We start from the raw sequence: 57,333 nt of genomic DNA on the forward strand, positions 1-57,333 counted from the left end.
GGCGCGTTCATCGGACAGGCAGGATCCGAACACGTCGATGACATCTGACATGGCCAGGGCTGTAAAAGGTAGTCCTGGTTTTTTGAGTGGTTCTGATCCTTGCAAGGATCCGGGCCATTCGGTGCTTTCCAATCACTCGTGATCTGGAGGCAGGCTTAGTTTGGCACCCCACGAGCGTATGCGAAGTGGATCAGGTTTGCCAAACCAGGCAAATAGGGATGGGCATTGGCAATGAGAATGATCAAGCGTCATAAGGGCATTCGGTGGATGCCTTGGCATGCACAGGCGATGAAGGACGTGATACGCTGCGATAAGCGTCGGGGAGCTGCGAATAAGCTTTGATCCGACGATTTCCGAATGGGGAAACCCACCTTAGATGCCTAGAAAATCAGAATTGTCAGCAATGGCAATTGTGGTTTCTAGGTATCGTTACAAGGTATCTTATCCTGAATACATAGGGGTAAGAAGCGAACGCGGGGAACTGAAACATCTAAGTACCCGTAGGAAAGGACATCAACCGAGACTCCGTCAGTAGCGGCGAGCGAACGCGGACCAGGCCAGTGGCATGGTTAAGTAAAGTGGAACGATCTGGAAAGTTCGGCCGTAGCGGGTGATAGCCCCGTACACGTAATCCTTAATCTTGTCCTAGAGTAAGGCGGGACACGTGAAATCCTGTCTGAACGTGGGGGGACCACCCTCCAAGCCTAAGTACTCGTGCATGACCGATAGCGAACAAGTACCGTGAGGGAAAGGTGAAAAGCACCCCGACAAGGGGAGTGAAATAGTTCCTGAAACCGGATGCCTACAAGCAGTCGGAGGGCGAAAGCCTGACGGCGTACCTTTTGTATAATGGGTCAACGACTTAGTGCATCAAGCAAGCTTAAGCCGATAGGTGTAGGCGCAGCGAAAGCGAGTCTTAATAGGGCGATTAGTTTGTTGCATTAGACCCGAAACCGAGTGATCTAGCCATGAGCAGGTTGAAGGTTGGGTAACACCAACTGGAGGACCGAACCCGCATCTGTTGCAATAGATTGGGATGACTTGTGGTTAGGGGTGAAAGGCCAATCAAACTCGGAGATAGCTGGTTCTCCGCGAAATCTATTTAGGTAGAGCGTCGACCGAATACCCTCGGGGGTAGAGCACTGGATGGGCTATGGGGACTCACCGTCTTACTGATCCTAACCAAACTCCGAATACCGAGGAGTACTAGTCGGCAGACACACGGCGGGTGCTAACGTCCGTCGTGAAGAGGGAAACAACCCTGACCTCCATCTAAGGTCCCTAAGTCATGGCTAAGTGGGAAAGGATGTGAGACTCCCAAAACAACCAGGATGTTGGCTTAGAAGCAGCCATCATTTAAAGAAAGCGTAACAGCTCACTGGTCTAATTAAGGGGTCTTGCGCCGAAAATGTACCGGGGCTAAAGCCATGCACCGAAGCTGAGGATGTGCAGTTTACTGCACGTGGTAGCGGAGCGTTCTGTAAGTCTGTGAAGGGAGACCCGTGAGGGCTCCTGGAGATATCAGAAGTGCGAATGTTGACATGAGTAACGATAAAGGGAGTGAGAGACTCCCTCGCCGAAAGACCAAGGGTTCCTGCTTAAAGTTAATCTGAGCAGGGTGAGCCGGCCCCTAAGGCGAGGCCGAAAGGCGTAGTCGATGGGAACCACGTTAATATTCGTGGGCCTGGTGGTAGTGACGGATCTCGTGTGTTGTCTTTCCTTACTGGATTGGGAAGGCAGCGAAGAGGTTCCAGGAAATAGCTCCACCGTATAGACCGTACCCGAAACCGACACAGGTGGTCAGGTAGAGAATACCAAGGCGCTTGAGAGAACTGCGTTGAAGGAACTCGGCAAATTGCACGCGTAACTTCGGAAGAAGCGTGACCCTTGTTTACGCAAGTAGATGAGGGTGGCACAGACCAGGGGGTAGCGACTGTTTATCAAAAACACAGGGCTCTGCGAAGTCGCAAGACGACGTATAGGGCCTGACGCCTGCCCGGTGCTGGAAGGTTAAGAGGAGAGGTGCAAGCTTTGAATCGAAGCCCCAGTAAACGGCGGCCGTAACTATAACGGTCCTAAGGTAGCGAAATTCCTTGTCGGGTAAGTTCCGACCTGCACGAATGGCGTAACGACTTCCCCGCTGTCTCCAACGCAGACTCAGTGAAATTGAATTCCCCGTGAAGATGCGGGGTTCCTGCGGTCAGACGGAAAGACCCCGTGCACCTTTACTATAGCTTTACACTGGCATTCGCCAAGGCATGTGTAGGATAGGTGGTAGGCTTTGAAGCGTGGGCGCCAGCTCGCGTGGAGCCATCCTTGAAATACCACCCTTATCTTCGTGGATGTCTAACCGCGGCCCGTTATCCGGGTCCGGGACAGTGTATGGTGGGTAGTTTGACTGGGGCGGTCGCCTCCGAAAGAGTAACGGAGGCGCGCGATGGTAGGCTCAGACCGGTCGGAAATCGGTCGTCGAGTGCAATGGCATAAGCCTGCCTGACTGCGAGACTGACAAGTCGAGCAGAGACGAAAGTCGGTCATAGTGATCCGGTGGTCCCGCGTGGAAGGGCCATCGCTCAACGGATAAAAGGTACGCCGGGGATAACAGGCTGATGACCCCCAAGAGTCCATATCGACGGGGTTGTTTGGCACCTCGATGTCGGCTCATCGCATCCTGGGGCTGGAGCAGGTCCCAAGGGTTTGGCTGTTCGCCAATTAAAGCGGTACGTGAGCTGGGTTCAGAACGTCGTGAGACAGTTCGGTCCCTATCTGCCGTGGGTGTAGGAATATTGATAGGATCTGTCCCTAGTACGAGAGGACCGGGATGGACGTATCTCTGGTGGACCTGTTGTCGTGCCAACGGCATAGCAGGGTAGCTATATACGGAATGGATAACCGCTGAAGGCATCTAAGCGGGAAACCAACCTAAAAACGAGTATTCCCTGAGAGTCGTGGAAGACTACCACGTTGATAGGCTGGGTGTGGAAGCGCAGTAATGTGTGAAGCTTACCAGTACTAATAGCTCGATCGGCTTGATTGTTCTCATTGCTCGTGCCCATCAAAACACGATGCGCATCAATGACGTGTTCAAAACCATTAGGATTAGCCATCCGCCAGCTTCTCAATCAACTTGCACATGCAGCCCATGTGCATATGTTGCGCTTTGCCGACCTGGTGGTCATGGCGGGGCGGGTGCACCCGTTCCCATTCCGAACACGGCCGTGAAACGCCCCAGCGCCGATGGTACTTCGTCTTAAGACGCGGGCGAGGAGGTCGCTGCCAGGTCTGCAACGCGCAACACATATCTTCTCATTCTTACGAAAATTGGAACTTCCGCGGGTCGCAGTCGCGGCCCGTTTTTGCTTTTATGCCTTGAGACAATCCTCAAGGCCTGTCGCGGGGTGGAGCAGCCCCCGCCGAACCGCAGAGGCCAAAAACCTCGAGGACCGGCAAACAAAAGACCGGGCTTTGTCCGGAAGCTCAGACTTTATCGCGGGGTGGAGCAGCCCGGTAGCTCGTCAGGCTCATAACCTGAAGGTCGCAGGTTCAAATCCTGCCCCCGCAACCAAATTCCCAAATGACATGCAGACGTCGCAGGCGCAGACGCTTCGCGTCTACTGGCGAGGTTGCGCCTCGCACTATGCGCCATAACCTGAAATCCTCTCGGCGTTTGCTGCGCAATCGCCTGCCGGATCAGCGGGTCGCAGGTTCAAATCCTGCCCCCGCAACCAAATCAAAACATACAGCAATGCATCAACAGCGCCCCCACGGGCGCTGCTTGCGTTTGGAGAGACCCGGGGGCGGCCGTGCAAGCAACGGAAGCGATGGATGGCCCGTACGCGAATGCGAAATGGCCTTGATTTTCCATACCGCATCGATCCTGGTCCAGGCCTCAGTTGGTCGTCACAACCTTGATTTCTCCCTTGCGTTCAAGAACATCGACGACGACCTTTGATCGGGTTCCGCGCAGGGCGATATCAGCGGATGCCGAACCCAGCCTCAGGTTCCTCAGGACAACTTCATCGGTGATGGATGGAAGCACCGGCTGATTGAGTGACAACTGTCCCGAACGCGGATTGAAACCGAGGCCTATTACGGTCGCAAGGAGGAACAGGGGCGCTGCGGCGGCCCAGGCCTGCGGAATGCACGAGACGGGATAGAATGTCGGGCCCTTGCCGCGCTGGCGGACAAAACCGCAATAGAGTTCGGGCAAACGCCTGAGGTCGATATAGGTCGATGTGGCGAACAGTGCCTCGAAGATGCGCGCGGCCTCGGCCCGGTATCCGTACCGTACGAAACCGGCGGCAATCAGCGCATTGTCATGGGGCCAGACCGATCCATTGTGATAGCTCATCGGATTGTAGCGCGCCTCGGACGCGGCGATGGTGCGCACGCCCCAGCCACAAAATGATGACTGCGCCATCAGGGTATCGACGACCGCGCCTGCGCGTTCCGGAAAGGCAATTCCGGTAAACAGTGCATGCCCGGCATTTGACGATCGAACGCGGCAAGGCTTCTTCTCGCCGTCGAGTGCCAGGATGTAGGTCTGCAACTCTTCGTCGAAGAATGCCTTGTCGAACTGGATGCGCAATGTCTCGGCCATGTGGTCGAAGTTCGAGGCCTCGTCATCCTTGTCCAGCTGGCGGGCAATGGCCGCTGCCGCCCGCCAAGCGCCATAGACATAGGCCTGGACTTCGACCAGGGCGATTGGCCCTTTCGCAAGCCTGCCGTCCTTGTGGAACACGGAGTCGTGGCTGTCCTTCCAGCCCTGATTGGCCAGTCCCTTGTCGGTTCGGGCGCCATACTCGACGAAACCGTCACCGTCGCGGTCACCGAAACGGGTAATCCAGTCCAGTGCCGCGGAGATATGGGGCCAGAGGCCGCGCAGTGTTTCGAGGTCGCCAGTCCGTTGCAGATAGGCGCCCGCCAGCATGACGAAAAGCGGCGTCGAATCGATACTGCCGTAATATCGCCGGAAGGGAACCTCGCCGAGTTCGGCCATCTCGCCGTAGCGCATTTCGTGCAGGATCTTGCCGGGTTCGGCGTCGGCTTCGGGGTCGAAGTCCACTGCCTGGTTGGCCGCCAGATGCTTCAGGACGCCGCACGCGATGGCCGGGTCGAGCCATAGAGTTTCAAGCGCCGTTATCAACGCGTCACGGCCGAAGACCGTACTGAACCAGGGGATGCCGGCGTAGGGGTATGGCCCTTCCGGTGTATCGGTCATAAGCATATAGAGATCTGCGACGCTGCGGCGGGCGGCCTCATTGAAAATGTCATTGGAGGTCTCGATCGAGGCCGCACGGGCGGACGCGTGCCGAAGCGCACGGTGGGCGCGTCGCAGGGCGGAGAAATAGGCTTTTCTTGGCGGCGTTCTTTCTTCGCTTCGCTCGTCGCAGATAATCTCGATGAAGAAGGACCGGGCTTCGCGTGGCGCAAGGGTGACGTGGTAGCGGGCACGATCTCCCGCAATGGTTTCGGGCTCGGGATCGAAACGCAGAATCGTTGCGCGTGTGCGCCCGTCGAGACCGAGATAGGACAGGGATACGCGATCGGCTTCGACCTCGGGTTCGGCCAGCTGCCCGCGCCTGGTGCGTTGCTGGCCGCGGATTTCGAACAGGTCGGCAAAGTCGGCCGCAAATGCGATATCGAGATGAACCGTGCGTTCCCTGTCATCGAAATTGCGGAGCAGGAGCCTCTCGTAGCAGACACCGTTCAGCAGAAACCTTGTCTTCCTTATGTGCAGCAAATCGTGGCAGAGCGTGTCACCGCCGGGTTCGATGATGATGTCGGGGTTGGTGAGGTCGCAGTTCAGCGTGGCGTTGTCGTCACCCAGGGTCGAGGACAGCAGCAACGGATGAAGACCGTTGATCGTCAGGCTGAGGTGGGACAGGTGCCGCGTATCCCGGTGGAATATGCCTTCCGGGTTGCCAGGCCAGGACACGGCATCGCCATGTTCGTCGAACACGGCGAATGTGTCGCCGTGTTTAAGTGTTCGCGAGCCGCGTTCATAGCGGATCGCGGCTTCGGGTACGCCGCCTGGCGGCGTGGTGGTGGAGCCGGCAGGGGCCGGCTCCTTTCTGTCGGTCAATGCGAGCGCGGGATCCACGGCAGGTTTTCCTTGATCAGACGGGGGTCAGGCCGTGTCGCCGATGGCAAAGGGCGCCGCGTTTCCATTGGCAGCATGAAGCGGCAATTGTCCGATGTTGCCGTACTCGCTGACGAGTGAACGGTAGATTTCGACATAGTCATTGGCCATCCTCGCTGCGGTGAAACGCTTGTTGAACGTGCCGCGGACGGTTCTGCGGTCAAGCTGGTCCAGTTTGCCGACGGCATCCACAGCCTCGTCAATATCGTGGACAATGAAGCCGGACACATTGTCGTCGATGACTTCAGGGACGGACCCGCATTCGAAGGCGATGACCGGCGTGCCGCACGCCATGGCCTCGATCATGACCAGGCCGAAAGGTTCGGGCCAGTCTATGGGGAACAGCAGCGCTTTCGCATTGCCGAGGAAATCGGCTTTCTGCGTCTCGTTGATTTCGCCGACATATTCGACATTGTCGTGTTTCTCGACCAGGGGGGCAATCTGGTTTTGCCAGTAGGCCTCGTCGGCCTTGTCGACCTTGGCGGCGATCTTCAGCTTCATGCCTGCGCGCGCGGCAATCTCGATCGCACGGTCGGGGCGTTTTTCCGGTGAAATGCGTCCCAGGAAAGCGAGATATCCGCCCCCGGGTGTCCCGGTGAACGGCAGGACGTCTGAAGTCAGCCCGTGGTAGACGGTGCCAGCCCAGTTGACCGGCGGCATCGGACGGCGCTGGTCGTTGGAAATCGAGACCAGCGGGATATTTGGAAAGGCCGCGTAGAGAGGTTTGAGATCAGGCAAGTCCAGCCGTCCATGCAGCGTGGTGACGGTCTTGCCAGCGAACGTGCTGATCAGCGGGAAGTGCAGGAGATCGATGTGAAAATGCAGGATGTCGAAGTCGTCGGCGCGCTTGCGCACTTCCTCCAGCATCATGACGTGATAGGGGGTTGGATCCTGAATGGCGGGATTGAGCCGTAGCGCCATATCCGAACACCGCACGAGTTTGGCGGATGTCACGGAATCACCGCTGGCGAACAGGGTGACATCATGGCCCTGGCGGACGAGTTCTTCCGTCAAATAGGAGACAATGCGTTCCGTGCCGCCATAGAGCTTTGGCGGGACCCGTTCGGCAAGTGGTGCGATTTGTGCGATTTTCATCAAAACCTCCTTTGAGAAGCGAAGTTCGGACAATGAACAAGCGAAGATCGCTTTCGCCATCTCCGGTCCGGGGCACCTTTGAGGCCACCCGCGTCATCCTCTTCTGGAGATTTTGCGTGTTGCCCAGCCGGGCCATCGCACCCGCACTGTCGCTCCGCCATCGAGAACACGCCAACAAGGTTCAGGCGGATACGGTCTCGCAAACGCTCCTTCCGATCAATGACAACAATGTTCTGAACACTCCGCAAATTGCGGAGCCAATTTGGATTTAGGAAGCGGGAGGTTCGCTTCAATAGGATTTTTTGGATTTTTCAACACCCCGGTGAGGGGGCGTGCCGGCGCGGCATCGAACGCGGGAAAAGCTGCCTGCACCTGTCGAGCTGAGCTGTTTCGTTCGGCGGTAACACCCGGGCGCAAATTTTTCGAGGCTGCTGTCGGATGCCTCTTGAAGCAGCAAGGTGCCGAATTAAATCAGTATTGCCTGATCGCCCAAATGGGGGTCGGCAAGTCCAGGAGGCGCCTGTGCTCTTGGCGCCCCCTTGTATCCATGTTGCTTATAAGGAGGATATGGCTATGAGGACAAACCTCGATTTTTCTCCCCTTTTCCGGTCGAGCATCGGCTTTGACCGAATGCTGGACGCGCTCGAAGCTGCAAGCCGGGTCGAGTCGATCGACAACTGGCCACCCTACGACATTATCAAGACCGGTGAAGACGATTACCGCATTGCTATGGCAGTGGCGGGCTTCTCGCAGGATGAACTGACGATCACGCAGGAGCAGAACATGCTCGTTGTTGCGGGGCAGAAGGAAGATACCCGGGAAGAGCAATATCTGCATCGCGGCATCGCCGACCGGACGTTCCAGCGCCGGTTCGAACTCGCAGACCACGTCAAGGTCGTGGGGGCGGGACTTGTCAACGGCCTGCTGACCATCGATCTCAAGCGGGAAATCCCTGAAGAGATGAAACCTCGCAAGATCGAGATTTCGACCGAGATGGCTCTGCCGAAGGTCGATACGAAACAGATCGAGGCCGAGAAGCAGGCGGCCTGACACCCGAAACAACGCGGTATCAACCAAGGCGCAGGGCATGGCCCCGCGCCACGGACAGACTTTGCCAAATCAACCAGTAGAGAGGAGAAAAAACATGAGTGTTCGTGATCTGATCCCCTGGGGCCGCAACAATGGCAACCAGGTTCCGAGTCTCCTGCGCGATGACGACCGCGATCCCTTCCTGTCATTGCATCGCGAAGTGAACCGGCTGTTTGACGACGCCTTCCGCCGCTTTGGCTCCGGCCTGCCGGCCTTCGGCAACGGCTTCGGCTTCAGCGGCGGCTGGCCGAGCGTCGAGATCTCCGACACCGACAAGCAGATCACGGTGACGGCGGAAGTGCCCGGCCTTGAGGAAAAGGACATTGAGGTGCTCCTCAATGATGGCGTGCTGACGCTGAAGGGCGAAAAGCACTCCGAAAACGAGGACAAGGACCGCCGGTTCTCCGAGCGTTATTACGGCCGTTTCGAGCGCCGCATTCCGCTCGGCGCCGAGATCAAGGAGGACCAGGTCGACGCCCGCTTCAAGAACGGCGTGCTGACGGTCGTCTTGCCGAAGACCGAAGAGGCCCAGTCGCAGGTCAAGCGCATCGCTATCAAGAGTTGACCGGTTCAACCCACATTGGCGGCCGGCCCTGTGGCGGCCGCCAATATCCTTCGCCAACCGGGAGGGATCAATGATGGAGACTGCAAGAGAGACAAAACCAGAAATCGAAACGATGGCAGCCGGGTTACGTGCGTTAAACGACAACCGGCGAAGTTTTCTTGCCTCGGGAGGCTCTGTGTTTCCCAAGGACGCGCGTGCGCTCATCTTCAAGCCGTCACGCTCGGTAACCACGTCGGGGACAGCGCGTACGAAGGGCTGGCGGCTCGTCTTCGAGCGTCGCAGTGCGCCGTTCGTGGAGCCCTTGATGGGCTATACCGGCGGCGGGGATACGCTCACGCAAGTGGAGCTCACCTTCCCCACCCTTCAATCCGCCATCCGCTATGCAGAGCGGCAGGGGCTGGCTTATGTCGTGAGACGACCGGTCGACAAGGCGGTTGCCTCGGCCAAGCAGAGAACCGTCCGGCGACCGGACCGGCCATCACATGCCTTCGCTGATGCGGTACTGGAGCGGCTCGGTCTTGCTGCGCTGCAGGAGAGCTACGGGAGGGCCATGGATGGGGCGGCAATCCGCGATGATGCCTCCGGCCCGGCCACCTGGCCGAACCCGATGGACGTCACGCGCGACCCGGCGCTGTCACTTGAGGCAAAGCGCTCGATCCTGATGAATTGGGCCTGGACGGAATACCTCGCAGACCAGGCCACCAACGAGGGCATGCCGGAGAATGGGCGTCCGTCGCGCCTATGCGACGTCGAGCAGGCGTTGCTCGCGCTCGAGCGGGAGGTCAAACGCGCGCAGGCCCATCCTGTGGCCGGGCGCAAAGCCGCATGAGGTGACCCATGGATCCGCTTGTTGTTTTTGACTGCGAGAAGGTTCTTCCCAACAGGTTTGCACTGGTGCTGGCTGCAGCCGCGCGCACCCGTGCACTGAACCGTGGGGCAGAGCCGAGACTTGATGTGCAGGGTCTGAACGCGAGCGATCTCGCATTGCAGGAGATCGCCCGGGGTGCGTTCAACAAGGATGAACTGGCGCCGTTCCTGTTTGCATCGACGGCGCTCACGCGTCTTCCTGCACCCAGCTCCACAACACCCGAGCTTCGCGGCGACGGCTGTTCGGATGCCGCCGCCGCCCCCGCCGCCTCCTCCCGGGAGGCGGCCCATTGATGATGCAACCAACCGATGAGGAGAAAGAACGATGCTGAAGTCCCTGTCTTTGAACAACCGGACGGCTTTCGATATCGTCAATGTCGTTGCCGGTCTTGGTCTTCTGGTTTCACCCTGGCTGCTCGGCTTCACCGCCGAGACCTACGCCGCCTGGAATGGCTGGATCGTGGGCGCGGCCATCGCCCTGATTGCCGTCGCTGCGCTTTATGCCTTCTATGAGGTGGAGGAGTGGATCAACCTCGCGCTTGGTGTATGGGCGCTGGCCGCTCCCTGGGTGCTCGGCTTCTCAGCCGTGACTGCTGCCATGTGGGCGCATGTGATTGCCGGTATTGTTGTCGCGGCATTGGCCGCCGGCAGCATCTGGTTCAGCCACAACCGTCCGTGGTCGACTGCATGAGCCAATTGAACGGGTCCGGGGCCTTCGGGCCCGTTCCTTTTTATGTCTTTGGTACCTCCGACCTTAAACAGTTTGAACAATTGTCGCCCGGATCCCGCCCTTCCCGGGTATCGGAAATGCATCCTTTCTGTATATAATTTTGCCATCCGGGGATGAGGGGTGACATGGAAACCAAATTGCTTGCTTTCGTTGGCTGTCTCAATCGTGAGGCACCCTATTTCCAAGGCGCCCGGGGAAAAGGCCTTGTGGTCTATTGCTTTGATGAACAAACACTCGAAGCAGAGCTGATTTGCGAAACCGAGGGCGTCGACAATCCGACTTTCCTGTCTGTCAGCAAGGATGGACGCCGGGTCTATGCGAATTCCGAGGTTTTCGTCTGGGGTGAGGGGCTTGTCACCGCATTTGCCTTCGACCGTGAGCGCGCGGAATTGCAACACATCAACATGCGCCCTTCAATGGGCAGCATCACGGCGCACAACATGGTGACGCGCGACGGCAGCAAGCTTCTGGTTGCCAATTATGCAATGGGGGATGGCGGGCCGGATCAATCGCTGGTGGTCTACGGCATCCGCGAGGACGGCGGCCTCACCGAGCCTCTTGCAAGCGTGATGCATCATGGAAGCGGTCCGAACAAGGAGCGCCAGGAGCGCAGCCATGCACACAGTTTCACGGAGATGGTTCAGGGCAATATCGCGATAGCCTGTGATCTCGGACTCGATCAGCTGATCAGCTACGGGATCGGCGATGATGGCGGACTGGAACGTCTGTCCGAAGTGGCGATGCCGCAGGGATCGGGCCCCCGGCACCTTGCTCTCGACCCGAAGGGGCGGTTCGGATTCGTCACCAACGAGCTCGATTCCACGATCTCTTCATTGCGGCTGGATGCCACGAACGGACAGATGGAATTGCTCGACACCCAGCTGGCGGTTCCTGCCGATGCGCGGGCGTACAATCATTGCGCCGATATACAGATCTCGCCGGACGGCCGTTTCGTCTATGCTTCGAACAGGGGGCATGACAGCATTGTCATTCATGCCGTCGATCAGGACAGCGGCATGCTGTCGCTTGTCGGCCATGTGCCGTGCGGCGGGGCGACGCCGCGCAAGATCACGCTGACACCATCGGGCAACACGCTGTTGTCCGCGAACCAGAACGGCGACTGCATCGCGATCTTCCGGCGCGATGCAGAGAGTGGAATGCTGAGAGATACCGGGCGCACAATAGAGGTTGGTACGCCGATGTGCATCAAGTTTGCCGTGTGCCCTGCCTGATAAACGCCTATAGCGGCTTGTAGGCTACGGCTTCAATCTCGACCTTGATGTCGAGCATGAGCCGGCTTTCGACGGTTGAACGCGCAGGCGGATCCTTCGGGAAATAGCTGCCGTAGGTGGCATTGAATCCGCTGAAATCACGGGCGTCGGCGATCCATGCGGTCGTCTTGACGACATCGTCCATCGTGCAACCTGCAAGTTTGAGTACCGCTTTCACGTTTTCGAGAACCTGTTCGGTCTGCTCCGCTATGCCGCCGGAAACGAAGGTGCCGTCATCCCTCACGGGAACCTGTCCCGAAACATAGACGAAGTCGCCCGCACGAACGGCAGGCGACAGCGGCACTTTCGCGCTTCCAAAACACTGCTTTACCATGATGTCCTCCGCTTGTTTTCGATCCACCGCTCCCGGGATCGGTTTGAATTCTGGTGTTACGATTTTAGGCCGGAAAGATCGGGTTGCGGCAGATGGCCACCGATTTCCTCCGACAGAGACGCTGCGCATTCATAGAGCTGTTGTGCGGCGTCCTTGAGCTGGACGTTGTTTTCGACCCAAACCAGGTAGGGCATGGTCAGGGCGGCCATCGCCACTCCGTTCGCATCCAGCACCGGATAGCTGATGTCGGTAATGCCGCCCAGGGTTTCGCCGCTGACAAATTCATATCCGCGCTTCCGAATCTCTTCGACGGCGGCAATGTACCTGTTTGCTTGCTTGTCGTTCTCGCTGCTCGCCTCGGCCAGTTCGCGGACGAGCTTTTGGCGATACGATTCGGGCTGAAAGGCCAGCAGCACCCTTCCGGATGCGGTTTTGAAGACAGGGCGCTGGGTCCCGACGCGCACCCTGAAACCGATAGGTGCGGGATTGTCGGCGACCATGACAACGCGGGTTTCCTGGCCTTCGATGATCGAGATGACGACAACCTGCTCCACCCGCGTCGCCAGACGGTCGAGCAGGGGAAGTGCTGATTGCAGCAGGCGTTTGACAGGCAAATGGTTCGAGGCAAGGTCGAAAAGCTTCATCGACAGCTGGAACGAGTCGTCTTCGTCCCGCCGGACATAGCCCCGCCGCTCCAGTGACAGGACAACCCGGTAAACCTCCTGAACCGACCTCGTCAGCCGCTGTGCGATCTGGCTGAGGGTCAGGCCCTCGGCCTGGCTGGCCAGCAACTCGAGAATGTCCAAACCCTTCTCGAGAGCCGGCGCGCGGTAGGCGGAAGCGACCGGTTCCTTGTCGGGGGTTCTGCCCCTTCGTTTCGTCTCAACTTTGGCCATTTGAGCCCCCTGTTGTCCGCTGACCTATTAGCACCAAGCATTGACAGATGCTAGTATCACGGGTAAACAAATGTTTTTATATAGAAAAATAGATGGTGGATGTTTGCCCTGCATCTGCCCCACGAGGGACACCCTTTCAGGCACCCAAAGCATGAACTGGAATGAACGTGACACAGCAGGCGTGGCAAACAGACATCGACTTTGACAAGGCCGGAAAACAGACCGGTTTCATCCGCCTGCCCTATTCGGGGCATGATGATGCATGGGGTGTTCTGCCGGTGCCGATCGCGGTCATCAGCAACGGCGAGGGGCCGACCGTCATTCTCCAGGGCGGCAATCACGGCGACGAATATGAAGGACCGATTGTTCTGGGCGAAGTCATTCGCGAACTCGATCCGGCCAGCCTCAATGGAAGGCTCATCATTGTTCCGGCGATCAACCTTCCCGCGGTCAATGCGGGCCAGCGTGTCTCCCCCATCGACGGGTTGAACTTCAACCGGACCTTTCCCGGCGACCCGTTCGGATCTCCGACAATGCAGTTGTCGTCGCTGGTAAACGACTTCCTGTTCCCGATCGCCGATGCCTTCGTCGATCTGCATTCGGGCGGATCGTCCCTCTCCATCATTCCAAGTGCGATCATCGATCCCTCCGATGACCCGGCGCTGACTGACAAGATCCGAAGCGCGGTTGCCGCTTTTGAAGCGCCGATGACCGTTGTCATCTCCAATCGCGGCGACCCGCGAACCTCGACAGCCAGTGCCGTGCGTGCCGGACTTGTCACCGTGGGCACGGAACTTGGCGGTGCCGGTACGGTGTCGCCTGATGCGATCAAGGTCTGCCGGAACGGCATTCAAAACCTGCTGCGCCATTTCGGCATGATTGAAAGCAAATCTACACCGGCCGAAAGCCGAACCCCAAACATCGTCCATGAACTGACGCCCAAGGCGCATCACCTGTCGGAAGATGATGGCGTTTTTGAACCGCTTCACACATTGGGGACGGAAGTGCGCGCCGGACAACTGGCGGGCAGGGTCCACTTCCTGTCCGATCCGAGACGCAAGCCGGCAGAGCTGATCTACGCGACTGACGGCGTGCTTTACGGTCTGCGCCATCCCGGCCGCGTCCGCCCGGGCAATTGCTGCGCCGTCGTTGCATCGCGGTGCCCGGTACAATGAAGCTTGGTCTCGACGACATCACCGCAGCGCGGGTGCGAATTGCCCCCTCCATCCGCAAAACTCCGCTGATGGAGGCGGCAGCACTGAGCGCGCCTCTCACCGATGCGACGCTTCGGCTCAAGCTCGAGTGCTTGCAGGTCAGCGGTTCATTCAAGGCGCGGGGGGCAACCAACAAGCTGCTGTGCACTCCCCGTGACGCACTTGCGCAGGGGGTCGTTACGGCCTCGGGCGGCAATCATGCCCTGGCGACGGTGCGTGCAGCCAATTCCGCTGGTGTGAAATCCACGATCTTCGTGCCTGACACGATTGCTCCATACAAGCTGGAGCGGTTGCGCTCGATGGGCGCCACCGTCAACGTCACCGGTTCGGTGTGGAACCAGACTAACGAGCATGCACTGGAATTCGCCAGGCTTTCCGGCGCGGCCTATTTTCACCCCTTTGCCGATCCGGCCGTGATGGCCGGGCAGGGAACACTGGCGCTCGAGATACTGGACGAAATGCCGGATCTCGATGCAATTCTCATCGCCATTGGTGGCGGTGGGCTGATAACCGGCATGGCTGTGGCGTTGAAGACGCTCAAGCCCTCGATCCGCATCATCGGCATCGAGCCCCGCGGCTGCCCGACTTTCCACGCTTCCATTGCCGCCGGAAAGGTGGTCACCGTGCCCGAAGTGACCACGCGCGTGGCCACCATGGCCTGTGCCCGCACGGACCCTGGTGTCTTCGAGATATCGCGCAACCTGATCGATGACATTGTGCTTCTGGACGATTCCGAGATGGAGGACGCCGCGCGCTGGCTCTGGTCCGAGCTTGGCCTTGCCGCCGATCTCAGCGGTGCCGCAGCCGTTGCGGCCTTGCGCGGCGGCCATGTTTCGTTTGCCGCGGGACAGCAGGTTTGCGCACTTGTCTGTGGTACGGGAACGGAAGGTATTCCTGATTGAGGATCAGCCATGAGCAACACGATCTACCAAGGACCGATCATCGATGCCCACCACCACTTGTGGGACCTGAGCCTGAACCGCCATCACTGGCTGGCGGCCACCGGCCGCGGTGACGGGTTGGCGCCGTTGCGGCGCAACTTCCTGGTCGAGGACTACCTGCAACAATCCGCATGCGCCAATATTGTCGCCACGGTTCATGCCGAGGCCAATTGGGATCCCGCCGATCCCCTGGGTGAAGTGGAATGGCTCGACACCCTGGCACGGCCGGATGGTCTTGCTGCGCGTTATGTCGCTTACGCGGCGCTGGCGAGAGCCGACGTCGAAGCAACACTCGAGCGGCTTGCTGCCCATTCACGCGTTGCCGGCATCAGGGAAATCCTGACGTGGCACCCGGATCCGGCAAAGGCGCGCACGGCGGATGCCGGGATCATGAAAAGCCCGGCGTGGCTGAAGGGTCTTGCTGCGCTCCATCGCCACGGCCTGAGTTTTGATTTGCTGATCTCGCCATGGCAGCTGGCCGATACGTTGCAGCTCGCGACCGATCATCCCGAAATCCGATTTGCCGTCAATCACTGCGGCAGTCCGATGGACCGCGATGCGGAAGGGCTTGCCCGCTGGCGCGAAGGCCTTCATGCGCTGGCGGCGGCTGACAACGTCGTCCTGAAAATTTCCGATCCTGTTGCCTATGATCCGCAATGGACGGTCGAAAGCCTGGCGGCGGTTGTCAATCATTGCATAGATTGCTTCACGCCCAGCCGCTGCATGTTCGCCAGCGACTATCCGGTATCAGCCTTGCATATCTCGTTCGAGGAATGGCTGTCGGTGTTCAGCGGGATCGTCGGCAGTCTTTCGGACGCAGAGAAGCGCTCGATCTTTCATGATTGCGCGCGCGATTTCTACCAGGTCGCCGTCTAGCCTCTCTCCTGCCGATCAGATCCTGGTGCGGACATGCGGGTCCCGTGCATAGAGCGAAACCAGCAGGATGATGACCAGGCCAAGAGCCGCTTGCACTACCGATGGCTTCAGGCCAAAGCCGATCAGCAAGGTGTTGAGTTCGGTCAGGACGAGGGCGCCGGCGACGGTGCCCAGAAACGAGCCGCGGCCGCCGACAAGCGCCGTTCCACCGATCACGACGGCAGCGATGGTCTGGAAGAGATACGGCTGCCCCACCTCCGCATATGCGCTGCCGGTGAAACCCAGCAGCAGGATCCCGGTCACCGCCGCAAAGAAGGCGCTGATGGCGAAAGTGAGGGTCCACATGCCGAGCGGGCTGATGAGTGCGAGAACCGCGGCGCGCTGGTTGCTGCCAACGGCATAAACGCGGCGCCCATAGGGGGTGCGTGCAAGCAGCAGCGTAATGGCGATGGCAACAACCACCAGGCTGGGAACGATGCCGGGAACAGGGAGCCCCATTGCGCTGCCACCGATGGACACGAAATCCGAAATGGCAGGTGGAGCGGACCCGGAGGGAAAGCCTGCCGTCCACAGCAGCACTGCACCTTGGATGATGGTGCCTATGCCCAGGGTTACGATGAGGGGATGGATGCCAAGGCCGCCGGAGATGGTGCCGTTCAGCGCTCCGATCAGGGTGGCGAGTGACAGCACGATCAGGCAAACGAGCCAAAAGCTCATGCCGTCGCCGTAAAGCTGTGCGGCGATGACATTGGCAAAGCCGATCACGAACGGGATGGACATGTCGATGCCGCCGAGGATGATCACCAGGGTTTGGCCCACGGAAGCCAGCGCGAGCAATGATGCCAGTACGAGCATGGCACGCAATGAAAAGGCCGAACCGTATCCCTCGATCATCACGGTGCCGAAAAGATGCAGTGCCAGGGCGATAAGCAGGGCGCCAAGCGCGCGCTGCTGGTCTGTCGTTAGCCGGTTCATTTTGAAGCTCCCGCCCGCCCGCTGCCGATCAGCCGTTCCTGAACGGCTGTCAGCATGATCGCGATCACCAGAATAGCGCCGTAGCTGATCTGGAGGATGAAAGTCGAAACGTTGAGATAGGTCAGTGCGCTCTGCAGCAGGAAGATATCGATGGCGCCGATGGCCGCGCCGATCACGCCGCCGCGTCCGCCAGCGAGGCTGACACCCCCGAGCGCAACCGCCGAGATTGCAATCAGGGTATAGGTGGGCCCCACGGCAGGGTCGGCCGATCCGATCAGTGCGGTGAGCATCAGGCCCGCGGCGCCCGCGAAGACACCGGTGATGGCAAATGACAGGAAACGCACCTTCGTGACCGGAATTCCCGCGGTGTAGGCCGCGCGGTCGTCACTCCCGACCGCCATGAGCTGACCGTGATAGGGCAGGCGGCAGATCAGCCACCATGCCAGAAGGACGCCGCCCAGCGGCAGTATTGCCCATGTGCCGGCCAGTTGCGTCAACCAAGGCGGCACGGTACCGGATGGCGAGGGCAGGATTGTCAGCGTCACGCCGAGCAAGACAAGATAGGTTCCCAGCGTCGCCACGATCGGCTGGATGCGGAGCACCGCGGCAAGGAAGCCGTTCACGACCCCGCCGGCAAGGCCGGTCAGAAGTGCCGCAGGCACGATGATGAAGGGGGAGGTGATGCCAAGCATCTGTATGAACACCAGCACGACCACGGCGTTGACGAACCCCATCAACGGCCCAACCGAAATGTCGATGCCACCACGCCCGCCGAGAATGGCCGGGGTCGACGCAATCGCGGCGCCAATCAACGGAGCTGCGAGGCCGATCAGTGTTCCCCATGCGGCGGGCGAAAAGCGCGCCGGGTTGAGGTAGATATTGATCACCAGAAGAATGACGAACAACAGGGGGGCGAAGCCGGCATATAGCAGAAAACCAGTGCCCAGACGCTTGCCGGATTTGGCGTTGCTTGTTGTGGTGCCACTCATTGTTCACGCCCAAACATTGTTGCAATGATGCGGTCGGCAGTCATCTGGGTTTCGGCAAGACGGTTGGCGATCGCGTAGTCGCGGAACACCAGGACCCTGTCGCACAGGTGCAGCGTTTCTTCGATCTCGGTCGAAAGGACGACAAGGGCCATGCCCTCCGCAGCCAGTTCCCTGAAGACGTCGTAGAGGACCCTTCTGGTGGCGATGTCGACACCGCGGGTGGGGTCATTGAGCAACAGCACACGCGGTTCGAGCGCGAGTGCCCGGGCCAGGAGAACCTTTTGCTGGTTGCCTCCCGACAGCGAGGTGATCAGGTTGGACGGGTGAGGGGCCACGATGGACAACCGCTCGCGGTAATGCTCGTAGCGTTCGCGCCGCCGCCGCTTGCTGATGAGCCCCATCCGGCTGTCGTTCCAGACCGAAGAAATCGCGAAATTGTCGAGGATGGACATGGTTGGAAAGATGCCGCTGGCGCGCCGGTCGCGTGGCAGGTAGACGATGCCGTTCGATACGGCATGGCGCAGGTTGCGCAATCTTTGATTTGGCGTTTCACCGTCGCCGTGAAAAACCGCGCCGCCGGATGGCGCGCGGAATCCGGCCAGGGCTTCGAGAAATGCTTCCTGCCCGTTGCCGTCCAGCCCCGCCAGTCCGATGACCTCTCCTTCGTGGATCTGCTCGTCAAAGGAGGGCCGCTCCGGACGGAGGGACATGTCTTTCACGGTCAGTCTTGCCGTTGAAGCGCTCAATGTCCGGCCCCCACCATTTCCGGTGCCATCAGCGCCAGCAGTTCGTCGGGGTCGAGTGCGGACCGCGGCAGGGTGGTGACAACCTTGCCGCTCCGCAGCACGGTCACACGATCCGACAGCGACATGACCTCGTCCATGCGGTGCGTGATGAAGATCACCAGGCAGCCGTCGGCGGCGAGTTTCCGGATCAGCCTGAAAACGGATTCACGGTCGGCGAAGTCCAGCGCCGCTGTCGCTTCGTCGAGAATGAGGATGCGCGGCTTGCGGACAAGCGCGCGGGCGATCACAACGAGTTGCTGGGCGGCCAGTGGCAAATGACCGGCAGGTTCGTCCAGATCGATCTGTGTGACGGCGAATTCCGAGAGTATCCGGCCGGCGACAGTTTCGCGTTGATTGCGTGGTATCCGGCGCTTTATCAAGCCATCGAGTCCAAGCAGGATGTTGTCGACGACACTGCGGTCGGGAGCCACCAGCACCTCCTGGAAAACGGTCGCGAAGCCGCGCGCCTGAAAGGCCGATGGCGTGGCTTCGGTCATGGCGGTTCCTGCCAGCAAGATCTCGCCGTCGTCGGGCGCGATAACGCCCGAGAGCAATTTTACCAGAGTGCTTTTGCCGGATCCGTTCTCGCCGAGGATCGTGTGAATTTCGCCTGCCTGAAGGGAAATTGTCGCGCGGTCCATCGCGACTGTTTCGCCGTAGCGCTTGGAAACGTTGTTGACCTGAAGTATCGACATCGCCGTTCCTTGTCGATTTCTGCCACCGCCGTGGCCGGTATATGGAGCCGCCCCGGCACACCGTCGTGATGCACCGGGGCGGATTGTAGCGGCTTTTACTGCCCTTCACACGGGTCGGGTGTCTTGGAATAGTCAAACAAGGCAACCGGCGCCGGATTGTTGAAGTAGGCATCCATCATTTCCGCCGGCAGCGGATCGGCCGGCGCCACGGGGAAGATCGACGAGGATGACGGTGTCATGCACGAGCTGTACCATTCACCGAGCTTGTCGGATTCCACGGCAGGGACAGGAACGATCACCATGTTGAGCTTGGGTTCCTGACCTTCGAGAACCCGCACGCCGACACGGAACATCGTCTGTGCGGTCCATGTTGGCATGAGTGCCCCGCCGGCGAACTTGAACTCGTCCTGGTTCTCGTTCCAGTATCCCAGTGCATCGCCGGAGATGCTGCCTGTGATGAGTGGTACCGGACGGCCAGCCTGCTTGAAGGCTTCGGCGATGATCCGGGCTTCGCTGCCCGAAGTCCACACGGCATCAATGGGCTGGGGGTTGGTTGCAAGTGTCTGCAGGACCACCGTCTTGGTGACGTTGCCCGACCAGTTGCCATTGACGTCGCGAACCACCTTGACGCCATCTGCCGCGTCAAAAGCCTTGTCGGCACCTTCCTTCTGCTGTGCCACGAGCGGGCTGCCGGCAATGCCTTCAACGCGCAATACGTTGCCCTTGCCGCCGAGGTCGTCGACGATTGCCTTGGCCAGATCGTAACCGAACTTCACGTAGTTGGAATCGACGTTGATCGCATAGGGACTTGTCACGGCCCCGGCGCCGGTCACGAACGGGATGCCGGCGTCAAAGCTGGCCTTGATCGCTTCGTTGAGTGCGGTCGATGAACCGGCGAATGAGGTGATGATGCTGCAGTCCTTGTCGATGAAACTGCGGATCTGGGAAATCTGCGCGCTCACGTCGCCATTTGAATCCGACATTTCGAAATCGGACACCCAGCCCTTGGCGACATACTCGTCGACGAGGCGCTTGAGTTCGTTGGTCACCGAAACGCGCCACGGATTGCCCTGGTAGGATTCCGAGTGGCACCATTTCCACGGTTTTTCCGGCATCTTGAAGCCGTCATAGGCCGAGGGCTGAACCGTGCTCTCGATGCCGCCGAACAGCGCCTGCACATCGTCCGGCAGCGTGCCGAACGCCTCCGGCATGTCTGCTGCCATCGCCGAGCCGCCTGCCGTAAGCGCGCCGGCGACAGCCAGCACACTGGTGAATTGAATTGCCTTGCGTTGGTAATTGAGCATCTCGCGTGTTCCTCCGTAAGCTGATGCGACCCTCTCCGCGGGGTTTGTACCCCGTCTCATTTTTTATTTGATAACCATTGTTCATATACAATAAAGGATCATTGTCAAGTTTCAGCGAGGTCTTTAACTCGCGCTTCGCCTCCGGCCGCAACGGCCTCTGTCCTTGCCCGGCAGAGCGAATGACCGATGGAGCCTTGATTTCATATTCCCTGCATTTGCGCGGATGCGCCGGTTGAATGTTCCGGCCGTCGTCGATGGCTTCATCGCTCCCGGCCCAGCTCTGCGGGCGGAATTTCATTCTCCTGCCGGGCAGGGGGTGGAAAGCGGTTTCGTTCAATCCCTCAATGGCCTGATGCACTGGGTCTGCAAACCCCGACACAACTGACGTGCGGCGATGCAAATCAGGCCATGTCACGGCGTGAACAGAATCTTGACATGAATATTGATTCATGTTTCATGTTTTCAACGTTGTTCGCTCATGGGAGGAGACCCGAAATGAAGATGAAAACGATACTGGCAACCGGTGTGGCAGCTGCAATGCTGACGGTACCGGCGCTCGCCGACATCAAGATTGCACATGTTTACGGAAAGACCGGAGCACTCGAGGCCTATGCGGCGCAATCGCATAACGGGCTGATGCTTGGCCTCGAATATGCCACCGGCGGCACCATGGAAATCAACGGCGAAAAGCTCGTCGTCATCGAAAAGGACACCCAGATCAAGCCGGATGTCGGCAAGGCGATGCTGGCAGAAGCCTTTGGTGACGACGAGGCCGATATCGCGGTCGGGCCGGTCAGTTCCGGCGTCGCACTGGCCATGCTTCCCGTCGCAGAGGAATACGAGAAGATCCTCATCGTCGAGCCGGCGGTGGCTGACTCGATCACCGGCGAGAACTGGAACCGCTTCATTTTCCGCACCGGCCGCAACTCGTCGCAGGATGCCATCTCCAATGCCGTGGCCCTGGGTGGCGAAGGCGTGACGATCGCCACGCTGGCACAGGACTACGCATTCGGACGCGATGGCGTCGCAGCCTTTCGCGAGGCGCTGGAAAGCTCGGGCGCCAAGATCGCGCATGAGGAATATGTGCCGACCGACACCACGGACTTCACCGCGGCAGCGGAGCGCATCTTCAATGCCATGGAAGGCGTCGAAGGCAAGAAGAAGCTGTTCATCATCTGGGCCGGCGGCGGCAATCCGATGGGCAAGATCAACGCCATGGATCCCTCGCGCTTCGGCATCGAGATCGCCACCGGCGGCAACATCCTGGCGGCGCTGAAGGCCTACAAGGAACTGCCGGGCATGGAAGGTGCGACCTATTACTACTACGAGATCCCGAAAAACCCGGTCAATGACTGGCTGGTCAAGGAGCACATGGACCGCTTCGGCTCGCCCCCGGATTTCTTCACTGCCGGCGGAATGGCAGCGGGAATTGCAGTCGTCGAGGCCATCAAGAAGGCCGGTTCGACCGACACCGAAGCGCTGATCTCGGCCATGGAAGGCATGGAATGGGAGACGCCGAAGGGCACCATGCGCTTCCGCAAGGAAGATCACCAGGCGCTGCAGTCGATGTATCATTTCCGCACCGAGGTCCAGGACGGCAAGGACTACGGCGTTCCGGTCCTGGTCCGCGAGATCGGCATTGACGAAATGGACATTCCTGTCCGCAACTAGGCCTTCCTGCCGCGGACGCCCGCCTTGTGGCGCCCGCGGCATTCTCCACTTTTCTTCCATAGGTGCGCCATGACACAGATGCTTCTGGAAACGGATGGCCTGACCGTCCGCTTTGGCGGCCATGTGGCGGTCGATGCGGTCAGCTGCGGCTTCCGGGCCGGTGAACTTACCGCGATCGTCGGGCCCAATGGCGCCGGCAAGACCACCTATTTCAATCTCATCTCGGGACAGATCACTGCCTCCGCCGGAACGGTGCGGCTGATGGGCGAGGACGTGACGCGCGACCCGGTGGCCCAGCGCTGCCGCAAGGGGCTGGGCCGCGCCTTCCAGCTGACCAATCTGTTTCCCAATCTCACGGTGCTGGAAAATGTCCGGCTCGTGATCCAGGCCCGGCGCCGGATGGGTTTCAACCTGTTCAGCATGGCGAGTTCCCACACCGAACTTACGGTCGCTGCAATGGCCATTCTGGAACGGGTCCGGCTGCATCCGCTGAGCGAGCAGAAGGTCGGCGGGCTCAGCCACGGAAACCAGCGCAAGCTCGAGGTCGCCATCCTGATCGCGCTCGACCCGGTGGTTTACATGTTCGACGAACCGACCGCCGGCATGAGCGTCGACGAGGCCCCGGTGGTGCTCGACCTGATTGCCGAACTCAAGGCCGAGAAGGACCGAACCATCCTGCTGGTCGAACACAAGATGGATGTCATCCGCTCGCTCGCCGACAGGATCATCGTGCTGCACAACGGCGCACTCGCCGCCGACGGCGACCCTGCCACGGTGATGGCCTCGGATGTCGTTCAGGAAGCCTATATGGGACGGGACCTAGCCGATGTCTGATCCGATCCTCGAACTTTCCGGTGTCTACACGGACATCGCCCAGTATCACATCCTGCAGGGCGTCGACCTGGCGGTGCCGCGCGGAGGCGTGACCATGCTTCTGGGGCGCAATGGCGTCGGCAAGACGACGACGCTGCGCACCATCATCGGCCACTGGCAGGCAAAATCCGGCAACCTGCGCTTCAACGGCACCGACATCACCAATATGCCCACCCCTGCCAGGGCCCGTGCCGGAATCGGCTTCGTGCCGGAAGACATGGGCATTTTTTCCGACCTGACGGTGGAGGAAAACATGATCCTTGCAGCCGCCTCCGGTCCGCTCGATCCGTCGCGGCTGGAATGGATCTTCGCGGCGTTTCCGCCGCTCAGGACATTCTGGCGCTCGGAAGCCGGCAATCTGTCGGGCGGACAGAAGCAGATGCTGTCGATCGCGCGGGCCATGGCCGAGGAACGCCAGCTCTACCTGATTGACGAACCGACCAAGGGGCTGGCGCCGGCGATCGTGTCGACCATGGCCAGGGCGCTCCGCGATCTGAAGAAGAAGGGGGCATCCATCCTGCTGGTCGAACAGAATTTTGCCGTCGCCAAGGCGCTCGGCGATACCGCCGCAGTGATGGATGACGGGCGGATTGTCTGGGCCGGCGAGATGACTGAGCTGGCCGGCGACGCCGCGTTGCAGGAACGGCTGATGGGCCTGAGCATGGAGGCGCACTGATCATGGCTGCCGCACCCGACCACGCACCGAAATATGCCAGCCTGTCGCTGACCGACAGAATCGGAAAGGCGATGCCGTTGCTGCTCGTGCCGGTGCTGGTGGTTCTTGGCTTCGTGTTGATCGGCTCGACATCGAGCTGGCTAACGCTGACGGTTTCCGGCCTGGCGATGGGGATGATGATCTTCATCATGGCCTCGGGCCTGACGCTGGTCTTCGGGCTGATGGATGTGATCAATTTCGGTCATGGCGCGTTCATCTCGGTGGGCGCCTATGTCGGCATCTCCGCCCTGCTGGCGCTTGAGAGCTGGACGGGCGTGCCGTCGCTGGTGCTCAACGTGGCTGCCGTGCTGGCCGCGGTGATCGCCGCCATGTGCGTCACCGGTGCACTGGGCTGGGGCTTTGAGCGGGTGATCGTGCGGCCGGTCTACGGCGCGCATCTCAAGCAGATCCTGGTTACCGTCGGCGGTCTTATCGTCATCGAACAGATGATCCAGGTGATCTGGGGCCCTGACGAGATCTATCTCACCCGTCCGGAAATGCTGAAGGGCGCCGTCACCTTCGCGGGCGCTGCAATCGAGAAATACCGGTTGCTCGCCGTGGTGTTCGGACTGGTGCTGTTCGTGACGATGCGGCTGGTGCTCAAGCGCACCAAGATCGGGCTGATCGTCCGCGCGGGCGTGCAGAACGGCGAAATGGTGCAGGCGCTGGGCTACCGTCTGCGGCTCGTGTTCATCGGCGTGTTTGTCGCCGGCTCGGCGCTCGCCGGCCTGGGGGGCGTGATGTGGGGCCTCTACCAGGAGGTCATCACTGCCGGCATGGGCGAAGAGATGATGATCCTGGTGTTCATCGTCGTCATCATCGGCGGCCTCGGCTCGGTGGAGGGCGCATTCATCGGCGCGCTGATGGTCGGGCTGTTGCAAAACTACGTGGCGTTTCTCGAACCCAAGCTGGCGCTGATTTCGAACATTGCCCTGATGACGGCCATTCTGATGTGGCGGCCGCAGGGCATGATGCCCGTTGTGAAGGCGAAGTAAGATGCTGACGAACCTAATCTCCGGCGACCGTCCCCGTTCCCTGGTCCTGACCGCCCTGCTGCTTGCCATTCTGGCGGCACTGGCCCTGGCCCCGTTTCTGTTTCCGGGCGTCAGGTCGCTCGAAACGGCGGCCCGGATCTGCATCTTCATCGTGCTGGTGGCGAGCTATGATCTTCTGCTCGGGTACTCCGGCATTGTCAGCTTCGCCCACACAATGTTCTTCGGGCTTGGCGCCTATGGCGTTGCGCTGGCCTCCACCCATATGGGCCGCGGTTACGATGCGCTGATCGTCGGCACCATCTCCGGCGCAGTCGCCGCTGCCGTGCTGGCGTTGTTGATCGGGCTGTTTTCACTGAGGGTGCGGGCCATATTCTTTGCCATGATCACCCTTGCGGTTGCCTCGGCCGTGGCCGTGCTCGTCAGCCAGCTTTCCGGCCTGACCGGTGGCGAGGACGGGCTCAACTATTCAATTCCGCGCGAACTCACCCCGGCATTCAGGCTGGGCAAGCTGTTCGGCATCAGCATCACCGGCAAGATCCTGAATTACTACTTGGTGTTTTTCGCCTCGCTTGTGCTGTTCCTGCTGTTGCTCAGGATCGTCAACTCCCCGTTCGGGCAAGTGCTGAAGGCAATCCGCGAAAATGATTTCCGCGCCGAAGCGATCGGTTACCGAGTCGTCCTCTACCGCACACTGGCGACCTGCCTCTCGGCTGCAGTCGCGGCTCTTGCCGGAAGCCTGTTTGCGATCTGGCTGCGCTATGTCGGTCCGGCCACGACGCTGTCCTTCGAGATCATGCTGGATATTCTGCTGATGGTGGTGATTGGCGGCATGGGCACGATGTATGGCGCGGTGATCGGAGCCACCATTTTCGTGCTGGCGCAGAACTATCTGCAAAACCTGATGGGCGTTGCAGCAAGCGCAACCGAGGGGCTGCCGCTGATTCCGCAATTGCTTGATCCCGACCGCTGGCTGTTGTGGCTCGGCGTGCTCTTCATCCTCAGTGTCTATTTCTTTCCCACGGGGATTGTCGGACGGCTAAGGGCAGAAGACTGATGGCGGATCGGACCATGCACCGGCAACGGCCGGTGGTGCTGTTGCATGGCTGGACCATGCGCGGATCGATCTTCGACGATCTTATCGCCAGATTGCCGGAAGGGTTTGACTGCCATGCGCCTGACCTGCCCGGGCATGGCGACCGGGCAATGGTCGAGCCCTCGCTTGAGGCGGCGGCGCACACGCTGGCCGATCTGCTGGAAGCGCACAATCTCACTGAGGCTGTTCTGGTCGGATGGTCGATGGGCGCGGCGGTCGCGTGGCAATTCGTCGAGCAATTCGGCGCTGACCGGATCGCTGGCCTGATGACGGTGGACATGAGCCCGAAGCTTGGCTGCACCGCGGATTGGCCGCACGGTCTGATCGATCAGGGCGAGAGCGATCTCGCCACCACCACCGGGCGGATGAAAGCGGACTGGCGCGGCATGGCTGAAGCGATCGCGACAACCATGTTTGGCCAGCGCACCGGTGCGGCAATCTACAGCCGGCAGGATGCCCTCACCCAGATCCTGACCAACGACCCGGCGAAAATGGTCGCCATGTGGGAAGCGCTGGTCGGCATGGACAAGAGAGAGTTGATCGGGACGCTGCCGTTCCCGCTTCTGGCAACCTGCGGCGCGCGCAGCCGGGTCTATCCGGGGTCCGCTGCCAGGTGGCTGGCGAACACGGCCCCGCACGGGAGCATGCACATGTTCGAAAATTCGGGCCATTCAGCGCATCTAGAAGAGCCTGAAGCTTTCGCCAAAGAACTCATCGAATTCGCGGGCAGCCTCTAGAAACACGCGTCAGGATTGCAGAGGCGCGCAAGCGCCGGTTTACGCCGCCACGTCCTTTGCCTTGACCAGCGAGCGGCCCTCGCAGACCAGCACGCCGTTGGCGTCGGTGCAGGTGGCCCACAGATCGACCAGGTGCTTGTCAGGGCGCAGCCTTGTAATCTCGACCCTTGCGGTCAGCTCGGTCTCAACTGCAGCCGGCGCCAGGAACCTGAGCTCCTGCTTGAGGTAGTTCGTTCCCGGGCCGGGCAATTTCACACCAAGCAGATAGGAAAACAGCGCCGCGATCAGCGGTTCGGGAATGGTTGTTGGAACCGCCGAATTGGCGAGTTCGGCGAAGCCCTCCAGATCGGCGCGGCTGTAGCTGCGGCTGACGGTGGCTGATTGTCCGACCTGCATCACGCGACCTCCGTTTCGCCGACCAGAAGCTCCGCCCCATCGGCGGATCTGACCGCGCGCACTGACAGGGTCCCCGGACACTCGCCGTTGATCGTCAGATCGACCGGTTCTCCGGTGTAGCAGGGATTGGGAAACATCATCGACTGGGCCTTTTGCGAGACATCCGGATATGCGGCGGTCAGCAATCCCCACAGCCTGGTGTAGATCAGCATGCCGTGGCTGACCGTGCGCCCGAAGGCTGTCCGGGCAGAGAATTCCGGATCGACATGGATCGGATTGTCATCGCCGGAAATCTGCGCGAACAGATCGAATTCGGCCTGGCTTGGTGTCCAAACGGTTGAAAGCTCGATCTTCATGGCAGCAAGGTCCTTAGCTCCGGTTTGCGGACCTTTCCGGCCGCGGTGCGTGGAAAATCCTCAACCAGCGTGATCCTGACCGGCACCTTGTAGGCAGCCAGCCGTTCCCGGCTCCAGCTCCTGAGTTCGACCGGGTCGAGGCTCGCTCCCGGGCGGGCAATGATGAAGGCCGCGCCGACCTCACCCCATTTTTCGTCAGGCATGCTGATCACCGCGGCTTCCAGCACATCGGCATGTTCGTTGAGCACGCGCTCGACTTCGGCCGGATAGACGTTCTCGCCGCCGGAAATGTACATGTCCTTGATCCGGTCAACGATGAAGATGTAGCCATCCTCATCGCGCCGCCCGACATCGCCGGTCCGCAGCCAGCCATCGTCGGTGAAGGCTTCGCGCGTGGCCTTTTCGTTCTGGTAGTATCCGGGCGTGATGTTGGGTCCCCTGAGCTGGATCTCGCCGGCACCGGTTTTTCCCGCGGCAACTCCGTCAAGCCGTATGTCGGTCAGCATCTGTGCCCGTCCGACGGAGCCGATCTTCCTCTCGGCATTTTCCGGATCCATCAGAAACACCGTCGGTCCGGTTTCGGTCATGCCGAATCCGTTGAGAACCTTGGCTCCGAGACGGGCGAAAAGCCGGATCAGCGGTTCGGGCAGCGGCGCGCCGCCGCAGCCGCAGCGGACCGCACCCCAATCGATCTCGCCGACATCGGGCAACAGGCTGAAGGCCTGATAGATTGCCGGAACGCCGAAGAACTGGGTCAACTTGCCGTGCTTGAGCAGGTCGAAAATCTGCCCCGGTTCAAATTTCGGCAGGACCGTCGAGCAGCCGCCCATGAGAAACAGCGGCAGGGTATAGAGATTGATGCCCGCGGTGTGAAACAGCGGCAGGAAATTGACCGACCGGTCATCGGCGGTCATCCGCGTGGCTTGGGAAATGTTGACCGCGTTGGCCCAGGCCATCTGCGCGGTCTGGATCACGGCTTTTGGCCGGCCTGTCGTTCCCGATGTGAACAGCAGATACCATGGCTGGTCCGGGGCGATTTCGGCAGCCGGCACGGTTGCTTCCGTCTCGATCCACGCAGCGATATCGGTCTCGAGGCCAAATCTCGGTATCCCGCAAGCTTGCGCCACTTCGGCGGCGAGACCGGCCTGCGCTGCATCATGGATCAGGGCCCTTGCGCCCACCGGCTCAAGCGTTTCAACCAGTTCCGGCGCTGGCTGCCGCCAGTTGAGCGGGCACAGGATGATGCCGGTCTTCTGGCATGCAAACAGCGTGATAAAGAACTCGACCCGATTGAGGCACAGGATCGCCAGCCGGTCACCGCGCTGCAACCCGGCTTGCCCCAACCCGGCGGCGACCGCATTGGCCGCTGTGTTGATTTCAGAGAAAAGCCACTCCCTGCCGCTCCCGGCATCGATGAAGGCAGTGGCATCGGGGGAAATTTCGGCCCGTTTCGCGGCCATGTCGGGGATTAGGTCAAACATCGGCTCAGCTTCCAATGCGTTCTATGAATCGTGACATGCCCAGAGCCGTGTCGGGCTGGACAATCCGCTCCAGAAAAGCCGCGGTTTCAGCCTCCAGCCGGGCATTGATCCGGGCACGGCGAGCCTCGTCCCAGACAAGCGCCTTGGTCGCCAGCCGTGTGCCGATTTCGCCCTCTGCGGCCAACCGGGCCGCCGTCATCTCGGGAGTGTCTGAAACCGCCGTCGCCAGCCCTGCTTCGCAGAGTGCGGAAGCGTCAAGCCGCCGGTCGGACTGCAGCCATTCCAGTGCGCGCCCGGCACCGATGCGTTCGGGCAGCAGCGCAGTCCAGCCGCCATCGGGGGCAAAGCCGACCTTCGCGTAATAGGGTTGCACAAATGCATCGGGCGCCAGCACCGCGAGGTCGGCAGCAAACAGGAGCCCGGCAGATCCCCCGGTGACAGCCCCGCGCGCAGCCACCACCACCAGCCGCGGCATGGCAATCAGACGCGCGACAATTGCCTGCAGACGCGGAACAACCGCATCGGCATAGGCTACGGCTTCGCCGTCAAGCGATGCGCGATGAAAGGCACGCACATCACCGCCGCTGGAGAAATTCCGGCCGCCGCAAATGAGAATGGCACTGGTATCCTGCGCTTCGGCCTCGTCGAGCGCCGAAGCGAGGTCGCCCAGCAGTCCCGGTTCGAGCGAATTGGCGCGGCCGGCAGTCATGGTCAGCCGCGCTCCCAGCGAGCCATCAGGCATGGGAAAGGTTTCGGTGGCCACCCGCGTGGTCATGGCGCGAGACCGTTCCGGATCATCGAAAAAGCTTCGTCGACCACATGATCGATATCGGATGTATCGCTCCACAGGACATAGCGTTCGCCCAGGGTCTTGGCGATGCCCATCAGCGCCCAGGCGCGGACCTCGGAGTCACCGGGCCGCAATTCGCCGGCTGCAACCGCCTCGGAAAGCTGGATCGCGTAGGCCTTGGCGAAGCTGGTGAAGTAGGCCTTGTAGGCATCGGCATCGATGAAGCGGGCTTCCTCGACAATCCGGTAGAGCGACGGCCGTTCTGCAACAAAGCGCAAGAACGCCTTCAATCCATCCCGCTCGGCTTCCAGGCGGCTGGGTGCATCCGCCACGGCCTGGGTGACGACGGCGCGGGTCAGTTGCCCCATTTCCAAAACCAGTTCCCGGAAGACGTCTTCCTTGCTGGAGAAGTAGATATAGAACGTGCCCAAAGCCGTTTTTGCATGGCGGGTAATGTCGGCAATTGAAGCCGCGGAAAATCCCTGCTCGCCAATCATGGCCTCGGCCGCGCGCAGGATCTGCTCGCGCCGGGCGACGCCTCTTTTGGTTCTGGGGTAAGCGTTGGTCGACATACAACATGAATACTGATTCATGTTTCAATATGCAAGAGCCGCAAAACGGAATCCACGGATATCGGCTGCGCGCTGGAATGCTGCCGGCAGTGGCTGTCTTGTCTGTCAGGCTTGCCGGGTCAGCGGCAGTTTTACCGTTGCCCGCAGTCCGCCTTGTTCGCGGTTCGCAAGATCAATGCTGCCGCCATGCGCGACAATGATCGTTCGTGCGATGGAGAGGCCGAGGCCGGCGCCGCCGGTTTCGAGGCTGCGGCTGTCGTCGCCGCGGGTGAAGGGCTGGAACATGGCCTTGTGACGGTCGGGAGGGATGCCCGGGCCGTTGTCCTCGATGGTGACGATGGCATTGTGCCTGTCCTGCGTGAGTGTCACCTTGGCCACTTCGCCATACCGCAAGGCGTTGTCGACAAGGTTGCCAATGGCACGGCCAAGGCCGACGCGGCGGCCGGTCACCTCGACGCCGCTGGCAACATCGCACGTTGCCCCCCGGTCCTGACACAGCTGCCTCAGCAGTTTGCCGAGATCGAGCGGTTCCATTTTTTCCGCGTCCTGGCCTTCCCGGGCATAGCTGATGAGGCCATCGGCCATGACGGTCATCTCGTCGAGGGTGCGCACCATGGCTTCGCGCAGTTCGTCGTCATCGACCATTTCAGCCCGGATGCGCAGGCTGGTCATGGGGGTGCGCAGATCGTGGCCGACGGCGGCGAGCATTCGCATGCGTTCGGCGTCGAACTGGGAGATCTCGGCCTGCATGGCATTGAAGGCCCGCGCCGCCTGGCGCATTTCCCGGGCTCCGGTTTCTGGAACCCGAACGGTGTGGTCGCCACGCCCTGCAGCCTGGGCTGCCTCGGACAGCTGGCTGAGCGGTCTGGTCAGGTGCCGGGCAAGAATGATCGCCACGCCAAGCACGGACAGCAACGACAGGGACAGCACGGTCAGAAACGGCCTGCTGTCGACACGGCCGGCGCGGGACGGGGCACCGTTGGTGACGACATTGAGCCATTCGGGCTGCCCGTTTCGTGCGCTCAGCGGAATGGTGATGGCAATCACCTGATCTGCATGGGTGGCGCCGTTGCGATCCGCACCGGGCGGAAGCGGCCGGTCGATGATTGCCACGCTGACATCCTGCCGGCCCAGCGTTTCGGCGAGCTGGGAGGCAATGTACCTGGACCGTGTGCCCGTCGCGGTTTCGGTCAGCAACGGGGCGTCTTCCACCCGGACGCGGGCGAAGCGTGTCGATGCATCCCGCGCAATCACCCGCCGAAGCTGGACGTTGACTGCTTCCATTGCAGGGATGAGTGCTGCGATCCGTTCGATTTCGCGTTCCTCGCGGGCCTGCTGATCGAAACTCTGCTGCTGGAACGCGAGCACGGCGAGCGCGATGATGTTGGCGGCAATAATGGCGATCGCCAGCAGGAAGACGAGTCGGGCGGCGAGAGAATCGGGCACCAGGTGCTTGAGACGGTTCATCAGCCTGCCTCGCTCACGTCTGCAACCAACCGGTACCCACCGCCCCATTCGGTCACCAGAAGCTGCGGGTTTTTCGGATCGTCTTCGACCTTGCGGCGCAACCGGCTGATCTGGTTGTCGATGGCGCGGTCATAGGCCTTCGCCTCGCGCCCGGCTGTCAGGTCAAGCAGCGTGGCGCGGGTCAGCACCGTGCGCGGCTGATCGAGGAAAATGGCAAGAAGCCGGTTTTCGGCGGTGGTCAGATCGACGCTCCGGCCATCTTCATGGGTGAGTTTCATGACGTCCGGATCGTGTGTCCAACCGGCGAACTTGCGACGCATGCTCGGAGGCGCCGCCGCTTCCGGTGGCGCGCGCCGCAGGATTGCCCGAGCCCGCGCCAGCAGTTCGCGCGGATTGAAGGGTTTGACCAGGTAATCGTCGGCGCCCAGTTCGAGACCGACGATGCGGTCGGTTTCATCCGCCATGGCGGTCAGCAACAATACGGGCGGGCCGTTGTGCGCAACCAGCCACCGGCACAGGCTCAACCCGTCCTCACCGGGCATCATGATGTCCAGCACGACCAGATGGATGGAGGCTTCCGCGAGGATTTCGCGCGCTTCGGCGGCATGTGCGGCAAGCCGTGTCCGGAACCCCTGCTTGCGCAGATACTGGCCAAGCGGCTCGCGAATGTCGCGGGCATCGTCGACGATCAGGATTTGCGGTGCGATCGGGTCTGTCATGAGGTCTCTCCTTGGCCGCTCTTGGCGTCCACATTTCCCTTAGTAGCATTCTTTGCCCCGGGACAATCAACCGGCGAACGGGCGGTTTCGCGGTTGATTTGTCGCAAGATGTATCAGCCGGATGCCTTGCGACAAATGACGACAAAGCGGCAGTGGCGCTGACACACTTTCCGGCGCAATAGCCCCTAAGTCTGTTTCACCAGGGCGATGCACGCCTCATGGAAATCTCGAAAGGATACGACATGAACAACTCCAAACTCCTCCCCGTCGGCCTTGTGGCAATCATGGCCGTTGTGTCCGGTTACACGGTCGCCAGCGCGCAAACCGCGATGGACAAAGAGGTGCAGGCACCCAAGGTCATGAATGTTGATTTCCGCGGCCATGGTGACGGCCACGGCAAGCGCGGCGGTCGCGGGATGATGCGCCAGATCCTCGAAAAGGTTGACGCAAATGGCGATGGCGCCGTGACGCAGGCCGAAATCGATACCTACAGGTCTGCCGTGGTGTCTGAAGCCGATGCGTCGGGCGACGGCAATATCTCGCTCGATGAATTCGAGACGATCTATCTCCAGATGGTCCGCAACAAGATGGTCGATGCCTTCCAGCGTCTTGATGAAGACGGCGACGGCATGGTGACGCACGCAGAAATGGACGCCAAGTTTGGCAATGTTGTCGAGCGTATGGACCGCAATGACGACGGCAAGCTGGACCGCGACGACCGGCGGGGCCATGACCGTAAGGGGCATGACCGCGATGGGTCCCGTCACGGCGACCGCCGCGGCTGACGCTGACATGGCGAGGGCATTCAAGCCCTCGCCACACCTGTTTTCAGAACGATATGGACTGCAACGAAGCGCGACCCAGATCGCGCCCGGCTCACTGTGGAAATTTCAGATGCAACGGCAGACAGATACGGCACCTCTCAACGACAGCTCCAGTAGCTATGGCCTGGTCTCGCGGCTCAATCACTGGATCGTTGCGGCGGCGATGATCGGAATGCTGGTTTCCGGTCTGGTCATGGCCTACGGGCCGTTTGAGCGTGAGACCGTGTTCGTGATCATGGGGTGGCACAAGGCTATCGGGGTTCTGGTTCTCGCTTACGGCATCTGGCGTGTTGGCTGGCGTGTGGTGCAGGGGTTTGCCGCAGATGCGGCGGTGATGCCGCGCTGGCAGGCGGTGGCGTCACGGCTAACCCATTGGGGCCTGCTCGCTACCGTTCTGGCGATGCCGCTTTCCGGTCTCCTGATGACCATCTATCGCGGCCGGGAGGTTGATGTTTTCGGATTGATCATTCCGGCGCAGGGCAAGATCGACTGGCTGGCCAATGCCGCAGGCATGACCCATCAATTCGCGGCCTGGGGACTTGCAGGCCTGCTGGTTCTCCACGTCGGCGGTGCACTCAAACACCATTTCATCGACCGCGACATGACGCTGCGCCGCATGGCCCTGCGATCGGCCTGAGTTCTGCCCGCAAGGGCAGCGGCGACACTCAATCCAGAATGACGATCAACATTCAGAAGGTTTCCCAGATGCGCAGGCTTGTCACATTGGTTGTCTCGGCGGCGATAGTTGCCGGAGCATATTTCATTGCATTCGGCGTTCCCGCATCTCTCGGGGTCTCATCGGACATCCAGACCGAAGGCGGACAGCGGGAAGGCAGGGCCGCCAAGGGACCGTCGCCGGCAGGGCGTGCTGGCGGGCCGCGTGGTGCGAGGGCGACAACGGTGGTTCTGACCCCGCTGCAAATGCAGCCCTATGAAGACATCCTGCGCGCGATCGGCAGTGCCGACGCAGTGCGCAGTGCCAGCGTGATTTCCAATGTTTCGGGCGACGTGATCGAGACCAACCTTTCCGCCAACAAGGAAGTGTCGGCTGGCGACGTGCTGGTGCAGCTCGATGCCCGCACCGAAATGTACAATCTCGAAATCGCCCAGGCCGAACTTGAACAGGCCCGTGACAAGGTGTTGCGCTACGAACGGCTGCTCGCATCCGGAAATTCGTCGATAACCGATGTTGCCCTGGCCGAGGCGCGTGTCGCCCAGCGGCTGGCCGAGGCGAAAGTGGGCCTTGCCCGAGTGGCATTGGATGACCGGACCATCAAGGCCCCGATTTCAGGCAAGCTGGGTTTGAGCGATGTGGAGATCGGTGACACCTTGTCCGCCGGCAGTGCCATTGTGACCATCGACGATGCCGAGGCTTTGCTGGTGGTGTTCGAATTGCCCGAACGCTCGGTCGGTCTGCTGGAAAAGGGCCAGACCGTCCTGACAAGCACCCCGACCTATACCGGGCAGGTGTTCGAAGGAGAGATCGTCTCCTTCGACAGCCGCATCGACAGCGTCACCCGCAGCGTGACTGTCCATGCCCTGATCGACAATTCCGATGGGCGGCTGTGGCCGGGCATGAGTTTTGCCGTGCGCATTGTCCACGAGAGCGACCCATTGGCGGTTCTGCCGTCAACCGCGATCACCTGGTCGCGCAGCGGATCGAGCGTCTGGATTGATAACAACGGAGTGGCCGAACAGGTTTCTGCGGCGATCCTGTATCGCCGCGACGACCAGGTTTGGATTGAAGCCGACATTGCCCCGGGTGCGATGGTTGTAAGCGAGGGCGCGCAGAAACTGCGGGCCGGGTCTCCCATCGTGGCGGCGAACGCCGCTGAAGGAGATCCGGTGGTTGGCGGGCAAGATGCCGTGCCTGCGCGCGCTGAGCTGAAGCTTGGTCAGGCCGAACCGCAACAGTCCATCTCGACGGAGAAGCCGATATGAGCGCGCAAAAGCCGCAAGGCCGCAAGTCAGGTCTGGCTGATCTCTTCGTTGCCCGCCCGATTTTCGGCGTTGTCATCAATCTGCTGATCCTGATCGCGGGCCTGGCGGCGCTGGCCTCGGTGGATGTGCGCGAGATGCCGGATGTCGATCAGCCGGTGCTTTCGATCCGCACCACCTATGAAGGTGCCGTTCCCGGCACCGTCGACCAGGAGGTGACGCAGGTTCTGGAAGACGCGCTGAGTGCGCTTGATGGCGTGTCCTATATCGAATCGCGCTCTACCACAGGTGAAAGCCGGATCACCATCGATCTCTCGGAAGGGACCGACGTTGATATCGCCGCAAACGAGGCGCGCGAGATCGTGTCTGCAACGCAGCGGGCACTGCCCGATGATATCGACGACCCGGTGGTCTCGAAGAGTGACAGCAATGCCGATGCGATCATCCGTCTCGCCGTGCTGGGCGATGCCACATTCGACGAACTGACCACCCTGGCCGAGGGGGTGATCTATGACCGGCTCTCGGTTATCGACGGCATTGCCGAGGTATCGGTTCGCGGCAACCGGGCCAATGAATTCCGCGTTACGCTCGATATACCCTCGCTGCTCAATCGCGGGCTGACGGTTTCCGATGTCTCGACCGCGCTGCTGGCATTGCGTGACGACACCCCGCTGGGCTCGCTCGAGGCAACATCGCAAACCATCGCCTTGCGTGTCGGCAATGCCGAAGTGACTGCCGACAGCGTTGGCCAGGTGCCGATCAATGCCACCACCCGTGTCTCCGACATTGCCTTTGTCCAGCTGCTTCCCGAGGACAGCGATGTGTTTGCCCGCGTCAACGGCCAGTCCGCCATCGGGCTGGATATCAGCCGTCAATCGGTCGGCAACACACTGGAAATTTCCAAGGCGGTGAGCGCTGCCGTCGAAGAGTTGCGCACAGAATTGCCCGACGGCGTGGACATCCTCATCACCTCCGATGACGGCGTGTTCATCGAAGGATCGATCAATGAGGTGGTCAAATCCATCGGTCTGGCGGCCGTGATCGTGGTTGCGGTGATTTTCGCCTTCCTGCGCTCTGCCAGTGCAACGCTGATCCCCGCGGTGACAATTCCCGTCGCCCTGGTGGGCACCGTTGCGGCAATCTGGCTCACCGGGTTTTCGGTCAACACCATCAGCCTGCTGGCGCTGGTCCTGGCCACGGGCATGGTCGTCGATGACACGATTGTCGTCATCGAGAACATCGTGCGAAAACGCCAGCAGGGCATGGGGGCCTTCGCCGCCGCTGCCGCAGGAACCAACGAGGTGTTCTTTGCCGTGATTTCGACGACAGCGACGCTGGCCGCCGTCTTCATTCCGATCTCGTTCCTGCCCGGTCAGGCAGGAGGCGTGTTCAGTGAATTCGGTTTCGTTCTGGCCTTTGCCGTTACCCTGTCATCGATTTCGGCCTTGACGCTGGCGCCGGTGATGGCGGCGTTTCTCGATCCCGGCCGGGCGGGGGCTGAAAAACCCAAAGCCGGGCCGGGCCGGCTGTCCCGCGCTTTCGACGTCGTGATGGACCGGGCCATTCGCGCGCCGCTGATCGTGATTGCCGTTGCATGCGGCTTTGCCATCATTGCTGCGGGCTCGGCGGCTACCCTGTCTTCTTCCATCACGCCCAACGAGGATCGCGGCTTTTTCCTGGTGCAGGCGCGTGGCGCGCCCGACACCACGCCCGAATATCTCGATGGCCAGGTGGCCATGGTCGAGGACATTCTCACCCCTTACCGTGAAAGCGGTGAGGTGACCGCGGTGCAGAGCATCATCGGCGTTGGTGGTGGCACCAGCGCCTTCATCATCGTGCGGCTGCAGGACTGGAATGAGCGCGACCGGAGCCAGCAGGAAATCATCACCGAGGTCAGCGGTGAGTTGTCGAAAGTGCCCGGTGTCCAGGTCAGTGCGCGCTCGACCAACAGTCTCAACATCCGCGGTGCGGGACGGGGATTGCAATTCGCGGTCACCGGCACCGATGTCACGGCCATGACCGATGCGGCCGATGTGCTGGTCGCGGCAATGGCCCAGGACGGCATGTTCCTCAATCCGCAACTGTCCAGCGACAATGTTCAGGCCCAGTACGAGGTGCGGGTGAACGGAGACGTGGCGGGCATGTTCGGTCTGACCGAAGCCGAAATCACCCAAACCATAAGCTCGATGGTGCAGGGTAAAGTGGCTGTCACCGTGTTTAAGGACGATACAGAAATCGACGTCAACGTGGTGCCGGGTGGCCCTCCGATCAACGATCCGACCGATCTCGAATCCATCTTCCTGCGCCTGCCTGACGGCGCCTATATCCCGCTGTCCGCAGCCGCGACGCTTGAGCCGGTGGTCAGCCAGTCGCAAATCGAGCGCCAGGGCGGATCGCTGGCGGTGTCGGTCCAGGCCAATCTTGGCCAGGGTGTCGATCTCGGCGATGCCATGACACGGCTGAGCGAGATTGCCGCGGAGACGTTGCCAGACGGTATGGGGGTTACCTTTACCGGCGAGGCGGCGTCGCTGTCGGACAGTCAGGCAGGCATGTACATGGTGTTCGGCGTGGCCTTCGTGGTTGTCTTCCTCGTGCTGGCCGCACAGTTCGAGAGCCTTGCCAGCGCAGTTGTCATCATGCTGACGGTGCCCTTCGGGCTTGCGGCTGCGCTGATGGCAATTTCGCTCAGCGGCGGGTCGCTGAACTACTACAGCCAGATCGGGCTGGTCATGCTGATCGGTGTGATGGCCAAGAACGGCATCCTGATCGTCGAATTCGCAAACCAGTTGCGCGAGGCGGGGCAGGATATCGACAGCGCCATCCGTGATGCGTTGCGGCTGCGCATCCGGCCGGTGATGATGACGATGCTGTCGACCGTGCTGGGCGGGCTGCCGCTGATCCTGACATCGGGCGCAGGCGCCGAGGCGCGAATCGCGGTCGGCTGGGTGATCATCGGCGGACTAGGCTTTGCCACCGTGTTCACCCTCTTCCTGACGCCGGTGTTTTACCGCTGGATCGCGGTGTGGGGCGCGGAACCCGGCATGGCATCGAGGCGCCTGGCGGTTGAAAGCGCACCAGCCGCAGAGCCGGGGCCTGCGTAAACGCGGGATCCGGCCTGGCGTCTGGCTTGGCGTCTGGCCGGGTGAGAGTTCACGGGACTCGATAAGGGCTAGGAGCGGTCGCGGCTTGAGATGAACTGCGCAATGCGTTCGGCATTGTCGCGGGCAATGGCGCCGTCTTCATTGATGGTGTTGTTTTCAAAGCCGATGCGGACTTTTCCGCCCATCTGTCCGGCGGCCCTGAGACAAGCGGTTTCACTCTGCCCGAAGGCACAGACTGCCCAGTCGGGTTTCGCCTTCAGTTGCGGCAACATTTGCAGAAAGCCTGCGATGGCATCCGGTTGGCTCGGCACTCCCTGCCCGTAGCGGCCAAGGACGAACAGCATCCTGAGGCGCGTGTCCGGAATGCTTCCCTGATTGGACAGCTTTATCAGGTTGCCGAGGTCATCCGGGGAATAGAGAATATGCTGGACTGCCACCTCACTCTCATTGCACCACTTGTAGAAACCTTCGACCTGGCTGGTCCATCCCTGCGCGGTCATTTCCGCCAGCGAGACCGAAACCGAACGGGGATGGACGGATCTGACAAGGCGGATCTGTTCGTCAGGCGTGTAGCGGCCAACGGCTTCGGTGGTGATCTGATGCTGTATCCCTGGAACCACCTGGGCAAGCTCGGCCAGCAGCTCCTTGTAAAGACCGGCATCGAGCGTGTGGTCGCCGTTCTCGTCGCGCACATGCGCATGGATCCCGTCCGCGCCGGCCTCGGCACAGGCCAGGGCCGTTGAGACAATTTCGGGAATGGTTTGCGGGATGGCCGGATGGTCAGCCTTTTTCAGCCGCGCGCCGTTCGGTGCAACCATGAGGGCCGGCAATGCTGCCTGCGGGGTCTGGATTTTGATTGTTTTTGTCATCTGGCGGGCAATCCCCAAGCACTGGTGCACTTTTGACCATCATTCCAAATTGTGGTGTTTTATTCAACGCGCTTGCCAGTATGGACGATCTCGTTCCCGAGGCCACATGACGCCGCTTTCCTGTGGATATTTCGGCAACAAAATCCGGATTTTTCCGGCGCTGGCCATCGATATGGCGCCTCTCCATCGGGAACCCGGTATATTAGAGGTGGCTCTGGAAGCATAAAGGATTAATACTGCCCTTGCCGCTGAAGGCTGAAGGGCGGCAACTGCATCAAGTTTACAAAGGAGAAGAAACATGAAGCATGTCAGGAATCTTATAGTCGCGGGAGCGATGGCGTTGGCTGTTTCGCCTTCGGCAGCCGAAGACAAGTTCATCACCATTGGTACCGGCGGCCAGACCGGTGTCTATTACGTGGTTGGACAGTCGATTTGCCGCCTGGTCAATCGCGGCACTGCCGACCACAATCTCAAGTGCACAGCCCCGTCGACCGGCGGCTCGATCGCCAATATCAATGCGATTGCTGCCGGCGACATGGACATGGGCGTGGCCCAGTCCGACTGGCAGTATCATGCCTATAACGGCACTTCGAAGTTCGAAGGCAACAAGGTCGAAAAGCTCCGGGCAGTGTTTTCGGTTCACGGCGAGCCGTTCACTGTGATTGCCCGCGCCGATGCCGGGATTTCCAGTTTCGACGATCTCAAGGGCAAGCGGGTCAATGTTGGCAACCCGGGGTCCGGGCAGCTTGCAACCATGGAAGTCGTGCTGGGAGCCAAGGGCTGGACCATGGACGATTTCTCGCTGGCGTCAGAACTGAAGCCGGCAGAGCAGGCCGCTGCACTTGGCGACAACAAGGTGGATGCGATCATCTACACGGTCGGCCATCCGAACGGCTCGATTCAGGAAGCAACATCGACCGTCGAAGCCAAGCTGGTGCCGGTCACCGGTGAAGCCATCGACAAGCTGGTCGCCGACAACGCCTTCTATGCCAAGGCGACAATTCCGGGCGGGATGTATCCCGGCACTCCGGACGATGTCGAAACTTTCGGCGTGAAGGCCACCTTTGTCACCTCCGCAGATGTTGATGATGATGTGGTCTACCAGGTGGTCAAGGCCGTGTTTGACAACTTTGACCGCTTCAAGGGCCTGCACCCGGCGTTCGCCAACCTCAAGGAAGAGGACATGATCTCCGGCGGCCTGTCCGCTCCGCTGCATCCCGGTGCTGTAAAGTACTACAAGGAACGCGGCTGGATGTAATCGGCCCTGCTGGCCCAACTGGGCTAGCCACCTGAATTCGCAAGGACGCAGGCGCAATCCTGCGCCCTTGCTGAAAGCTCAATGTTCAGATCTGGACAGGTGACCGACCCGGAACCGGGCGGCGAGGGGGACTTCATGACGGACAAAAACAACACGCAGACCGCTGGGGATGCAGCAAAGAACGAATTGTCTCAATCGGAACTCGATGCGCTCGTCGCATCGTCTGATACCGGTGTTCGAGGGACAACCGGCGCCGTCGGCAAGTTCATTATGCTGGTTGCCCTGTTCTGGTCGCTGTTTCAGCTCTGGTTTGCATCTCCCATCCCGTTCGTGATCGGATTTGGCGTCTTCAATGACACCGAAGCCCGCTCGATTCATCTGGCCTTTGCCATTTTTCTCGCCTTTGCAGCGTTTCCGGCAGACCGGACCAAGTTTCAACTCGGGCTCGGAATGGCGGTGCCGCTGATCCTTGCAGCCCTGTTCATGATGTCGTCGAAAGATGGCACAGCGGTGTGGTGGATCCCGCTGGTGGCGCTGGCGATCTCCGGCGCGGTGTATCTCGGTTCCTACCGGGACCGGATTCCGCCCTGGGAATGGGCGATGGCCGTTATCGGCGCCATGGCCGCACTTTACCTCTTCTTCTTCTATCGTGACATCTCAAGCCGCGTGGGCGCCCCGATCACCCAGGATTTCGTGGTCGCGGTGATAGGCATCCTGCTGCTGCTGGAAGCAACCCGCCGATCACTGGGCGCGGCGCTGATGATCGTGGCCTCGGTGTTCCTGGCCTATACGGTGCTAGGGCCCTACATGCCCGACATCATTGCCCACAAGGGCAACAACCTGTCGGAAATCGTCAACCACCAGTGGATCACCACGGAAGGTGTCTTCGGCATCGCGCTGGGCGTTTCGACCTCGTTCGTGTTCCTGTTCGTGCTGTTCGGCTCGTTGCTCGACCGCGCCGGCGCCGGCAACTATTTCATCCAGGTGGCCTTCAGCCTGATGGGCCACATGCGCGGCGGACCGGCAAAGGCTGCCGTCGTGTCCTCGGCGATGACCGGACTGATTTCAGGCTCGTCGATCGCCAACGTGGTGACCACGGGCACATTCACGATCCCGCTGATGAAGAAGGTCGGGTTTTCGGCCGAGAAGGCGGGCGCGGTCGAGGTTGCCTCATCCGTCAACGGGCAGATCATGCCGCCGGTGATGGGGGCTGCCGCCTTCCTGATGGTCGAGTATGTCGGGATTCCCTACTTCGACGTGGTCAAGCATGCATTTCTTCCCGCCGTGATTTCCTACATCGCGCTGGTCTACATCGTGCATCTTGAAGCCATGAAGGCGGGCATGGAGGGGTTGCCTCGCGCCTATACACCCAAGCCCATCGTGCAGCGGCTGATCGGCATTGCCTTTACCATCGCGGCCATCTGTGCGGTCTCGTTTGCCGTCTATTACGGCATGGGCTGGCTGCGCCCGGCATTCCCGGTCATGGCCCCCTATATCGTCTTCGTGCTGATTTCAGCGGCCTATGTCGCCCTGGTGCGTGTTGCCTCCAGGGAAGAGCCGCTTGAGCTGGATGACCCGAATGCGGCGGTGACCAAGCTGCCACTGCCCGGACCGACGGTACGCTCGGGCCTGCATTACATTCTTCCTGTCGTCGTGCTGGTCTGGGCACTGATGGTGGATCGCCTGTCTCCCGGTCTGTCCGCATTCTGGGCAACCTCCTACATGATTTTCATTCTGCTGACCCAACGGCCGCTGATGGCGTTTTTCCGTGGCAACAGCCAAATCGGAACCGCCGTGCGCCAGGGCTGGAAAGACCTGATCGACGGTCTGGTGGTCGGCGCCCGCAACATGATCGGCATCGGCATTGCCACCGCGACGGCGGGCATCATTGTCGGAACGGTCAGCCAGACCGGTGTCGGGTCCTCGCTTGCAGACGTCGTCGAGGTTCTCTCGGGCGGCAATATCATGGCGATCCTTTTCCTCACCGCGATCCTGTCGCTGATCCTGGGGATGGGCCTGCCGACAACGGCGAACTACATCGTGGTCTCGGCATTGCTGGCGCCGGTGATCGTCACGCTCGGGCAGCAGAACGGTCTCTTGGTTCCGTTGATCGCGGTGCATCTGTTCGTGTTCTATTTCGGCATCATGGCTGACGTGACCCCTCCGGTCGGCCTGGCGAGTTTTGCCGCTGCGGCGGTGTCGGGCGGCGATCCGATCAAGACCGGTGTGATTGCGTTCTTCTACAGCCTTCGCACCGCTGCCTTGCCGTTCCTGTTCATCTTCAACACCGAGTTGCTGCTGATCAATGTCACCTGGCTGCAGGGCATATTCGTCTTCTGTATAGCCACGGTGGCGATGCTGTTGTTCGCCGCGGCGACGCAAGGATGGTTCCTGGTCCGCAACCGCATGTATGAATCCGCGCTTCTGCTGCTGGTGGCCTTCACCCTGTTCAGGCCCGGATTCTTCATGGACATGATCTTCCCTCCATACCTGGAAACGGATCCGGCTGAGATCACCGAAGCTGCCGCAGACACAGCAAGTGGGGACTCGCTCAGGGTCCGGGTTGCCGGCGTCAATGATCTTGGCGATCCGATCGAGTTCGTTGCTCTGCTGCCGATCGGAGAAGGTGCCACGGGCGAAGAAAAACTCTCCGCCGCGGGGCTTAGCTTCCGCCAGGACGGCGACAAGATGATGATCGATGATGTGGCGTTCGGGTCAGCTGCTTCGTCTGCCGGCCTCGACTGGGACCAGCAGGTGTTGCGTGTTCTCAAGCCTGTCGACGTGCCGAGCAAGTACTGGATGTTCATTCCGGCCCTGTTGCTCCTGGCCATGGTGGTGATGATGCAGCGGCGCCGGTCGCCGGGCGTTGTTTCAACCGCAGCTGCATAACCCGAACGAGGAGAAACGCCATGTACAAGACCATCCTTGTCACCATCGACCTGACACACAAACCATCATGGGAAATGGCGCTGCCTGAAGCCGCGGCACTGGCAAAGGCCAGTGGCGGGGTGCTGCACGTGTTGTCGGTGGTGCCGAAAGTCCGGTCGCCGCTGGTTGCCGGGTATCTGCCGCCCGGCTTCGAAACCCACGCACTCGAGGACGCCAGCTCACAGCTCAGCAAGATTGCCAAAGACAACATCGACCCTTCGATCGAGAGCCATGTCCATCTGGCGCATGGCGTTGTGCATGAGGAGGTCTTGAAGGCCATCGTGACGGTCAAGGCCGATCTCGTGGTCATGGCCAGCCATTCTCCGGACCGGGTCCGTGAATTCCTCGTGGGGTCGCAAGCCGACCGGGTGGTGCGGCGTTCACCCGTTTCGGTTCTGGTTGTCAGGAAATAGCAAGGTCGGGGCCTGGTCCGCTATCGCGCGGACCTTGATCTGGAAACGGTCCATGCGAGCAGCCTCACTTGATTGGCCCCACTTGAAAGCTGGTGCATGACCGGCTTTTGGGCGCCTGGCCATTCGATATCCATAATTTCGTCGAGGATCAGCGGATGATCCATATACCGGTCCAAGGAGCCCGCGTGACATGAGCCATGTCTTTTCCCGCCATACGAAAATTCACCCACCCGTCGTGGCCTCGGGGCAGGGCTGCTACCTGTTTGACCAGAGCGGCAAGCAATATCTCGATGGATCAGGCGGTGCTGCCGTGTCCTGCCTGGGCCACGGTGACGCGGATGTCATCGCCGCCGTCAAGGCGCAGCTCGACAAGATCGCTTTCGCCCATACCGGCTTTTTTACCTCCGAACCGGCAGAGGCTCTGGCTGACCTGTTGATCTCCAAGGCACCCGAAGGCATCGAGCGGGTCTATCTCGTCTCCGGCGGGTCCGAGGCGACGGAAGCTGCGATCAAGCTCGCGCGGCAATATTTCGTGGAGAAGGGCGAGCCCGGCCGCTCGCGGCTGATCGCGCGCAAGCAGAGCTATCACGGCAACACCATCGGCGCCTTGTCGGCCGGCGGCAATGAATGGCGCCGGGCGCAATTCGGTCCGCTGCTTCTGGATGTGAGCCATATCGATCCCTGTTACGACTACCGCTTGCGGCATGTCGATGAAACGCCGGAAGCCTATGGCTTGCGTGCGGCCGACGCGCTCGAGGCGGAAATTCTGCGGGTCGGGCCGGAAACCGTGATGGCGTTCATGGCCGAGCCGGTGGTGGGCGCGACCTCGGGCGCGGTGCCGCCGGCGCCCGGGTATTTCAAGCGGATCCGGGAAATCTGCGACCGTTACGGCATTCTGCTGATCCTGGATGAAGTCATGTGCGGCATGGGGCGCACCGGAACGCTATTCGCGTCAGAGCAGGATGACGTCAAGCCGGACATCATCGCCATCGCCAAGGGACTTGGCGGCGGATACCAGCCGCTTGGCGCGATGCTGTGTTCGGGAGAGATCTATCAGGCGATCGAGAACGGCAGCGGTTTTTTCCAGCATGGCCACACCTATATGGGTCATCCGGCGGCATGTGCTGCAGGGCTAGCAGTGGTTGGGGCGATTGAAAACAGGAACCTGCTGCCGAAGGTCGAGGAAATGGGCCGGTTGCTCAGGGCCGGATTGCAGGCCCGTTTCGGTCAGCACCCCCATGTCGGCGACATCCGTGGCCGCGGGCTGTTCGTCGGTGTCGAGCTGGTGCAGGATCGTGAGACCAAGCAGCCTTTCGCGTCGGGTGATCGCATCTCAGCCAAAATCAAGGCTGCGACGTTTGACGCAGGCCTGATCTGTTATCCGATGTCGGGAACCATCGACGGCCGCAGCGGCGATCACGTGCTTCTGGCGCCGCCCTATATCATCACGCCCGAACAGGTCGGGGAGCTGATCGACAAGCTGGCGATCGGCATCCGTGCAGGCACCGGGGTTTGAGCCAATCAACCCGTCGCATTGGTGCATGACAAGGGAAGTTCATGCCTGTTTGGCGATGGACCAATCCGAATGGAAGTCCGGTCGTGTGACGGCTATGTCCCGGTTTTTGCCTTGCGAAAAAAGTCGCGATCACCCATCTGTCCGCCCTTGAGCGTCACTTCCAGCCCGTCGATATCGTCACTGCTTGAATGAACCCGGCAAAGCGGTGCGCCCGGTGCAAGCGGGGCAACCGCTGACAAGGCTCTCACGCCCAGCGCCGTCATTGCATGTCCCGACGTGTCGCCGCCCGCGACTGCCACGCGTGGCAAACCGGTTTTCCTGCGAATGTCTGCAACCAGCTGCCCCAGGCCGGTTCCGATCCGGTCATTGATGGTTGCTGCGGACCGTCCCGACTTGATGATCGCCTCTGCGAGACGGCTTTGCGAAGACGCATCAGGCCCGCGCGCAGTGGCGACGATAACGTCACGCCCTTGGGAAAGCGCTGCGAGGGATTTTTGCCGTGCGTGTTCCAGAGCGTTGTTCCATTCATCCGGGCTGATCGCGGAGGTCGCGTCGAGATCGATGATCTGAAATCCGTGTTTTTCCGCGGCCTCGATTTGTGAACTGTTGATCGGGGAACAGGAGCCTGACACGCAGAAGAGCTGATCCACCGGCATGAGCCCCGGCTGCTCGAACGTGGACGGTATCCGCCCGAGTGCGCGCAAATGTTTCACCAGCGCGTACTCAACCCCCTGTGAGCCGATTGCGAAGACCGGGCCTTGGCCATCATGCCACAGCAGCCGGCCGGCCTCGGTCAGCGTTTCGTCGTCAACAACGTCGATTGCGATGATTTCCGCGCCGTTTTCGATCTGGTCCGCAAGGATCCGGTCCGTGTGCCCGGACTTGATGCTGGCAAGATCGACAAGGCCGGTCTTGCGTTCGGTCTGGTGCGACAGGTGCAGCCGGACATCGGCTTCATCCATCGGGGTCGTGGGATGACGGCTCATGACCGGATGCCGGTCAAGCCGGTAGACGCCATCGTCGGTGCCGGCGAAGAGGTTTCCAAAGGCCTGATAGCGGCGGATTGCGGGTGCGCCGACGATCAGGGGATGCCAGGCACCGCCGACGATGGGAGCGCCGATGTCGATGGCCTTGCCGATCGAGCCGCAGGTGGGTGATGAATCGAAGGTGGAGCAGACCTTGTAGTGAACGATCGGCGCGCCGAAACCGGCCAGCGCGGAAAAAGCTTTGGGCAGGTTGTCTTCCATCCAGGCCGGATCACGCGACCGGGCCACGCCGGCTATTCCCATGGCGGCGAGATCCGGGAAGCCGGCGAGTTCCTCCGCGCTCGGCGGCTCGAGAAACATCACCGTTGGAATGCCGGCGAATGACAGGACCTCCATCACGGCGGAGGATCCGGTGAAATCGTCGCCGTAAAAGGCCAGGATGGGGTCTGCCACAGGGTGTTCCTTAAGCCGGGTAAGCGTCGAGTGCGGCGGCGAGTGCCGGGCTATTCTCGGCCTGTGTTTCGATCGCGACGTCCGACATTGTCGCCTCCCAGGCCTGCACCATGGCTTCCACACCTGCCGCAACACCCATCGGGTGAGCCACCACGCCGCCACCGGCGGTGAAGATCAGATCCGGCGACTTCAGCGCTGCCCAGGTGCCTCCAGCCTGCCGGATGGTCTGGCCTGACGAGAACACCGGTACAGCGAGCATTGGTGATTGGTCAAACAAAGGCTTCTGCAGGGAGCGCGCAGACAGGATCACGCTTTCATCGGGTTCGCTGAACTTGTTGGCGAGACCATTGACGTGGAGGTGATCGCACCCGGCAAGCCGCCAGAGTTTTGCCCATGCCGGAAATGACCATCCAAGGCTTGGCGCCCGGGTCAGCGCGCCCCATCCGTTTCGGTGCGCATGCAGGGGCAACTCGGTGTGGCGGGCCAGTTCGACGATGCCGGCGTATCCGACGGAAATGAGGCTCGCCATGATGCATGTCCCGCCCTGAGCAAGGACGAAATCATGCCGCCGTCGCATTTCGTCAATCTCTCCGGTCAGGTTGAAGGCGACCATGGTCTTCTTGCCGGTCTTGTCTGCAGCCCGGTTTACCGCGCGCATGACCGCGGTCACCCGGTCTTCGAACGGGCAGGCAGGGCCATCGGCCTGAAGTTCGTCATCCTTGATGAAATCTATCCCGGCATCCGCGAGCACGCCGACCAGATCGCCGGTTGCCTCTGCCGACAATCCGACGCTTGGCTTGATGATGGTTCCGATCAGCGGGCGACCATGAACTCCGGAGAGTTCGCGGGTGGCGGCCATGCCGAATTTCGGACCGGAGTATTTTCGGGCGAACGCGGTGGGCAGCCGTACATCGAGAAGCCGCAGTCCGGAGAACGCCTTGAGTTCAAACAGGTTGCCGGCAATCGTCGCGACCAGGTTGGGCAGCGAAGCGCCGATATTGTCGATGGGCCAGGACAGGGTGACAAATGCCCGCCGATAGACCGGCGCCGATCCGGCCGGAACGCCTGCACCCGGAAGCGAGGGCCCGGCAACTTCATCGATCAGGCGCACTGTCTCGACCCTGGCCGCCGAACGGGCTTTCAATTCCGGGGTTTCACCGGGCACGGCGACAAAGGTGCCGGAGGACTGTTCGCCGGCCATGATCTCGGCGGCCCGGGCCGGATCGAAGGCGGTCTCGATCAGGTAGTCGGCCTCAATGCGAACTGGATCAGACATGTGCACTCACTTTGCTGGTGTCTCGACGGTGTCTGTTTGAAGGAACAGGACGGCTGAAGGGGCCAGATCTATCGATGGCGATGACAGCGGCGCACAGGCGTGATCGAACCAATCCGGGTCGGTCACGGCGGCCGCGAAGCTGTTTGTATCGAGGATTGCCATCCGCCCGGTTTCGGCAAGGCCGAACCGAACGGTGGCCTGGCCCGGATTGGCAATCACCAACCGCGTTGCGGTGCCGGTGGCAAAGGCAATGGCGTGCAAGCCGGCGGGCAGCCCGGACACCCGGTAACGCAAGCCGCCCTGCGAGACAAATTTCAGGACATGAAAGATCGGGTAGACAACGGCTTGCGGGTGGTCGTCATACCAGGGGCGGGCAACGCCTCCGGATCGCGAGAGAATGCCAAACGGTCCGATGGGCGCTGCGAGCGCGATCGCCTCGATGCCAAAGCCTTCGGTCTGTGCCAGGATCGCGACTGCCCAGGCTGCGCCGAACAGGGCGCGGGCGCGGGGATCCCATGTGGCCATGGTCAGACGGATCTGGTCCGGGTTTGGCGATACCGCGCTGCCATAGGGATTTGAACGCATCCCGATCGCGGTCAGGCCTAGGCGGTAACGGAGATCGCCGCCGATCTCGCGCGCGGTGCGAAAGATATCGGGCAGGGTTTCGATGGTCTGGGAGACGCTCCAGTCATCTGCAGCGTGGACGATGGCGGAGTTTCCATGGGTGAAATAGTCCGCCGTATCGCCATCGGGGCGGCAGCGGTTGAATTCGGTGAAATTGGTCAGCATGCCGCAGCCGGTTCTGGCATCGGGGAAGGATTGCCGTGCTGCCGCGCAGGCCTGCGATGGAGAAAGACCGTCCGGCCAGCGGCCTGTGGGCTGGTAGCTCTGAAGATAGGCCGAGGGCAGGGCCGTGACATGGCGTGGTTTCATGCCGGTCTCCCGGCAGGCGGAGGCCACGCGATCGAGTTGCGGCCCGGCGGGCTGGCCGCCATCGAGAACGATCTCCAGATCGAGTGATCCGCCGGTTGCGGCCAGAACTTCAGACACCGCCGCGATGTCTGATGCTGCGCTGCCGGGTTCGGTGCGCAGCAAGATCCTGTCCAGGTCAGCTGTTGCCAGACGGGCAATTTCGTCTGCCGCTGGCAACCAGTCGCCCTGCGCTGCGAGCAGCATCTCCGGGAGCTTCTCTTGCCGTGGCGAACCGATCCTGATTGCCGGCGGTTGGCAAACCTGTGCAGCGGCCGGGCGCCCGGACATGCACAAGCGGATTTCTTGGCGAACCGTCGTCCCGGCTTCGATCCGGTAGGGAAACGGCAAGGCCAGTGGGCGGGAATAGGTCTTGAAGGAGGCATCCGACCAATTGCGCTGGTCTTCCATTTCAAAGACGTCACCCTCGAATTCGATCTCCAGAGCCATGCCGCGCGTCTCGAATGCGAGGCCGGCAATATCCATGATCGGCTGTCTTGGCGATATGGCGTCGGGCATCGTCTCGTGGCGGCGTTCACCGGCAGGATTGGTGACAGTCACAGGCATGCCGGTGACACCGGACAGCGGGTGCAGAACGGTAAACCCGGTGCGGCTGGTGACGAAGTCGCGGCTGGCTTCTGCCTCGCCGGTCGCGGTGACCGAGCCGTCCTCATTTGCCTGATAGATCACGCGGCAGGAGAGGGCGCCATCGGTCACAGTGAAGCAACGCTCGTATCGAAACCCTCCGGACATCTCTTCCAGTGTCTCGGAGACGACGTTTGGAGAAAGTGTCGCCCAGTTCTCGTCACGGACCGGAAAGTCGATCTGGCGCACCATTTCGACCGGACCGAGGGCAATCCGGCGCAAGGCCCCGTCATCGATGACGGCCGTCAGTTCGCCTGCCTTCACCAGCTTCGGTGCAGGACGGATTTCGGTTGTTCCGTTTTGAAAAATCTGGCGGGTTAACGCGTCCAAGCTGACGTTTCCATTGTTTCAATTCCAACTGTTCGGTGACGGATCGTGCATCATCCCATGGTGGTGCCGTTGGCAAAAACATAGACAGCATAAAGCGATGTGGTGCCACAGATGAAAAGGCGGTTGCGCTTGGCACCGCCGAAGGTCAGGTTGGCCACGATCTCCGGAATTCGTATAATCCCGATGCGTGTGCCATCGGGATCGTAGCAATGGACCCCGTCAAAAGCGCTGGTCCAGATGCGGCCTTCCCGATCGACGCGGAAGCCATCGAAAAAGCCGGACTGGCAGGTTGCGAAAATCTCGCCGCCACGCAATGTGCCGTCGTCCTGCACCTCGAAACGCCTGATATGGGCGGGACCTTCGGGCAGGTGGGACGCGCCGGTATCGGCGATGTAGAGAAGCCGTTCATCCGGCGAGAAAGCCAGGCCGTTGGGCTGGACGAAGTCGCCCGTCACCTGGTGCACCGAGCCGTCGGCTGGATCGATCCGGTAGACATGATTGCCGCCCAGTTCCGGCTCGCAGACATCACCTTCATAATCGGTCAGGATTCCGTAAGTCGGATCGGAGAACCAGACTGATCCGTTCGAGTGCACCACCACATCATTGGGCGAATTGAGCCGTTTGCCCTCAAACCAGTCGGCGAGGACGGTAATCGAACCGTCATGCTCGGTGCGCGTCACGCGCCGTGTCAGATGCTCGCAGGTGACAAGTCTTCCCTGTCCGTCGACGGTGTTACCATTGGAATTGTTCGATGGCGACCGGAATACCGAGGTCGAGCCGTCGGTCTCGTCCCACCGCATCATCCTGTTGTTGGGAATGTCGGACCATACAAGGTAACGCCCGGCGGCAAACCAGGCCGGTCCCTCGCACCACCGCGCGCCGGTCCACAGCCGTTCGACATGGATATGTGGCGCAAACAGTGCGGAAAAACGCGGATCATGCGCTTCAAAGCCGGTTCCATCCGGTTGGCCGGTCATCGGCAACCTCCTCGCCCCACTGTCACGTCACATTTCCCCCGGTCTCGGTCGCCGCTTGCATTGTTCGCCAACTGGTATAACATGTTGAAGAGCTGACGTCTACGAAGGGGTGCGCCAGCCATCCAAAAATCTGGGAGGATTGAAATTGAAGAATTTAATAATCGGAACGCTGGTTGGGGCCGCTGCCGCGGTGTCAGCTTTTGCGTCTGTGCCCGCCACTGCCGCCGAGAAGCCCACCGTTGCATTGAGCAACGCGTTCCTGGGCAATGCATGGCGTCGTTCCATGATCACTGCATTTGAAGAAGCTGCGATCAAGGCCGAGGCCGATGGTCTGATTGCCTCATTTCAGGTTTCCAACGCCCCTGGCGAAAACTCGGCAACCGAGCAGATTGCGCAGCTCAAGGCACTGCTGCTTGACGAGCCGGACATCCTGCTGGTCAATCCGGCGTCGCCAACGGCACTGAACCCGACACTGCAGCAGGCGTGTGATCAGGGTATCGTTGTTGTCGTCTTTGACAGCTCGACCGAGCTCGAGTGCGTTCACATCGTGACCAACAGCTTCGGCGACTGGGCCCGGCTTTCCACGCAGGCCGTCATCGACGGCATCGGCGGCAAGGGTAATGTCATCATCGCCCGCGGCGTGCAGGGGTCGCCGCCCGAGATTGAAATGTACGACGTCCAGACGGCGTTGCTGTATGACAATCCGGACGTCAAGGTTGTCGGCGAGTTCTTCACATTCTGTGACAGCGCCAAGGCACAGGAAGCCTTGCTCGGCACCATCGCCAGCCTGCCCGAGATCGACGGCGTGATTGGCTGCGGCGAGGGTCTGGGCGCAGTCCAGGCATTCCAGACTGCAGGGCGCGACATCCCGGTCGTGGCCTTCGCGCCGAGCGGACGTGCGCTGAAGTTCTGGGGTGAAGGCAACGGTGCGCCGGGTTCGGTCGCCGTCATGTCCGACCCGGGCCAGGGCGTTGCCGCACTGTTCACCGGCATCAACATCCATAACGGGCAGGAGGTCCCCCGGATCACCATTTTCCCGCCTGTTGTGGTGAGCGACGAGGAACGCGACCAGTGGATTGCCGCTGTTGGCGATGACGAGATCGCTTCATGGCAGTGGACCCAGGAACTCGTCGATGCGCAACTCAAAGCCAACATCGACGGAACGGTGGCTGACGCAGCACTTCCCCCGGTTCCAGTCAGGTAAATGCGTTCGGGTCTGCGCCAGACAAATGGCGCAGACCCTGTCTCCAAAATGGTGAAATAGCTGCCGTGCTGACACATACATCTACAACCACACCTGCAATTGCTGCCGGCCGTGAGCCTCTGGTTCAGGTCAGGCGTGCAGTCAAAACCTACGGACCAACCAAGGCTCTTTCTGGCGTCACACTGGATGTGCATGCGGGCGAAGTCTTTGGCGTGGTCGGCCACAATGGCGCCGGCAAAAGCACGCTCATGCGGGTGCTGAGCGGCCTCGATGCAATCGATTCCGGATCCGTGCAAATCGGTGGCGTGAGCACGCCGTCCGAGAGGGGATTTCCCGGCGTTCGCATGGCCTACCAGGAGGGCTCGCTTGCGCTGGAGCTCACCGTCTATGAGAACATTTACCTGTCCAGCAAAAGCTGGATTCCGGACCGGAGATGGCATGGCGCTGCTTCGCGGCGCGCAATGGCACGGCTGGATGAAATTTTTCCCGATCACGTGGTCGGACCGGCCGATTATGTCGATGATCTCACGCTTGCCGACCGGCAGATGGTCGAGATTTCGCGGGCGACGATTGCCGATGACTTGAGGCTGCTGATCCTTGACGAGCCGACCGAATCCCTGAGCGGGAGCGCGGTCGATCATTTGTATGATTATGTTCGCAAGCTGCGTGCGAGCGGTCATGCCATCATTCTGGTTTCCCACCGGCTGAGAGAAGTCCTTTCGGTGTGCGACCGTGTTGCGGTGATGAAGGATGGCGCGGTTGTTTCCACCCATGCCGCAGGCAGCGTGACCGAACAGGACCTGTTTCTGGCCATGGGCGGCGAAGTCGCGATCCAGAAAACCGGTAATGGGGCCAGACCAACCGCTACAGACAGCTCGCGTCCGGTTTGCGTGAAGGTGCCGATGACCACGGTTGATGGCGCCGCCACACAGATTGTCGCGCACAAGGGCGAAGTTATCGGACTGGCAGGAATTGCCGGCCAGGGGCAGGAGCAGGTTCTTGACCGGCTGTGGCGCCGCAACGGCGATGTGCAAGCCAGCGCAGCTCTGGCCTACGTGCCCGGTGACAGGCAGCGCTCCGGGATCCTGCCGATATGGGATGTGGCGAGAAACCTGACGATCACTGCCCTGCCCAGCCTGAGCAAGAACGGCATCCGGCAAACGGAGAAGGAGAATGCACTGGTTGCAGAGTGGGTCGAGCGGTTGAAGATCCGCGGAGGCGCAAGTGCCGCCATCACCGGGCTCTCGGGCGGCAATCAGCAGAAGGTCATTGTGGCGCGCGCATTCGCGTCCGACGCTGACACAATCCTGCTGGATGATCCGTTCCGCGGCGTTGATGTTCATACCAAGGCCGAACTCTACCAGCTGATCAAGTCCGAAGCTCAAAAGGGGCGGACGATCATCTGGTATTCGAGCGAGAACTCCGAGATGCAGCATTGCGACCGCGCCTATGTGCTGCGGGCGGGCCGTGTCGCAGGCGAACTGCACGGACGCGATATCAGCGATGAACGCATTATCTCGCTGTCGTTCGCAGAAGCCAGGGAGGCTCACGCGTGAGTACTGCGATCCTCGACCACGTCGGCTTCAACCTGCCCAAAGGCTATGCCCGCCGCGCCTTGCCCGGGTTTCTCACTCTCATCGCGATGGTGCTGATCTTGCTGGTCTGCGGAACAATCCAGCCGCGGATCTGGTCCCAGAACGGCCTGACCCTCATCATGTCACCGATCGTGGCGCTGGCCATCGCCTCGATGGCGCAGATGGTGATGATGAGCATCGGCGACATTGATCTCGGCATCGGTTTTTTCGTTGGCATGATCACCACGATCGTCGCCACGCTGCTGCGGGAAACCCCGATGCTGGGCGTGCTGGCGCTGGCTGGTTCCGTGCTGGCCTATGCGCTGCTGGGCGCGCTGGTTCAGCTTCGTTCCGTGCCCTCCCTGATCGCGACCCTGGGTGCTTCCTTCGTCTGGCTGGGGCTGGGGTTGTTTGTCCTGCCGGTGCCCGGAGGGGCGGCGCCTGACTGGCTGTTCAAATACGCGTTCTGGAAACCACCCTTGTCGATCCCGGCTCCGGTTGTGACCATGGTCGTGGCCACGGCGCTGACATGGTTCGTGACCCGCCGCACCGGGCTCGGTGTGAAGTTCCGCAGCCTGGGCAGCAACCCTGTCGCGCTGATGCGATCGGGAGGATCACTCGTTGTCACCCGGATGCTGGCGTATGGAACCGTGGGCATCCTGGGCGTGCTGTCCGGGATCACGCTGACCGCTGAAATCGGCGGCGGAGATGTCAACGCGGTCCCCGGATACACGCTGACCACCGTGGCTGCAGTCATTCTGGGCGGCGGGATGTTTACCGGTGGGCGTGCGGTGGCCTGGGGGACCCTGGCGGGCGCCGTCACACTTGGTCTTCTGACCGTGCTGCTCACGCTGCTCAACCTGTCGTCGAACCTTCAACCGGCTGTTCAGGGCTTCATCGTCATCGCGGTTCTGGCCGGGCGGCTTGTTGTGGAGCGGATGACCCGATGATCAAGTTGAGAAATCACTCCATCCCGCCATGGACATGGTCATTCCTGGCCGCCGTCATCGTGCTCGTCCTGACCTACATGGTGTCGGGCCGTGGCGGCTCCCAGACAATCACGCTTGCCTTCACCGTTGCCCCCTATCTCGTCCTCGTCGGACTAGGGCAAATGCTGGTGATGAGCGCAGGCCCGGGCAATATCGATGTCTCGGTTGCCAAGGTGTTCTCGCTTGGCGGCCTCGTGGCGATCGCCGTGGGGGATGTCACCGGATCCTGGGCTCTGGGGCTGGGGGCTTCTGTCGGGGTGGGGCTTGCGATGGCATCCATCAGCGTGGTTTCCATCCTCTATGTGCGTATCCCGCCCATTGTTGCGACACTCGCCACCAGTCTCATCGCCTCGGCCATATCACTCACGCTGGCCAAGGGGTTTCAGGGATCCGCCGACCCGGTGCTGAAAAGCTTTCTGAGCTGGGCACCGTTTGGCATTCCGGCCTTCGCCATCGTGGTGCTGCTGTTTACGATCCTGGTTTCCCTGATCCTGAAGAAAACCACATGGGGTTCCCAGATGCTGGCGTTCGGCCAGGCCCGCCGTGCCGCCGAATACGCGGGTGTCAACGCCAAGGAAACCATCGTCATCGTCTACCTGACCAGTGGCGTCCTAGCGGCACTTGCAGGTGCGCTGCGTGCCTCATTCTCGGCCCCCAACGTGGAATTGGGAAATGATTATCTGCTCGATTCCATCGCTGTTGTGGTGATCGGCGGCACCTTGATGAGTGGTGGCCGCGCCGTGCCGGCAGGCGTTTGGGGCGGGGCGCTGTTCTTCATCCTGCTGGACGGTTTGCTGAACCTGATCGGGTGGAGCTACGCGGGCCAGAATGTTCTCAAGGGCTTCCTTGTTCTCGCGGTCCTGTTCCTTGCCAGCGGCGCGCCAATCCTGAGCCGGCGCGTCTCGCAGCCGACGCCGGATGCAGGCGATGACGAAGATGAGGCGGAGCCGGAGATCAAGTCACTGAGCTGAGCCAACCCAGGTTCAGAAGAAACGAAAATTTGCAGGCGTCGTTCGGCAAGAGCTGAAAACCGACGGGCCACCCAATTCAAGCCAGGACACCCGACCCGGAGTGGTGATGGCAAAACATCGAAGCAGGAGTACATGGACATGACGAAAATTGCGTTGTTTGGAGCTGGCGGAAAGATGGGATATCGCCTGTCGTCCAATTTTCTCGGTTCGCGATTTTCGGTGAACCATGTCGAGGTCAGCGATGCTGGCTGCGAACGCCTGAAAACCGGGCTGGGCATCGAGACCGTATCTGCCGATGCGGCGCTGGACGGGGCCGGAGTGGTCATTCTTGCGGTGCCCGATACGCATATCGGCCAGGTGATGGCGAGCATCAACGACAAGGTGAAATCGGGCACGATGGTGATGGCGCTCGATGCGGCGGCACCGTTTGCGGGGCATTTGCCTGACCGGCCCGATCTGACCTATTTCATCACCCACCCGTGCCACCCGCCGATCTTCAACGATGAAACCGACATGGAAGCCAAGCGCGACTATTTCGGTGGCACCAAGGCCAAGCAGCACATTGTCAGCGCGCTGATGCAGGGCCCCGAAGAGGACTATGCCAAGGGCGAGCAAATCGCCCAGGTGATCTGGGCGCCTGTGATGAGATCGCACCGGGTGTCGGTCGAGCAGATGGCCCTGCTCGAACCCGGGCTGTCGGAAACGGTGTGCGCATCACTTCTCACGGTGATGAAGGAAGCCATCGACGAAGTGGTGGAGCGGGGTGTTGACCGCCAGGCCGCATCGGATTTTCTGCTCGGCCACATGAACGTCCTTGGCGCGGTCATTTTCGGCCAAACCCAGGGGGTGTTTTCCGATGCCTGCAACAAGGCCATTGAATTCGGCAAGCCGGTCCTGATGCGCGATGACTGGAAGCGCGTTTTCGAACCCGATGAAATTGCCGCCAGCATTCGCCGTATTACATAGTGTCATCGCTGCGGCGCTGGTGGCCCTCGACAGGAGCCACCAGCTGGATTGTGCAACCGGATGTGTCTTTTCAGCATAGGCTTGGTGGGTCGCCGTCCGGCGCCGGTACAGAGGCCTTTTCAGGCTTCAGGGTGCCGGATTCTGCACGTAAAGCGCCCGTGATCGCTCGAGATGCCTGATCATGGCATTTTCGGCGGCGTCGATATCGTGGCGGGCGATGCAGTCGATGATCTCGTCGTGCTCTGCCAGCGTGGTGCTTTCCTTGCCGGTCCAGATCAGCATTTCGGTATGATATTCCTTGAGCCAGCCGAGCATTGCCTCGCTGAAGGCGATGTAGATCGGATTGCGGGAAATGACCGCAATCTGGGTGTGCAAGAGCATGTCGGCTGAAATGAAGGCTTCGGCATCGCCGAGTGCGGCCCGCTGCTTTGTCACGATATCGCGCAACCGGGCGATATCTTCCTTCGATGCCTTTTCCGCCGCTTCCCGGACCATGCCGCCTTCAAAGAAAAT

At 60.8% G+C, this 57,333-nt stretch carries 50 protein-coding genes, 1 tRNA gene and 2 rRNA genes (1 of these 53 cut by a window edge); 31 read left to right on the forward strand and 22 right to left on the reverse strand.

The window, feature by feature from the left end:
• The first annotated feature begins 239 nt into the window (after positions 1–239).
• From WNY80_RS06650 to WNY80_RS06660, 3 genes are all read left to right on the forward strand, one after another.
• Positions 240–3,037: ribosomal RNA gene (locus tag WNY80_RS06650) — 23S ribosomal RNA — on the forward strand.
• A 130-nt stretch (positions 3,038–3,167) separates the two neighbouring features.
• Positions 3,168–3,282 (forward strand): 5S ribosomal RNA (rrf, locus tag WNY80_RS06655).
• Between the two features lie 206 nt (positions 3,283–3,488).
• A tRNA-Met gene (locus WNY80_RS06660) sits at positions 3,489–3,565 on the forward strand.
• A 324-nt stretch (positions 3,566–3,889) separates the two neighbouring features.
• Here the strand turns inward: WNY80_RS06660 and WNY80_RS06665 are convergent.
• Both WNY80_RS06665 and WNY80_RS06670 read right to left on the reverse strand, forming a co-directional pair.
• Positions 3,890–6,103 carry an amylo-alpha-1,6-glucosidase gene (locus WNY80_RS06665; RefSeq protein ID WP_342886570.1) on the reverse strand — a complete coding sequence of 738 codons (2,214 nt, stop codon included), beginning with the start codon at positions 6,101–6,103 and terminating at the stop codon, positions 3,890–3,892.
• 27 nt (positions 6,104–6,130) lie between these two features.
• Positions 6,131–7,237 (reverse strand): glycosyltransferase family 4 protein, encoded by a 1,107-nt coding sequence (locus tag WNY80_RS06670; RefSeq protein WP_342886571.1) that lies wholly within the window; start codon positions 7,235–7,237, stop codon positions 6,131–6,133.
• 573 nt (positions 7,238–7,810) lie between these two features.
• Between WNY80_RS06670 and WNY80_RS06675 the strand changes: the two genes are divergently transcribed.
• The 6 genes from WNY80_RS06675 to WNY80_RS06700 all read left to right on the forward strand — a co-directional run bounded on the left by WNY80_RS06675 (position 7,811) and on the right by WNY80_RS06700 (position 11,720).
• On the forward strand, positions 7,811–8,287 hold the full coding sequence (locus WNY80_RS06675; RefSeq protein ID WP_322990765.1) for an Hsp20 family protein: 477 nt from the start codon (positions 7,811–7,813) through the stop codon (positions 8,285–8,287).
• A 94-nt stretch (positions 8,288–8,381) separates the two neighbouring features.
• Positions 8,382–8,891: an Hsp20/alpha crystallin family protein gene (locus WNY80_RS06680; protein WP_342886572.1), complete on the forward strand. Its 510-nt coding sequence runs from the start codon at positions 8,382–8,384 to the stop codon at positions 8,889–8,891.
• 112 nt (positions 8,892–9,003) lie between these two features.
• Positions 9,004–9,720: an NADH dehydrogenase ubiquinone Fe-S protein 4 gene (locus tag WNY80_RS06685; RefSeq protein WP_342886934.1), complete on the forward strand. Its 717-nt coding sequence runs from the start codon at positions 9,004–9,006 to the stop codon at positions 9,718–9,720.
• Between the two features lie 8 nt (positions 9,721–9,728).
• Positions 9,729–10,052, forward strand: coding sequence for a DNA-directed RNA polymerase subunit omega (gene rpoZ, locus WNY80_RS06690; protein WP_342886573.1), 324 nt, complete (start codon positions 9,729–9,731; stop codon positions 10,050–10,052).
• 31 nt (positions 10,053–10,083) lie between these two features.
• Positions 10,084–10,449 carry an SPW repeat protein gene (locus tag WNY80_RS06695; protein ID WP_342886574.1) on the forward strand — a complete coding sequence of 122 codons (366 nt, stop codon included), beginning with the start codon at positions 10,084–10,086 and terminating at the stop codon, positions 10,447–10,449.
• A 164-nt stretch (positions 10,450–10,613) separates the two neighbouring features.
• Positions 10,614–11,720 carry a lactonase family protein gene (locus tag WNY80_RS06700; protein ID WP_342886575.1) on the forward strand — a complete coding sequence of 369 codons (1,107 nt, stop codon included), beginning with the start codon at positions 10,614–10,616 and terminating at the stop codon, positions 11,718–11,720.
• Positions 11,721–11,727: 7 nt separating this feature from the next.
• On the opposite strand, the gene WNY80_RS06705 is transcribed toward WNY80_RS06700, so the two are convergent.
• The gene (locus WNY80_RS06705) at positions 11,728–12,096 is read right to left on the reverse strand and encodes a RidA family protein (protein ID WP_342886935.1); all 369 of its coding nucleotides are present in this window, start codon (positions 12,094–12,096) and stop codon (positions 11,728–11,730) included.
• Positions 12,097–12,149: 53 nt separating this feature from the next.
• On the reverse strand, positions 12,150–12,989 hold the full coding sequence (locus tag WNY80_RS06710; protein WP_342886576.1) for an IclR family transcriptional regulator: 840 nt from the start codon (positions 12,987–12,989) through the stop codon (positions 12,150–12,152).
• Positions 12,990–13,150: 161 nt separating this feature from the next.
• On the opposite strand from WNY80_RS06710, the gene WNY80_RS06715 reads away from it, so the two are divergent.
• The 3 genes from WNY80_RS06715 to WNY80_RS06725 are packed head-to-tail and all read left to right on the forward strand — an operon-like array spanning position 13,151 to position 16,020.
• Entirely contained in the window at positions 13,151–14,164 is a 1,014-nt protein-coding gene (locus WNY80_RS06715) for a succinylglutamate desuccinylase/aspartoacylase family protein (RefSeq protein ID WP_342886577.1), read from the forward strand.
• The gene (locus WNY80_RS06720) at positions 14,161–15,105 is read left to right on the forward strand and encodes a threonine/serine dehydratase (protein WP_342886578.1); all 945 of its coding nucleotides are present in this window, start codon (positions 14,161–14,163) and stop codon (positions 15,103–15,105) included. Before WNY80_RS06715 ends, WNY80_RS06720 begins: the two co-directional genes overlap by 4 nt.
• Positions 15,106–15,114: 9 nt before the next feature.
• Positions 15,115–16,020, forward strand: a complete 906-nt coding sequence (locus WNY80_RS06725) for an amidohydrolase family protein (RefSeq protein WP_342886579.1) — start codon at positions 15,115–15,117, stop codon at positions 16,018–16,020.
• 15 nt (positions 16,021–16,035) lie between these two features.
• Here the strand turns inward: WNY80_RS06725 and WNY80_RS06730 are convergent, their stop codons facing one another.
• The 5 genes from WNY80_RS06730 to WNY80_RS06750 form a co-directional block, all read right to left on the reverse strand.
• On the reverse strand, positions 16,036–16,995 hold the full coding sequence (locus WNY80_RS06730) for an ABC transporter permease (RefSeq protein WP_342886580.1): 960 nt from the start codon (positions 16,993–16,995) through the stop codon (positions 16,036–16,038).
• Entirely contained in the window at positions 16,992–17,984 is a 993-nt protein-coding gene (locus WNY80_RS06735) for an ABC transporter permease (protein WP_342886581.1), read from the reverse strand. The genes WNY80_RS06730 and WNY80_RS06735 overlap by 4 nt, the downstream gene beginning before the upstream one ends.
• Positions 17,981–18,694, reverse strand: coding sequence for an ATP-binding cassette domain-containing protein (locus tag WNY80_RS06740; RefSeq protein ID WP_342886936.1), 714 nt, complete (start codon positions 18,692–18,694; stop codon positions 17,981–17,983). The genes WNY80_RS06735 and WNY80_RS06740 overlap by 4 nt, the downstream gene beginning before the upstream one ends.
• Positions 18,695–18,726: 32 nt before the next feature.
• Positions 18,727–19,464: an ATP-binding cassette domain-containing protein gene (locus tag WNY80_RS06745; RefSeq protein WP_342886582.1), complete on the reverse strand. Its 738-nt coding sequence runs from the start codon at positions 19,462–19,464 to the stop codon at positions 18,727–18,729.
• Positions 19,465–19,559: 95 nt separating this feature from the next.
• On the reverse strand, positions 19,560–20,768 hold the full coding sequence (locus tag WNY80_RS06750) for a substrate-binding domain-containing protein (RefSeq protein WP_342886583.1): 1,209 nt from the start codon (positions 20,766–20,768) through the stop codon (positions 19,560–19,562).
• Between the two features lie 495 nt (positions 20,769–21,263).
• On the opposite strand from WNY80_RS06750, the gene WNY80_RS06755 reads away from it, so the two are divergent.
• The 6 genes from WNY80_RS06755 to WNY80_RS06780 all read left to right on the forward strand — a co-directional run bounded on the left by WNY80_RS06755 (position 21,264) and on the right by WNY80_RS06780 (position 26,852).
• Entirely contained in the window at positions 21,264–22,439 is a 1,176-nt protein-coding gene (locus WNY80_RS06755; protein ID WP_342886584.1) for a substrate-binding domain-containing protein, read from the forward strand.
• 69 nt (positions 22,440–22,508) lie between these two features.
• Positions 22,509–23,273: an ABC transporter ATP-binding protein gene (locus WNY80_RS06760; RefSeq protein ID WP_342886585.1), complete on the forward strand. Its 765-nt coding sequence runs from the start codon at positions 22,509–22,511 to the stop codon at positions 23,271–23,273.
• The gene (locus WNY80_RS06765) at positions 23,266–23,988 is read left to right on the forward strand and encodes an ABC transporter ATP-binding protein (RefSeq protein WP_342886586.1); all 723 of its coding nucleotides are present in this window, start codon (positions 23,266–23,268) and stop codon (positions 23,986–23,988) included. The genes WNY80_RS06760 and WNY80_RS06765 overlap by 8 nt, the downstream gene beginning before the upstream one ends.
• Before the next feature lie 71 nt (positions 23,989–24,059).
• On the forward strand, positions 24,060–25,022 hold the full coding sequence (locus WNY80_RS06770) for a branched-chain amino acid ABC transporter permease (protein WP_342886937.1): 963 nt from the start codon (positions 24,060–24,062) through the stop codon (positions 25,020–25,022).
• Between the two features lies 1 nt (position 25,023).
• Positions 25,024–26,076, forward strand: a complete 1,053-nt coding sequence (locus WNY80_RS06775) for a branched-chain amino acid ABC transporter permease (RefSeq protein ID WP_342886587.1) — start codon at positions 25,024–25,026, stop codon at positions 26,074–26,076.
• Positions 26,076–26,852, forward strand: a complete 777-nt coding sequence (locus WNY80_RS06780; protein ID WP_342886588.1) for an alpha/beta fold hydrolase — start codon at positions 26,076–26,078, stop codon at positions 26,850–26,852. The genes WNY80_RS06775 and WNY80_RS06780 overlap by 1 nt, the downstream gene beginning before the upstream one ends.
• A 39-nt stretch (positions 26,853–26,891) precedes the next feature.
• Here WNY80_RS06780 and WNY80_RS06785 read toward each other — a convergent pair whose 3' ends face one another.
• The 7 genes from WNY80_RS06785 to WNY80_RS06815 form a co-directional block, all read right to left on the reverse strand.
• Positions 26,892–27,248, reverse strand: a complete 357-nt coding sequence (locus tag WNY80_RS06785) for a phosphate acetyltransferase (RefSeq protein WP_342886589.1) — start codon at positions 27,246–27,248, stop codon at positions 26,892–26,894.
• On the reverse strand, positions 27,248–27,604 hold the full coding sequence (locus WNY80_RS06790) for a MaoC/PaaZ C-terminal domain-containing protein (protein WP_342886590.1): 357 nt from the start codon (positions 27,602–27,604) through the stop codon (positions 27,248–27,250). Before WNY80_RS06790 ends, WNY80_RS06785 begins: the two co-directional genes overlap by 1 nt.
• Positions 27,601–29,085: an AMP-binding protein gene (locus WNY80_RS06795; protein ID WP_342886591.1), complete on the reverse strand. Its 1,485-nt coding sequence runs from the start codon at positions 29,083–29,085 to the stop codon at positions 27,601–27,603. Before WNY80_RS06795 ends, WNY80_RS06790 begins: the two co-directional genes overlap by 4 nt.
• Before the next feature lie 4 nt (positions 29,086–29,089).
• Positions 29,090–29,860 (reverse strand): enoyl-CoA hydratase/isomerase family protein, encoded by a 771-nt coding sequence (locus WNY80_RS06800; protein WP_342886592.1) that lies wholly within the window; start codon positions 29,858–29,860, stop codon positions 29,090–29,092.
• A complete protein-coding gene (locus WNY80_RS06805) occupies positions 29,857–30,447 on the reverse strand; it encodes a TetR/AcrR family transcriptional regulator (protein WP_342886593.1) in 591 nt (196 codons plus the stop codon). Before WNY80_RS06805 ends, WNY80_RS06800 begins: the two co-directional genes overlap by 4 nt.
• Before the next feature lie 105 nt (positions 30,448–30,552).
• Positions 30,553–31,914 (reverse strand): ATP-binding protein, encoded by a 1,362-nt coding sequence (locus WNY80_RS06810; RefSeq protein ID WP_342886594.1) that lies wholly within the window; start codon positions 31,912–31,914, stop codon positions 30,553–30,555.
• Positions 31,914–32,633, reverse strand: a complete 720-nt coding sequence (locus WNY80_RS06815) for a response regulator transcription factor (protein ID WP_342886595.1) — start codon at positions 32,631–32,633, stop codon at positions 31,914–31,916. The genes WNY80_RS06810 and WNY80_RS06815 overlap by 1 nt, the downstream gene beginning before the upstream one ends.
• Before the next feature lie 242 nt (positions 32,634–32,875).
• On the opposite strand from WNY80_RS06815, the gene WNY80_RS06820 reads away from it, so the two are divergent.
• The 4 genes from WNY80_RS06820 to WNY80_RS06835 all read left to right on the forward strand — a co-directional run bounded on the left by WNY80_RS06820 (position 32,876) and on the right by WNY80_RS06835 (position 38,496).
• Positions 32,876–33,418, forward strand: coding sequence for a hypothetical protein (locus WNY80_RS06820; protein WP_342886596.1), 543 nt, complete (start codon positions 32,876–32,878; stop codon positions 33,416–33,418).
• 109 nt (positions 33,419–33,527) lie between these two features.
• Positions 33,528–34,094, forward strand: coding sequence for a cytochrome b (locus WNY80_RS06825; protein WP_342886597.1), 567 nt, complete (start codon positions 33,528–33,530; stop codon positions 34,092–34,094).
• 38 nt (positions 34,095–34,132) lie between these two features.
• Positions 34,133–35,398, forward strand: coding sequence for an efflux RND transporter periplasmic adaptor subunit (locus WNY80_RS06830; RefSeq protein WP_342886598.1), 1,266 nt, complete (start codon positions 34,133–34,135; stop codon positions 35,396–35,398).
• The gene (locus tag WNY80_RS06835; protein ID WP_342886599.1) at positions 35,395–38,496 is read left to right on the forward strand and encodes an efflux RND transporter permease subunit; all 3,102 of its coding nucleotides are present in this window, start codon (positions 35,395–35,397) and stop codon (positions 38,494–38,496) included. Before WNY80_RS06830 ends, WNY80_RS06835 begins: the two co-directional genes overlap by 4 nt.
• A 68-nt stretch (positions 38,497–38,564) precedes the next feature.
• On the opposite strand, the gene WNY80_RS06840 is transcribed toward WNY80_RS06835, so the two are convergent.
• Positions 38,565–39,365 carry a 3-keto-5-aminohexanoate cleavage protein gene (locus WNY80_RS06840; protein ID WP_342886600.1) on the reverse strand — a complete coding sequence of 267 codons (801 nt, stop codon included), beginning with the start codon at positions 39,363–39,365 and terminating at the stop codon, positions 38,565–38,567.
• Between the two features lie 298 nt (positions 39,366–39,663).
• Here WNY80_RS06840 and WNY80_RS06845 point away from each other — a divergent pair, with 298 nt between their 5' ends.
• The 4 genes from WNY80_RS06845 to WNY80_RS06860 all read left to right on the forward strand — a co-directional run bounded on the left by WNY80_RS06845 (position 39,664) and on the right by WNY80_RS06860 (position 45,480).
• Positions 39,664–40,623, forward strand: a complete 960-nt coding sequence (locus tag WNY80_RS06845; protein ID WP_342886601.1) for a TAXI family TRAP transporter solute-binding subunit — start codon at positions 39,664–39,666, stop codon at positions 40,621–40,623.
• A 135-nt stretch (positions 40,624–40,758) separates the two neighbouring features.
• Positions 40,759–43,512 carry a TRAP transporter permease gene (locus tag WNY80_RS06850; RefSeq protein WP_342886602.1) on the forward strand — a complete coding sequence of 918 codons (2,754 nt, stop codon included), beginning with the start codon at positions 40,759–40,761 and terminating at the stop codon, positions 43,510–43,512.
• Between the two features lie 20 nt (positions 43,513–43,532).
• Positions 43,533–43,964: a universal stress protein gene (locus WNY80_RS06855; RefSeq protein ID WP_342886603.1), complete on the forward strand. Its 432-nt coding sequence runs from the start codon at positions 43,533–43,535 to the stop codon at positions 43,962–43,964.
• A gap of 190 nt (positions 43,965–44,154) precedes the next feature.
• Positions 44,155–45,480: an aspartate aminotransferase family protein gene (locus tag WNY80_RS06860; RefSeq protein ID WP_342886604.1), complete on the forward strand. Its 1,326-nt coding sequence runs from the start codon at positions 44,155–44,157 to the stop codon at positions 45,478–45,480.
• A 92-nt stretch (positions 45,481–45,572) separates the two neighbouring features.
• On the opposite strand, the gene WNY80_RS06865 is transcribed toward WNY80_RS06860, so the two are convergent.
• Genes WNY80_RS06865 through WNY80_RS06880 form a run of 4 tightly spaced genes read right to left on the reverse strand, consistent with a single transcriptional unit; the run spans position 45,573 to position 51,116 of the window.
• Positions 45,573–46,919 carry a four-carbon acid sugar kinase family protein gene (locus WNY80_RS06865; RefSeq protein WP_342886605.1) on the reverse strand — a complete coding sequence of 449 codons (1,347 nt, stop codon included), beginning with the start codon at positions 46,917–46,919 and terminating at the stop codon, positions 45,573–45,575.
• Positions 46,920–46,929: 10 nt separating this feature from the next.
• Entirely contained in the window at positions 46,930–48,195 is a 1,266-nt protein-coding gene (locus WNY80_RS06870) for a ribulose-bisphosphate carboxylase large subunit family protein (protein ID WP_342886606.1), read from the reverse strand.
• Between the two features lie 6 nt (positions 48,196–48,201).
• Entirely contained in the window at positions 48,202–50,139 is a 1,938-nt protein-coding gene (locus WNY80_RS06875) for a hypothetical protein (protein ID WP_342886607.1), read from the reverse strand.
• Positions 50,140–50,189: 50 nt separating this feature from the next.
• Positions 50,190–51,116: an SMP-30/gluconolactonase/LRE family protein gene (locus WNY80_RS06880; RefSeq protein WP_342886608.1), complete on the reverse strand. Its 927-nt coding sequence runs from the start codon at positions 51,114–51,116 to the stop codon at positions 50,190–50,192.
• A 208-nt stretch (positions 51,117–51,324) separates the two neighbouring features.
• Here WNY80_RS06880 and WNY80_RS06885 point away from each other — a divergent pair, with 208 nt between their 5' ends.
• From WNY80_RS06885 to WNY80_RS06905, 5 genes are all read left to right on the forward strand, one after another.
• Positions 51,325–52,320, forward strand: coding sequence for an ABC transporter substrate-binding protein (locus WNY80_RS06885; protein WP_342886938.1), 996 nt, complete (start codon positions 51,325–51,327; stop codon positions 52,318–52,320).
• Between the two features lie 65 nt (positions 52,321–52,385).
• The gene (locus WNY80_RS06890) at positions 52,386–53,876 is read left to right on the forward strand and encodes a sugar ABC transporter ATP-binding protein (RefSeq protein ID WP_342886609.1); all 1,491 of its coding nucleotides are present in this window, start codon (positions 52,386–52,388) and stop codon (positions 53,874–53,876) included.
• A complete protein-coding gene (locus WNY80_RS06895; protein ID WP_342886610.1) occupies positions 53,873–54,844 on the forward strand; it encodes an ABC transporter permease in 972 nt (323 codons plus the stop codon). The genes WNY80_RS06890 and WNY80_RS06895 overlap by 4 nt, the downstream gene beginning before the upstream one ends.
• Positions 54,841–55,854 carry an ABC transporter permease gene (locus WNY80_RS06900; RefSeq protein WP_342886611.1) on the forward strand — a complete coding sequence of 338 codons (1,014 nt, stop codon included), beginning with the start codon at positions 54,841–54,843 and terminating at the stop codon, positions 55,852–55,854. The genes WNY80_RS06895 and WNY80_RS06900 overlap by 4 nt, the downstream gene beginning before the upstream one ends.
• A 138-nt stretch (positions 55,855–55,992) precedes the next feature.
• Complete coding sequence (locus WNY80_RS06905) at positions 55,993–56,820, forward strand: phosphogluconate dehydrogenase C-terminal domain-containing protein (RefSeq protein ID WP_342886612.1); 828 nt, start codon at positions 55,993–55,995, stop codon at positions 56,818–56,820.
• Between the two features lie 126 nt (positions 56,821–56,946).
• Here the strand turns inward: WNY80_RS06905 and WNY80_RS06910 are convergent, their stop codons facing one another.
• Positions 56,947–57,333: the 3' portion of a transcriptional regulator NanR gene (locus WNY80_RS06910; RefSeq protein WP_342886613.1), read on the reverse strand. It continues 327 nt past the right edge of the window; 387 of the gene's 714 nt are visible here — the last part of the coding sequence; the start codon falls outside the window, past its right edge; it ends in the stop codon at positions 56,947–56,949.

Origin of the sequence: Hoeflea sp. AS16, assembly GCF_038900095.1 — a bacterium.
Classification (GTDB): Bacteria; Pseudomonadota; Alphaproteobacteria; order Rhizobiales; family Rhizobiaceae; genus Hoeflea.

Excerpts from the sequence above, each read along its gene's own strand:
- WNY80_RS06755 (WP_342886584.1), top strand. The coding sequence starts at position 21,264 with ATGAAGATGAAAACGATACTGGCAACCGGTGTGGCAGCTGCAATGCTG.
- WNY80_RS06670 (WP_342886571.1), bottom strand. The coding sequence starts at position 7,237 with ATGAAAATCGCACAAATCGCACCACTTGCCGAACGGGTCCCGCCAAAG.
- WNY80_RS06770 (WP_342886937.1), top strand. The coding sequence starts at position 24,060 with ATGCCGTTGCTGCTCGTGCCGGTGCTGGTGGTTCTTGGCTTCGTGTTG.
- WNY80_RS06845 (WP_342886601.1), top strand. The coding sequence starts at position 39,664 with ATGAAGCATGTCAGGAATCTTATAGTCGCGGGAGCGATGGCGTTGGCT.
- WNY80_RS06685 (WP_342886934.1), top strand. The coding sequence starts at position 9,004 with ATGGCAGCCGGGTTACGTGCGTTAAACGACAACCGGCGAAGTTTTCTT.
- WNY80_RS06715 (WP_342886577.1), top strand. The coding sequence starts at position 13,151 with ATGAACGTGACACAGCAGGCGTGGCAAACAGACATCGACTTTGACAAG.
- WNY80_RS06795 (WP_342886591.1), bottom strand. The coding sequence starts at position 29,085 with ATGTTTGACCTAATCCCCGACATGGCCGCGAAACGGGCCGAAATTTCC.
- WNY80_RS06825 (WP_342886597.1), top strand. The coding sequence starts at position 33,528 with ATGCAACGGCAGACAGATACGGCACCTCTCAACGACAGCTCCAGTAGC.
- WNY80_RS06840 (WP_342886600.1), bottom strand. The coding sequence starts at position 39,365 with ATGACAAAAACAATCAAAATCCAGACCCCGCAGGCAGCATTGCCGGCC.
- WNY80_RS06720 (WP_342886578.1), top strand. The coding sequence starts at position 14,161 with ATGAAGCTTGGTCTCGACGACATCACCGCAGCGCGGGTGCGAATTGCC.
- WNY80_RS06725 (WP_342886579.1), top strand. The coding sequence starts at position 15,115 with ATGAGCAACACGATCTACCAAGGACCGATCATCGATGCCCACCACCAC.
- WNY80_RS06815 (WP_342886595.1), bottom strand. The coding sequence starts at position 32,633 with ATGACAGACCCGATCGCACCGCAAATCCTGATCGTCGACGATGCCCGC.
- WNY80_RS06680 (WP_342886572.1), top strand. The coding sequence starts at position 8,382 with ATGAGTGTTCGTGATCTGATCCCCTGGGGCCGCAACAATGGCAACCAG.
- WNY80_RS06765 (WP_342886586.1), top strand. The coding sequence starts at position 23,266 with ATGTCTGATCCGATCCTCGAACTTTCCGGTGTCTACACGGACATCGCC.
- WNY80_RS06780 (WP_342886588.1), top strand. The coding sequence starts at position 26,076 with ATGGCGGATCGGACCATGCACCGGCAACGGCCGGTGGTGCTGTTGCAT.
- WNY80_RS06855 (WP_342886603.1), top strand. The coding sequence starts at position 43,533 with ATGTACAAGACCATCCTTGTCACCATCGACCTGACACACAAACCATCA.
- WNY80_RS06750 (WP_342886583.1), bottom strand. The coding sequence starts at position 20,768 with ATGCTCAATTACCAACGCAAGGCAATTCAATTCACCAGTGTGCTGGCT.
- WNY80_RS06675 (WP_322990765.1), top strand. The coding sequence starts at position 7,811 with ATGAGGACAAACCTCGATTTTTCTCCCCTTTTCCGGTCGAGCATCGGC.
- WNY80_RS06735 (WP_342886581.1), bottom strand. The coding sequence starts at position 17,984 with ATGAGTGGCACCACAACAAGCAACGCCAAATCCGGCAAGCGTCTGGGC.
- WNY80_RS06700 (WP_342886575.1), top strand. The coding sequence starts at position 10,614 with ATGGAAACCAAATTGCTTGCTTTCGTTGGCTGTCTCAATCGTGAGGCA.
- WNY80_RS06880 (WP_342886608.1), bottom strand. The coding sequence starts at position 51,116 with ATGACCGGCCAACCGGATGGAACCGGCTTTGAAGCGCATGATCCGCGT.
- WNY80_RS06785 (WP_342886589.1), bottom strand. The coding sequence starts at position 27,248 with ATGCAGGTCGGACAATCAGCCACCGTCAGCCGCAGCTACAGCCGCGCC.
- WNY80_RS06820 (WP_342886596.1), top strand. The coding sequence starts at position 32,876 with ATGAACAACTCCAAACTCCTCCCCGTCGGCCTTGTGGCAATCATGGCC.
- WNY80_RS06805 (WP_342886593.1), bottom strand. The coding sequence starts at position 30,447 with ATGTCGACCAACGCTTACCCCAGAACCAAAAGAGGCGTCGCCCGGCGC.
- WNY80_RS06810 (WP_342886594.1), bottom strand. The coding sequence starts at position 31,914 with ATGAACCGTCTCAAGCACCTGGTGCCCGATTCTCTCGCCGCCCGACTC.
- WNY80_RS06730 (WP_342886580.1), bottom strand. The coding sequence starts at position 16,995 with ATGAACCGGCTAACGACAGACCAGCAGCGCGCGCTTGGCGCCCTGCTT.
- WNY80_RS06905 (WP_342886612.1), top strand. The coding sequence starts at position 55,993 with ATGACGAAAATTGCGTTGTTTGGAGCTGGCGGAAAGATGGGATATCGC.
- WNY80_RS06740 (WP_342886936.1), bottom strand. The coding sequence starts at position 18,694 with ATGTCCCTCCGTCCGGAGCGGCCCTCCTTTGACGAGCAGATCCACGAA.
- WNY80_RS06800 (WP_342886592.1), bottom strand. The coding sequence starts at position 29,860 with ATGACCACGCGGGTGGCCACCGAAACCTTTCCCATGCCTGATGGCTCG.
- WNY80_RS06900 (WP_342886611.1), top strand. The coding sequence starts at position 54,841 with ATGATCAAGTTGAGAAATCACTCCATCCCGCCATGGACATGGTCATTC.
- WNY80_RS06790 (WP_342886590.1), bottom strand. The coding sequence starts at position 27,604 with ATGAAGATCGAGCTTTCAACCGTTTGGACACCAAGCCAGGCCGAATTC.
- WNY80_RS06745 (WP_342886582.1), bottom strand. The coding sequence starts at position 19,464 with ATGTCGATACTTCAGGTCAACAACGTTTCCAAGCGCTACGGCGAAACA.
- WNY80_RS06710 (WP_342886576.1), bottom strand. The coding sequence starts at position 12,989 with ATGGCCAAAGTTGAGACGAAACGAAGGGGCAGAACCCCCGACAAGGAA.
- WNY80_RS06695 (WP_342886574.1), top strand. The coding sequence starts at position 10,084 with ATGCTGAAGTCCCTGTCTTTGAACAACCGGACGGCTTTCGATATCGTC.
- WNY80_RS06760 (WP_342886585.1), top strand. The coding sequence starts at position 22,509 with ATGACACAGATGCTTCTGGAAACGGATGGCCTGACCGTCCGCTTTGGC.
- rpoZ (WP_342886573.1), top strand. The coding sequence starts at position 9,729 with ATGGATCCGCTTGTTGTTTTTGACTGCGAGAAGGTTCTTCCCAACAGG.
- WNY80_RS06835 (WP_342886599.1), top strand. The coding sequence starts at position 35,395 with ATGAGCGCGCAAAAGCCGCAAGGCCGCAAGTCAGGTCTGGCTGATCTC.
- WNY80_RS06860 (WP_342886604.1), top strand. The coding sequence starts at position 44,155 with ATGAGCCATGTCTTTTCCCGCCATACGAAAATTCACCCACCCGTCGTG.
- WNY80_RS06870 (WP_342886606.1), bottom strand. The coding sequence starts at position 48,195 with ATGTCTGATCCAGTTCGCATTGAGGCCGACTACCTGATCGAGACCGCC.
- WNY80_RS06775 (WP_342886587.1), top strand. The coding sequence starts at position 25,024 with ATGCTGACGAACCTAATCTCCGGCGACCGTCCCCGTTCCCTGGTCCTG.
- WNY80_RS06850 (WP_342886602.1), top strand. The coding sequence starts at position 40,759 with ATGACGGACAAAAACAACACGCAGACCGCTGGGGATGCAGCAAAGAAC.
- WNY80_RS06830 (WP_342886598.1), top strand. The coding sequence starts at position 34,133 with ATGACGATCAACATTCAGAAGGTTTCCCAGATGCGCAGGCTTGTCACA.